The 57,086-nt window shown below is 67.7% G+C and carries 50 protein-coding genes and 1 pseudogene (1 of these 51 running past the window's edge); 24 read left to right on the top strand and 27 right to left on the bottom strand.

Annotation, left to right across the window (positions count from 1 at the left end; translation table 11 throughout):
• From SAOR_RS08950 to SAOR_RS08910, 9 genes are all read right to left on the bottom strand, one after another.
• Window positions 1–334, bottom strand: the 5' portion of a protein-coding gene (locus SAOR_RS08950) for a nitroreductase family protein (RefSeq protein ID WP_123631130.1). 254 nt of this gene lie to the left of the window's left edge; only the first 334 of its 588 coding nucleotides appear in the window; its start codon is at window positions 332–334; its stop codon lies beyond the left edge, outside the window.
• A gap of 4 nt (window positions 335–338) precedes the next feature.
• On the bottom strand, window positions 339–908 hold the full coding sequence (locus SAOR_RS08945) for an LPS-assembly lipoprotein LptE (RefSeq protein ID WP_123631129.1): 570 nt from the start codon (window positions 906–908) through the stop codon (window positions 339–341).
• A gap of 30 nt (window positions 909–938) precedes the next feature.
• Window positions 939–3,377 carry a leucine--tRNA ligase gene (leuS, locus tag SAOR_RS08940; RefSeq protein WP_123631128.1) on the bottom strand — a complete coding sequence of 813 codons (2,439 nt, stop codon included), beginning with the start codon at window positions 3,375–3,377 and terminating at the stop codon, window positions 939–941.
• 326 nt (window positions 3,378–3,703) lie between these two features.
• Window positions 3,704–5,215 carry an apolipoprotein N-acyltransferase gene (gene lnt, locus SAOR_RS08935; protein ID WP_123631127.1) on the bottom strand — a complete coding sequence of 504 codons (1,512 nt, stop codon included), beginning with the start codon at window positions 5,213–5,215 and terminating at the stop codon, window positions 3,704–3,706.
• Window positions 5,216–5,341: 126 nt separating this feature from the next.
• Entirely contained in the window at window positions 5,342–6,205 is an 864-nt protein-coding gene (locus tag SAOR_RS08930) for a CorC family transporter (protein WP_123589399.1), read from the bottom strand.
• A 57-nt stretch (window positions 6,206–6,262) separates the two neighbouring features.
• Complete coding sequence (ybeY, locus tag SAOR_RS08925; RefSeq protein WP_123631126.1) at window positions 6,263–6,730, bottom strand: rRNA maturation RNase YbeY; 468 nt, start codon at window positions 6,728–6,730, stop codon at window positions 6,263–6,265.
• Between the two features lie 4 nt (window positions 6,731–6,734).
• On the bottom strand, window positions 6,735–7,733 hold the full coding sequence (locus tag SAOR_RS08920) for a PhoH family protein (RefSeq protein ID WP_123631125.1): 999 nt from the start codon (window positions 7,731–7,733) through the stop codon (window positions 6,735–6,737).
• Window positions 7,734–7,743: 10 nt separating this feature from the next.
• Window positions 7,744–9,111, bottom strand: coding sequence for a tRNA (N6-isopentenyl adenosine(37)-C2)-methylthiotransferase MiaB (gene miaB, locus SAOR_RS08915; RefSeq protein WP_123631124.1), 1,368 nt, complete (start codon window positions 9,109–9,111; stop codon window positions 7,744–7,746).
• Between the two features lie 103 nt (window positions 9,112–9,214).
• Window positions 9,215–9,961, bottom strand: a complete 747-nt coding sequence (locus SAOR_RS08910; RefSeq protein WP_123631123.1) for a helix-turn-helix domain-containing protein — start codon at window positions 9,959–9,961, stop codon at window positions 9,215–9,217.
• 227 nt (window positions 9,962–10,188) lie between these two features.
• Here SAOR_RS08910 and SAOR_RS08905 point away from each other — a divergent pair, with 227 nt between their 5' ends.
• The 8 genes from SAOR_RS08905 to SAOR_RS08870 all read left to right on the top strand — a co-directional run bounded on the left by SAOR_RS08905 (window position 10,189) and on the right by SAOR_RS08870 (window position 18,771).
• Window positions 10,189–10,860, top strand: a complete 672-nt coding sequence (locus tag SAOR_RS08905) for an OmpW/AlkL family protein (protein ID WP_123631122.1) — start codon at window positions 10,189–10,191, stop codon at window positions 10,858–10,860.
• A gap of 119 nt (window positions 10,861–10,979) precedes the next feature.
• Complete coding sequence (gene cydD, locus SAOR_RS08900; RefSeq protein ID WP_123631121.1) at window positions 10,980–12,725, top strand: thiol reductant ABC exporter subunit CydD; 1,746 nt, start codon at window positions 10,980–10,982, stop codon at window positions 12,723–12,725.
• Entirely contained in the window at window positions 12,722–14,536 is a 1,815-nt protein-coding gene (gene cydC, locus SAOR_RS08895) for a thiol reductant ABC exporter subunit CydC (RefSeq protein ID WP_123631120.1), read from the top strand. The genes cydD and cydC overlap by 4 nt, the downstream gene beginning before the upstream one ends.
• A 122-nt stretch (window positions 14,537–14,658) precedes the next feature.
• Window positions 14,659–16,248: a cytochrome ubiquinol oxidase subunit I gene (locus SAOR_RS08890; protein ID WP_123631119.1), complete on the top strand. Its 1,590-nt coding sequence runs from the start codon at window positions 14,659–14,661 to the stop codon at window positions 16,246–16,248.
• A 3-nt stretch (window positions 16,249–16,251) separates the two neighbouring features.
• Window positions 16,252–17,385, top strand: a complete 1,134-nt coding sequence (gene cydB, locus SAOR_RS08885) for a cytochrome d ubiquinol oxidase subunit II (RefSeq protein WP_123631118.1) — start codon at window positions 16,252–16,254, stop codon at window positions 17,383–17,385.
• 12 nt (window positions 17,386–17,397) lie between these two features.
• Window positions 17,398–17,580, top strand: coding sequence for a hypothetical protein (locus SAOR_RS08880; protein WP_123631117.1), 183 nt, complete (start codon window positions 17,398–17,400; stop codon window positions 17,578–17,580).
• A gap of 210 nt (window positions 17,581–17,790) precedes the next feature.
• Window positions 17,791–18,273 (top strand): universal stress protein, encoded by a 483-nt coding sequence (locus tag SAOR_RS08875; RefSeq protein ID WP_123631116.1) that lies wholly within the window; start codon window positions 17,791–17,793, stop codon window positions 18,271–18,273.
• A 51-nt stretch (window positions 18,274–18,324) separates the two neighbouring features.
• The gene (locus SAOR_RS08870; RefSeq protein WP_123631115.1) at window positions 18,325–18,771 is read left to right on the top strand and encodes a universal stress protein; all 447 of its coding nucleotides are present in this window, start codon (window positions 18,325–18,327) and stop codon (window positions 18,769–18,771) included.
• Between the two features lie 47 nt (window positions 18,772–18,818).
• Here SAOR_RS08870 and SAOR_RS08865 read toward each other — a convergent pair whose 3' ends face one another.
• Window positions 18,819–19,412, bottom strand: a complete 594-nt coding sequence (locus SAOR_RS08865) for a pyridoxine/pyridoxamine 5'-phosphate oxidase (protein WP_123631114.1) — start codon at window positions 19,410–19,412, stop codon at window positions 18,819–18,821.
• A 205-nt stretch (window positions 19,413–19,617) separates the two neighbouring features.
• Between SAOR_RS08865 and SAOR_RS08860 the strand changes: the two genes are divergently transcribed.
• Window positions 19,618–19,938, top strand: a complete 321-nt coding sequence (locus SAOR_RS08860; RefSeq protein ID WP_123631137.1) for a Rieske (2Fe-2S) protein — start codon at window positions 19,618–19,620, stop codon at window positions 19,936–19,938.
• Between the two features lie 285 nt (window positions 19,939–20,223).
• Here SAOR_RS08860 and SAOR_RS08855 read toward each other — a convergent pair whose 3' ends face one another.
• From SAOR_RS08855 to SAOR_RS08845, 3 genes are read right to left on the bottom strand one after another with little or no spacing between them, the layout of a single operon-like run.
• Window positions 20,224–20,898 (bottom strand): Crp/Fnr family transcriptional regulator, encoded by a 675-nt coding sequence (locus SAOR_RS08855; RefSeq protein WP_123631113.1) that lies wholly within the window; start codon window positions 20,896–20,898, stop codon window positions 20,224–20,226.
• Window positions 20,899–20,937: 39 nt separating this feature from the next.
• Window positions 20,938–21,351: a SirB2 family protein gene (locus tag SAOR_RS08850; RefSeq protein ID WP_123631112.1), complete on the bottom strand. Its 414-nt coding sequence runs from the start codon at window positions 21,349–21,351 to the stop codon at window positions 20,938–20,940.
• Window positions 21,348–22,709: an NnrS family protein gene (locus tag SAOR_RS08845; protein WP_123631111.1), complete on the bottom strand. Its 1,362-nt coding sequence runs from the start codon at window positions 22,707–22,709 to the stop codon at window positions 21,348–21,350. Before SAOR_RS08845 ends, SAOR_RS08850 begins: the two co-directional genes overlap by 4 nt.
• Before the next feature lie 105 nt (window positions 22,710–22,814).
• Here SAOR_RS08845 and SAOR_RS16795 point away from each other — a divergent pair, with 105 nt between their 5' ends.
• Genes SAOR_RS16795 through SAOR_RS08830 form a run of 4 tightly spaced genes read left to right on the top strand, consistent with a single transcriptional unit; the run spans window position 22,815 to window position 25,842 of the window.
• Window positions 22,815–22,952 (top strand): hypothetical protein, encoded by a 138-nt coding sequence (locus SAOR_RS16795; protein ID WP_185015611.1) that lies wholly within the window; start codon window positions 22,815–22,817, stop codon window positions 22,950–22,952.
• A 10-nt stretch (window positions 22,953–22,962) separates the two neighbouring features.
• On the top strand, window positions 22,963–24,381 hold the full coding sequence (locus SAOR_RS08840) for a cbb3-type cytochrome c oxidase subunit I (RefSeq protein WP_123631110.1): 1,419 nt from the start codon (window positions 22,963–22,965) through the stop codon (window positions 24,379–24,381).
• Entirely contained in the window at window positions 24,378–25,493 is a 1,116-nt protein-coding gene (locus SAOR_RS08835; protein WP_185015610.1) for a cbb3-type cytochrome c oxidase subunit II, read from the top strand. Before SAOR_RS08840 ends, SAOR_RS08835 begins: the two co-directional genes overlap by 4 nt.
• A 1-nt stretch (window position 25,494) precedes the next feature.
• Window positions 25,495–25,842, top strand: a complete 348-nt coding sequence (locus SAOR_RS08830) for a YgaP family membrane protein (RefSeq protein ID WP_123631108.1) — start codon at window positions 25,495–25,497, stop codon at window positions 25,840–25,842.
• Window positions 25,843–25,944: 102 nt separating this feature from the next.
• Here the strand turns inward: SAOR_RS08830 and SAOR_RS08825 are convergent, their stop codons facing one another.
• The 3 genes from SAOR_RS08825 to SAOR_RS08815 all read right to left on the bottom strand — a co-directional run bounded on the left by SAOR_RS08825 (window position 25,945) and on the right by SAOR_RS08815 (window position 28,877).
• Window positions 25,945–26,412, bottom strand: coding sequence for a pyridoxamine 5'-phosphate oxidase family protein (locus SAOR_RS08825; RefSeq protein ID WP_123631107.1), 468 nt, complete (start codon window positions 26,410–26,412; stop codon window positions 25,945–25,947).
• Between the two features lie 550 nt (window positions 26,413–26,962).
• Window positions 26,963–27,475 carry a single-stranded DNA-binding protein gene (gene ssb, locus SAOR_RS08820; RefSeq protein WP_123631106.1) on the bottom strand — a complete coding sequence of 171 codons (513 nt, stop codon included), beginning with the start codon at window positions 27,473–27,475 and terminating at the stop codon, window positions 26,963–26,965.
• Window positions 27,476–27,512: 37 nt separating this feature from the next.
• Window positions 27,513–28,877 carry an MFS transporter gene (locus SAOR_RS08815; protein WP_123631105.1) on the bottom strand — a complete coding sequence of 455 codons (1,365 nt, stop codon included), beginning with the start codon at window positions 28,875–28,877 and terminating at the stop codon, window positions 27,513–27,515.
• Window positions 28,878–29,123: 246 nt separating this feature from the next.
• On the opposite strand from SAOR_RS08815, the gene uvrA reads away from it, so the two are divergent.
• On the top strand, window positions 29,124–32,105 hold the full coding sequence (gene uvrA, locus SAOR_RS08810; protein ID WP_123631104.1) for an excinuclease ABC subunit UvrA: 2,982 nt from the start codon (window positions 29,124–29,126) through the stop codon (window positions 32,103–32,105).
• Window positions 32,106–32,413: 308 nt separating this feature from the next.
• Here uvrA and SAOR_RS08805 read toward each other — a convergent pair whose 3' ends face one another.
• From SAOR_RS08805 to rluD, 3 genes are all read right to left on the bottom strand, one after another.
• The gene (locus SAOR_RS08805) at window positions 32,414–33,817 is read right to left on the bottom strand and encodes a PKD domain-containing protein (RefSeq protein WP_123631103.1); all 1,404 of its coding nucleotides are present in this window, start codon (window positions 33,815–33,817) and stop codon (window positions 32,414–32,416) included.
• A gap of 148 nt (window positions 33,818–33,965) precedes the next feature.
• Complete coding sequence (gene pgeF / locus SAOR_RS08800) at window positions 33,966–34,703, bottom strand: peptidoglycan editing factor PgeF (RefSeq protein WP_123631102.1); 738 nt, start codon at window positions 34,701–34,703, stop codon at window positions 33,966–33,968.
• Window positions 34,700–35,677: a 23S rRNA pseudouridine(1911/1915/1917) synthase RluD gene (gene rluD / locus SAOR_RS08795; RefSeq protein WP_123631101.1), complete on the bottom strand. Its 978-nt coding sequence runs from the start codon at window positions 35,675–35,677 to the stop codon at window positions 34,700–34,702. Before rluD ends, pgeF begins: the two co-directional genes overlap by 4 nt.
• 228 nt (window positions 35,678–35,905) lie before the next feature.
• Between rluD and SAOR_RS08790 the strand changes: the two genes are divergently transcribed.
• Window positions 35,906–36,802, top strand: a complete 897-nt coding sequence (locus tag SAOR_RS08790; RefSeq protein WP_123631100.1) for an outer membrane protein assembly factor BamD — start codon at window positions 35,906–35,908, stop codon at window positions 36,800–36,802.
• A gap of 44 nt (window positions 36,803–36,846) precedes the next feature.
• On the opposite strand, the gene SAOR_RS08785 is transcribed toward SAOR_RS08790, so the two are convergent.
• From SAOR_RS08785 to sucC, 4 genes are all read right to left on the bottom strand, one after another.
• Window positions 36,847–38,475 carry an NAD+ synthase gene (locus SAOR_RS08785; protein WP_123631099.1) on the bottom strand — a complete coding sequence of 543 codons (1,629 nt, stop codon included), beginning with the start codon at window positions 38,473–38,475 and terminating at the stop codon, window positions 36,847–36,849.
• 155 nt (window positions 38,476–38,630) lie between these two features.
• A complete protein-coding gene (locus SAOR_RS08780) occupies window positions 38,631–39,053 on the bottom strand; it encodes a GFA family protein (protein ID WP_123589422.1) in 423 nt (140 codons plus the stop codon).
• A gap of 1,133 nt (window positions 39,054–40,186) precedes the next feature.
• A complete protein-coding gene (sucD, locus tag SAOR_RS08775) occupies window positions 40,187–41,056 on the bottom strand; it encodes a succinate--CoA ligase subunit alpha (protein WP_123589423.1) in 870 nt (289 codons plus the stop codon).
• 52 nt (window positions 41,057–41,108) lie between these two features.
• Window positions 41,109–42,272, bottom strand: coding sequence for an ADP-forming succinate--CoA ligase subunit beta (gene sucC / locus SAOR_RS08770; protein WP_123631098.1), 1,164 nt, complete (start codon window positions 42,270–42,272; stop codon window positions 41,109–41,111).
• 159 nt (window positions 42,273–42,431) lie between these two features.
• On the opposite strand from sucC, the gene SAOR_RS08765 reads away from it, so the two are divergent.
• The 8 genes and pseudogenes from SAOR_RS08765 to SAOR_RS08730 all read left to right on the top strand — a co-directional run bounded on the left by SAOR_RS08765 (window position 42,432) and on the right by SAOR_RS08730 (window position 49,987).
• A complete protein-coding gene (locus tag SAOR_RS08765) occupies window positions 42,432–42,656 on the top strand; it encodes a PP0621 family protein (protein ID WP_123589425.1) in 225 nt (74 codons plus the stop codon).
• Window positions 42,653–44,167: pseudogene (locus SAOR_RS17430) on the top strand (sensor histidine kinase); the annotation flags it as partial. The gene SAOR_RS08765 and the pseudogene SAOR_RS17430, both read left to right, overlap by 4 nt.
• A gap of 127 nt (window positions 44,168–44,294) precedes the next feature.
• A complete protein-coding gene (locus tag SAOR_RS08755) occupies window positions 44,295–45,734 on the top strand; it encodes a sigma-54-dependent transcriptional regulator (protein WP_123631096.1) in 1,440 nt (479 codons plus the stop codon).
• An 85-nt stretch (window positions 45,735–45,819) separates the two neighbouring features.
• On the top strand, window positions 45,820–47,046 hold the full coding sequence (locus SAOR_RS08750) for a type II secretion system F family protein (protein ID WP_123631095.1): 1,227 nt from the start codon (window positions 45,820–45,822) through the stop codon (window positions 47,044–47,046).
• A 213-nt stretch (window positions 47,047–47,259) separates the two neighbouring features.
• Complete coding sequence (locus SAOR_RS08745; protein ID WP_123631094.1) at window positions 47,260–48,141, top strand: prepilin peptidase; 882 nt, start codon at window positions 47,260–47,262, stop codon at window positions 48,139–48,141.
• A 115-nt stretch (window positions 48,142–48,256) separates the two neighbouring features.
• Window positions 48,257–48,895 carry a dephospho-CoA kinase gene (gene coaE, locus SAOR_RS08740; RefSeq protein ID WP_123589429.1) on the top strand — a complete coding sequence of 213 codons (639 nt, stop codon included), beginning with the start codon at window positions 48,257–48,259 and terminating at the stop codon, window positions 48,893–48,895.
• Window positions 48,896–49,009: 114 nt separating this feature from the next.
• Complete coding sequence (gene zapD / locus SAOR_RS08735) at window positions 49,010–49,780, top strand: cell division protein ZapD (protein ID WP_185015608.1); 771 nt, start codon at window positions 49,010–49,012, stop codon at window positions 49,778–49,780.
• Between the two features lie 6 nt (window positions 49,781–49,786).
• Window positions 49,787–49,987, top strand: a complete 201-nt coding sequence (locus SAOR_RS08730; RefSeq protein ID WP_123631092.1) for a DNA gyrase inhibitor YacG — start codon at window positions 49,787–49,789, stop codon at window positions 49,985–49,987.
• A gap of 353 nt (window positions 49,988–50,340) precedes the next feature.
• On the opposite strand, the gene SAOR_RS08725 is transcribed toward SAOR_RS08730, so the two are convergent.
• The 3 genes from SAOR_RS08725 to secA are packed head-to-tail and all read right to left on the bottom strand — an operon-like array spanning window position 50,341 to window position 55,329.
• Complete coding sequence (locus SAOR_RS08725) at window positions 50,341–51,315, bottom strand: Nudix family hydrolase (RefSeq protein ID WP_185015607.1); 975 nt, start codon at window positions 51,313–51,315, stop codon at window positions 50,341–50,343.
• 10 nt (window positions 51,316–51,325) lie between these two features.
• The gene (gene argJ / locus SAOR_RS08720) at window positions 51,326–52,531 is read right to left on the bottom strand and encodes a bifunctional glutamate N-acetyltransferase/amino-acid acetyltransferase ArgJ (RefSeq protein ID WP_123631090.1); all 1,206 of its coding nucleotides are present in this window, start codon (window positions 52,529–52,531) and stop codon (window positions 51,326–51,328) included.
• Window positions 52,531–55,329 (bottom strand): preprotein translocase subunit SecA, encoded by a 2,799-nt coding sequence (gene secA / locus SAOR_RS08715; RefSeq protein ID WP_123631089.1) that lies wholly within the window; start codon window positions 55,327–55,329, stop codon window positions 52,531–52,533. Before secA ends, argJ begins: the two co-directional genes overlap by 1 nt.
• Before the next feature lie 147 nt (window positions 55,330–55,476).
• On the opposite strand from secA, the gene SAOR_RS08710 reads away from it, so the two are divergent.
• Entirely contained in the window at window positions 55,477–55,923 is a 447-nt protein-coding gene (locus tag SAOR_RS08710; protein ID WP_123631088.1) for a DciA family protein, read from the top strand.
• Between the two features lie 51 nt (window positions 55,924–55,974).
• On the opposite strand, the gene lpxC is transcribed toward SAOR_RS08710, so the two are convergent.
• Window positions 55,975–56,892 carry a UDP-3-O-acyl-N-acetylglucosamine deacetylase gene (lpxC, locus tag SAOR_RS08705; protein WP_123589436.1) on the bottom strand — a complete coding sequence of 306 codons (918 nt, stop codon included), beginning with the start codon at window positions 56,890–56,892 and terminating at the stop codon, window positions 55,975–55,977.
• Between the last annotated feature and the right edge of the window lie 194 nt (window positions 56,893–57,086).

Raw genomic sequence — 57,086 nt, 5'->3', positions numbered from 1 at the left:
CGTCGTCGCGCACGCAGGTCACCGCCAGCCAGCCCGGGACACGGCGCCAGCGCTCGCGCTTGGTGGCGGCCACGTCGTCGCCCTTGCGCTCGGCCACCAGCGCCGCGTTGAGTTCGACGATGTCGGCCTGGGTGCGGGGGCCGATGAGATAGAAGCGCCACGGCTGGGTTTCGTGATGGTTGGGCGCCCAGCGCGCGATCTCGATCGCCTCGCGCACGAGCGCCGGGTCCGGCACCGTGTCGCGGAACTGATCCACCGAGCGGCGCCCGCGCAAAAAGCGCGCGGCGTCGGCCGGCTCTATCGGGCTGGCCTCGAGGGCGGCGCGGTCGACCATCGCCTCAGGCGCCCTTGTCGCCGGCGGCCGCGCCGAGCCGATCGTTGGCATCGGCGATGCGCAGCAGAATCAGGTCCGCCAGCTCCCGGTGCATGCTGGTCAGCAGATCCCGCTGTTCGGCTTCGGCGGCCAGTCGCTCGGTGTCGTCGAAACTGTAGTTGCGGGTGACCGACAGGGTCTCGCCGGACAGCTGGGTGGCGCCGTTGACGCTGTAGTCGAAGCGCACGCGGGTGGTCAGCTCGTACTCGGCGACGCGGCCGTCGCGCGGGCTCACGGACACGATGCGCTGGTTGTTGTCGATCTCGGCGATGTCGAGCTGGGCGGCGGCACCCGACTCGCCCAGCACGCCGCGCTCGCGCAGCCGTTGCTCCAGCGTCTGCACCAACGGCGGGTCGCCCACCCGGTAATCGTCGCTGTAGCTGACGTGCATGCGCTCGACGCCGCTCGGCAGCGGCGAGGCGCCCTGCAGATGAAAACCGCAGCCGGCCAGCGACACCAGCACGGCGAGCGCCGCCAGAAGGGGCGGCCAGGCCCGGCGGCGCGGGCTGATGGCGGTCGGCGATCGGCGTTTCATAGCGGCACGTCCTTGGCTTTACGGAGCGATCTATACCACGAGATTGACGAGCTTGCCCGGCACCACGATGGTCTTCTTGATCGGCTGGCCGTCCACGAAACGGGCGACGTTGTCGTCCGCCCGCGCGGCCGCGGCCACCGTATCGCGATCGGCGTCGGCCGGCACCTCGATGCGGGCACGCACCTTGCCGTTGACCTGCACCACGAGGGTGAGACTGTCTCGGGTCAGCGCGCCTTCGTCGGCCTCGGGCCAGGCCACGTCCAGCAACAGATCGTCGTGGCCGAGCTCGCGCCAGAGCACGTCGCAGACATGCGGGGTGATCGGCGCCAGCATCCGCACGATCGCCTCCAGCGCCTCCTGGCGCACCGCATGCTGCGCCGGATCGGCGTCGTCGACGCGGCCCAGCGCATTGCACAGTTCCATGATCGCGGCGATGGCCGTGTTGAACGTGTAGCGCCGGCCGACGTCGTCGCCGACCTTGGCGATGGTCTCGTGCAGCTTGCGACGCAGCGCCCCGGCCTCGCCTTCGGCGGTGCCCGCCGGTGCCACCACGCCGCGGTCGACGTGGTCGGCGACCAGACGCCAGAGCCGCTTGAGAAAGCGATGCGCGCCCTCGACGCCGGCATCCGACCATTCCAGCGACTGATCCGGCGGCGCCGCGAACATGGTGAACAGGCGCACGGTGTCCGCGCCGTAGGTCTCGATCAGCGCCTGCGGATCGACCGTGTTGCCCTTGGACTTGGACATCTTGGCGCCGTCGGACAGCACCATCCCCTGGGTCAGCAGGCGCGAGAACGGTTCGTCGGCGTGGCTCAGGCCCTCGTCGCGCATGACCTTCTGGAAGAAACGCGCATACAGCAGATGCAGAATGGCGTGCTCCACCCCGCCGATGTACTGATCCACCGGCAGCCAGTAGCCGGCCCGGTCGTCGAGCATGACGTCGGCGTCCGGGCAGGCGAAACGGGCGAAGTACCAGGACGACTCCATGAAGGTGTCGAAGGTGTCCGTCTCGCGCCGGGCCGGCTTGCCGCAGGCCGGGCAGTCGCAGTTCACGAACTCGGGCATGTCCGGCAGCGGCGAGCCCGCGCCCTCGGGGGTGACGTCCTCTGGCAGCACCACCGGCAGATCGGCCTCCGGCACCGGCACCGCGCCGCAGTCGTCGCAGTGGATGATCGGGATCGGCGCGCCCCAGTAGCGCTGGCGCGACAGGCCCCAGTCGCGCAGGCGGTACTGGGTCTTGCGGCGGGCCACGCCGCGCGCCTCCAGCCGGTCGGCAATGGCGTTGAAGGCGGCGTCGAAGTCCTTGCCGTCGTCCTCGCCCGAGTTGATCAGCACGCCCTTGTCGGCACTCGCGCCGCGGCCGATATCCGGCGCGTTGCCCTCGGCATCGGCGACCACCGGTACGATCGGCAGGCCGTAGGCGGTGGCGAACTCCCAGTCGCGCTGATCGTGCGCGGGCACGCTCATCACCGCGCCCGTGCCGTAACCCATCAGCACGAAATTGGCCGCGAAGATCGGCAGCTTCTCGCCCGACAGCGGGTGAATCGCCTCGACCGGCAGGCGATAGCCTTTCTTGTCGCGCGTTTCCAGCCCGGCCTCGGCGGTGCCGCCGGCGCGGCATTCCTCGACAAACGCCGCCAGTTCGGCGTCGGTATCGGCGGCGGCCGCGACCAGGGGATGATCGGCCGCCAGCGCCATGTAGGTCGCGCCGTGCAGCGTGTCGGGGCGCGTGGTGTAGACCGTCAGCGGCTCGTCCTGGCCGGCCACCTCGAAATCGATCTCCAGACCGGTCGAACGGCCGATCCAGTTGGCCTGCATGGTCTTGACCGCCTCCGGCCAGCCGTCGAGCTTGTCGAGATCGTCCAGCAGTTCGTCGGCATAGTCGGTGATGCGCGCGAACCACTGCGGAATCGCGCGCTGTTCGACGATCGCGCCCGAACGCCAGCCGCGGCCGTCGACCACCTGCTCGTTGGCGAGCACGGTCTGGTCGACCGGATCCCAGTTGACCACCGATTCCTTGCGATAGACCAGCCCCTTCTCGAACAGCCGCGTGAACAGCCACTGCTCCCAGCGATAGTAGGACGGGTCGCAGGTCGCGAACTCGCGCGACCAGTCGTAGGCGAAGCCGAGCTGGGCGAGCTGCTCGCGCATCGCCGCGATGTTCTCGCGCGTCCATTTCGCCGGCGGCACGCCGTTCTTGATCGCCGCGTTCTCGGCCGGCAGGCCGAAGGCGTCCCAGCCCATCGGCTGGAGCACGTTCTTGCCGCACATGCGCTGATAGCGCGAGATGACGTCGCCGATGGTGTAGTTGCGCACGTGCCCCATGTGCAGCTTGCCGCTGGGATAGGGGAACATCGACAGACAGTAGAACTTGTCGCGATCGTCGCGGACGACCTCGAAGACGCGCGCCGCGGTCCAGCGCGACTGCACGTCGGCCTCGATCGCCTCGAAACGGTAGGTGGCATCCATGGGCGGTATTATCGTCTCGTCGCTCGCGGGCGCAGCGACATCGGGTCGAAAACAGCCCGCTAGTCTAGGCGGTGTGGCGTTTTCGTGCGAGCCCGCGACAGGCGCTGCCCGGCGACGACACGAGGCGCGCAGCAATTGCGCGCCAGCGCGCCGCAACGTTGGATCGCCGGGAACGGCGCCTGTGGGCAAGCCTCCGGCCGCTAATCACGCCGTGGGTCGGCGCGCGCCGCGATCAGGCCCCGCCACGGCCGGCGCACCACGCCTGTCGGCGGCGAGGTGCGGCCGCGAGGCGACGCCCGCACGTCACCAGAGGACACCCGCCCGAGTCATCGCCCCCGCCGCCGGATCGCGGTCAGCGCCAGGCCCGCGGCGACGAGCACGAAAGCCGCCAGCCACAACGGCCGGTCGCGCAGCCGCATGTAGGGCGTCAGCCCGTCACGCGGCTGCACCGTGGACTCGATGGTCGCCACGGTGAACTGATCGGTGCGTTCGCGCACGCGCCCTTCGGCGTCGATGATCGCGGAGATGCCGGTATTGGCCGCGCGCAGCATCGGCCGGCCCGCCTCCAGCGCCCGCATGCGGGCAATCTCCAGATGCTGCGGCGCGGCGGTGGTGCCGGAGAACCACGCATCGTTGGTCACGTTGACCAGCACCCCGGCCGCCGGCAGCGCCCGGGCGATCTCGTAGCCGAAGGCGTCCTCGAAGCAGATCGACAGCCCCAGGCGCAGACCGGCGGCCTCGATCGGCGCCTGTTCGTCGGGGCCGAAACCGAGATCTGAAAAGCGCATGTCGATGCCGTCGAGCCAGTCCTTGACGAACCCGGGCACCGGGAAATACTCGCCGAAGGGCACCAGATGGCGCTTGTAGTAGCGCCCCTCGCCCGCGCCGAGGGCGAGCACTGCATTGTAGTAGGCGCCGGTGGCGTCATCCGGCACCAGCGTGCCAGCAAGCACGGTCTGGTCGCGCCCGGCCGCGAGCGCTGCGATGTCGTCCAGATAGTCGCGCACGCGATCGGCCGGCGCGGGAACCGCGACCTCGGGCCAGACCACCAGGGGCGCGTCGCTGGCTTCGGTCATGTCGCGGTAGCGCGACAGCGTCTTCGCCAGCGTGTCGCGCCGCCATTTGATCTCCTGCGGGAAATTGCCCTGCAGGATGTCGACCCGCACCGGCTCGCCGCTCGGCTGTGTCCAGTGCCCGGCCGCCGGCAGCCACCACAGCGCCACCGGCGCGATCGCGATCAGCAGCACCGCGACCGTCCGGCCCGCGATGGTGCCCGCGAACAGCAGCGCGATGGTGCCCGCCGCCGCCATCATCAGGAAACCCAGCAGATACACGCCGCCCAGCGGTGCGATCGCGGTGACGGGCGCATCGATCAGCGAATAGCCGAGCGACAGCCAGGGGAAACCGGTCATCACCCAGCTGCGCACCAGTTCGGCCAGCAGCCAGGCGCCCGGCACGAAGACCAGCGCCCAGAGCGTGCGCGGCAGCCGCCGCGTGGCGCCCGCGAAGGCGCCCACGAGCATCGGGTAGAGCGCCAGATAGATCGTCAGCAGGCAGACCAGGCCGATGGCCATGATCAGCGGTGCGCCGCCGTAGTAATAGGTGGAGACGAATGTCCAGTAGATGCCGCTGCCGAAATGGGCGAGCCCGAACACAAACCCCCGCCAGGCGCCGCGCCGGGCGCTGGCCCGCCACCACAGCGCCACCAGGCCGACCAGCGCGACCAGCGTCAGCCCGTAGTAGCCGAACGGCGCGAAGCCGAGCGTCGCCGCGCCGCCGAGCAGCGCCGGCGCCAGCACATCGAGCAGCAGAGCCCGGCCGGAAATACGAGACGCCATCTAGCGCCCGCCGAGCCGGCACGCCCGGTCCGGCGACGAAACGCGCCCGGCGGCCGGCGGTGCGATGCTGGATGGTGTCGTCACAACGGTCTCCCTGGCCGACGGAGGCGGGCTGCAGCCTCGGCGCTACTCGGCGGCCTCCGGCAGAATCGTCATCTGGAACAGATGGATGCGGCGCGAATCGGCGCGCTGGACGTTGAACTGGAAACGGTCGATGGTCGTGGTCTCACCGCGCTTGGGCATGTGCCCGAACTCGTGCACCACGAGGCCGCCGATGGTGTCGAAGTCCTCGTCCGAGAAATCGGTGTCGAAGTACTTGTTGAACTCGTCGACCGGCGTGAGGCTGCGCACCTGGAAGCGGTTCTTCTCCTGCCGCAGGATATAGGCGCCCTCGGCCTGGTCGTATTCGTCGTCGATGTCGCCCACGATCTGCTCGAGCGCGTCCTCGATGGTGACCAGCCCGGCGACGCCGCCGTACTCGTCCACCACGATCGCCATGTGATTGCGCGAGGCCTTGAATTCCTTGAGCAGCACGTTGACGCGCTTGGACTCCGGCACATAGACCGCCGACCGCAGCACATCGCCGATCTCGAACTCGGCGCGCCCGCCGGGCGACTCGGCCAGCTGCAGCATGTCCTTGGCCAGCAGGATGCCGGCGACCTCGTCGCGCGATTCGCCGATCACCGGGAATCGCGAGTGGCCGGACTGGATCGCCGTGGCCAGCACCTCGGCGATGTCGGCGTCGGATTCGACCACCACCATCTGCGAGCGCGGGATCATGATGTCGCGCACCTGCAGCTCCGAGACCTTGAGCACGCCCTGCATCATCCAGAGCGCGTCCACGTCCAGCAGTTCGTTCTCCTGGGCTTCGGTGAGCACGGCCACCAGCTCGTCCCGATCGCGCGGCGGCCCGGCCAGGCTCATGCCGATCTGACGCAGCCAGTTGCCGCTGCTACTTCGGTTGGATTCCGATTCGTCGTCTTCGCTCATGCTCGCGCTGCGGCTACGGCCGCCCTCCTTGTGTCACCGGCCGTAGCGGCAGGTCGATCAGTCACGTTCGAGATAGGGGTCATCGTAGCCCAGCCGCGCCAGCACGCGGCGCTCGGCGGACTCCATGACATCCGCCTCATCGTCGCCGATATGATCGAAGCCGAGCAAGTGCAGGACACCGTGCGCGACCATGTGCGCGACGTGCGCCGACAGCGTCTTGCCCTGGGCCTCGGCCTCGGCCTCGACCACCGGCGCGCAGATCACCAGATCGCCCAGCGCGGCAAAGCCCGGCAATCGCACGTCCGCAGGGAACGAGAGCACGTTGGTGGCGTACGGCTTGTCGCGATAGGCGCCGTTGAGGCGGGCGGATTCGGCCCGATCCACGATGTGCACGCCGAGCTCCACCGCGGTCTCGGCGTCGAAGGCCGCGACGGCTTCGAGGGCGGCCGTGGCGGCCGTCTCGATGCGCGTGGGGTCGAAGGCGTCGCCGGCAGCACCCGCCCCGGCGACTTCGATGTCGAGCATCATCTCAGCCGCGACCGGACTCCGTGCCCTCGCCGTGCTCGGCGTCGTCGTCCCGATCGTAGGCCTGGACGATGCGCTGAACGAGCGGGTGGCGAACCACATCGCGGGCGGAAAAGCGCGTCACGCTGATGCCCTGGATGCCGGTGAGAATATCCACCGCGTGGCGCAGTCCGGAGCGCTTGGACGCGGGCAGATCGATCTGGGTCATGTCGCCGGTGACCACCGCGGTGGAACCGAAGCCGATACGGGTCAGAAACATCTTCATCTGCTCGACGGTGGTGTTCTGGGCCTCGTCGAGGATGATATAGGCCTCGTTGAGCGTGCGCCCGCGCATATAGGCCAGCGGCGCGATCTCGATCACGTTGCGCTCGATCAACCGCCCGACGCGGTCGAAGCCGAGCATCTCGTAGAGCGCGTCGTAGAGCGGGCGCAGGTACGGATCGACCTTCTGCGCCAGATCGCCCGGCAGAAAGCCCAGCCGTTCGCCGGCCTCCACCGCGGGGCGCACCAGAAGCAGCCGGCGCACCCGCTCGGCCTCCAGCGCGTCGACCGCGGCGGCCACCGCCAGAAACGTCTTGCCCGTGCCGGCCGGGCCGATGCCGAAATTCAGATCGTTGGCCTTGAGATTGGCCAGATAACGCCGCTGGCTCGGCCCGCGGCCGCGTACCAGTCCGGTACGGGTCTTGATGACGATGTCTTCGTCGGTCGCGCCCTCGCTCGCTTCATCGCGTTCGCGCTCGGCGGTGCGCGCGACCACGTGCACCCGATCGGGCGTGACCGGGCCGGCGGCGGTCGCGGCATAGAGTTCGTTCAGGGCATCGACCGCGGCGGTCGCCGCCTGTTCGGGCCCGGCCACCTGGAAATGATGGCCGCGGTTGTGCACGCGCACACCCAGGCTGTCTTCGAGCAGGCGCAGATGGCCATCCTGCGGCCCGCACAGCTGCGCGAGCCGATTTACATCGGCCGGGGCCAGCTCGATCGTCTTGCGTACGGTTTCGCTCAAAATGCTTCCGTTATCCGGCCGCCACCGCGAGATCGGGCTCGCGGATGGCCACACGTCCGCGCAGCGAGTTGTCCAGCGCCTCAGTGATCTCGACCTCGACGAAATGCCCGGCCATCCGCGGGTGGCCGTCGAAGTTCACCCAGCGGTTGGAATCGGTGCGGCCGGCCATCTGCCCACCCCCGCGCTTGGACTCGCGCTCGACCAGTACGCGCTGGGTGGTACCGACCATGCCCTGCATGAACTGCCGGTTGAAGTCGCCGATGCGGGCCTGCAGCCGTGCCAGACGTTCTTTCTTGAGTTCGCGCGGCGTGTCATCGGCCATGTCGGCGGCCGGCGTGCCGGGGCGCTTGCTGTAGACGAAGGAAAACGCCGCGTCGAAGCCGATGTCATCGACCAGTTGCATCGTTTCCTCGAATTCGGCCTCGCCCTCGCCCGGGTGGCCAACGATGATATCGGTCGACAGGCTGATGTCAGGGCGCACCTCGCGCAGCTTCGCGATGCGCTCGCGGAAATGATCGGCCGTATAGCCGCGCTTCATCTGTGCGAGCACCGCGTCCGAGCCGGACTGCACCGGCAGATGCAGATAGTTGGCGAGCTTGGGCACGCGGGCATAGGCCTCGATCAGCGCGTCCGAGAATTCCAGCGGATGGCTGGTGGTGTAGCGGATGCGCTCAATACCTTCGATCTCGGCCACGAACTCGACCAGCATCGCCAGATCGCAGACCGAGCCGTCTTCCATCGGCCCACGGTAGCCGTTGACGTTCTGCCCCAGCAGCGTGATTTCCTTCACGCCCTGATCGGCCAGCTCCGCGACCTCGAGAATCACATCGTCGAACGGGCGGCTGATCTCTTCGCCGCGGGTGTAGGGCACGACACAGAAGCTGCAGTACTTCGAGCAGCCTTCCATGATCGAAACGAACGCGGTCGCGCCCTCGGCTTTCGCCGGCGGCATGTGATCGAACTTGTCGATCTCCGGAAAGGCGATATCGACCACGCCGGCGCCGTTGTCCTGCACCGCGTCCAGCATCTCGGGCAGGCGATGCAGCGTCTGCGGGCCGAACACCATATCCACGTAGGGCGCGCGCTCGCGGATCGCGTGGCCTTCCTGCGAGGCGACACAGCCGCCCACGCCGATCACGATCTCGGGGCGCGCTTCCTTGAGCTCACGCCAGCGGCCGAGCTGCGAAAACACCTTTTCCTGCGCCTTCTCGCGCACGGAGCAGGTATTGAGCAGGATGATGTCGGCGGCTTCCGCGCTGCCCACGCGCATCGCACCGCGCTGTTTGACGAGCACGTCGACCATCTTGGCCGAGTCGTACTCGTTCATCTGGCAGCCCCAGGTCTGCACGAAGACTTTCGGTTGCGTCGCGCTGGTCATGACCCGTCCGGCCCGTTACCGGGCGATTGCAAGCAAGCCTTACAGTGTAACCGATGCGGCAAACGTGCAACCCGGCGGGCGCGCGGCCGGGCGCCGTCCCGATTCATGACTGATCGGCCGCCCATGCGCCCCGGCTCGAGCGCGAACGCAGCGCCTCGCGATCCAGGATGTCGACGCGGCTCTGGCGCACGCGGATCACGCCGTCGCGCTGCAGTCGAGTGAGCACGCGGCTGACCGTCTCCAGCCGCATCGACAGGAAGTTGGCCAGCTCCGATCGTTTCATGCTCAGCGACACCGGGCTCGGGTCGAGCCCGCGCATCTCGCGCCGGCGACTGAGCGTGAGCAACAGACTGCTGATGCGGCCCTCGCTGTTCTTGCGACCGAGGGTCAGCAGCAGCCGTTCCTCGTCGGACAGCGCCTGACTCATCAGCCGCATGATCTGGTGACGCAGGCTCGGCAGCTTGTCCACCAGCCGGTCCAGCCGGTCGACCGGGATGCGGCAGACACGGGTGGACTCGAGCGCGACCGCCGTGCAGTGATGATGCTGATCGGCGAAGCCGTCGAGGCCGAGCAGATCGCCCGGGTAATAGAATCCCAGAATCTGCTCCAGCCCGTCCTCGTCGACCACGACGGTCTTCATCGAGCCATCGCGGATGGCATAGAGGTCCGTCAGCGTATCGCCCTGGCCGAACAGTTCGGCATTCATCGCGACCGGCGTACCGGGACTGACCAGCCTTTCGAGCTCGGAGACATCATCCTGGCTCAAGCCGTAGGGCAGACAGAGATAGTTCAGCGAGCAATGACTGCACGTTTCGCTTAGCTGTTCGAGTTGCTGGGATGCTGCGCCCATTCCCCTGGCCTTGTTCTCGGTGAATCGGTAAGACCCCTTTCGGGGCCCAGCTTAGCCAAACCGAACGAAACTTTCAGGCTTTCTTGGGCGCGCCCTTTCCCATTGGGAGGCAGTTACTTGCGCTCGATCGATTAGCACCGGAAAGTCGCGCCGTTGACCTGGATCAAATCACCCCCGTCAACGGGCACGCAAGATGGATTCCATCAATACCAGTCCAGGAGACAACCATGAACCGCTTCGCCCTCGCCGCCGCTCTGGCCGTGGTCCCGACCCTCGTCCCGATCAGCGCCCAGGCCGCCCAGGCGGGCGACTGGATCGTGCGCGGCGGGGTGACCTACGTCGCCCCCAACGACGACACCTCGAGCCGCAACGGCGAGCTCGCCCCCGCACTGGCCGGCACCGATGTCGCCGTCAGCTCGGAACCGCAGTTCGGTGCCACCCTCGCCTACCTGTTCACCGACAACCTAGCCCTCGAACTGTTGGCGGCCTCGCCGTTCAAACATGATCTGACACTCGACGGCGGCGCGCTCGATGGCGCGCCTCTGGGCGATATCAAGCACCTGCCGCCGACGCTCAGCCTGCAGTACCGCTTCGACACGAAGACCGCTTTCACGCCTTACGTCGGACTGGGCCTGAACTACACCTTCTTCTTCTCGGAGCACGTCTCCTCGCAAGCGCGCGCGCTGGGAATCGAGGACATCGACCTGGACGATTCCTTCGGCCCGGCAGCACAGGTGGGCTTCGACTACGCCATCAGCGATCACTGGCTCGTCAATGCCGACGTGCGCTACCTGCAGATCGACACCACCGCGGAGGTGCGCACCGCGACCGGCACCACCCACGTGGACGTGGACATCGACCCCTGGGTCTACACGCTGGCACTGGGCTATCGCTTCTAACGGCCCCCGTCGCGGTCACATCCATCCGGGCTGCCCCGGACGCCGGGACAGGCGTAGGCTTGTCCCGGCGCTTTCGTGAACGCGCCGAAACCCCGCTCCCGATCGCCGCCGCGTAACGCATGCCGCAACCGAACACGTCCGCCGCCTGGCTCAAGCGCGAGAGCGACATCGTGCGCCGGCCGGTGAGCCGCGCGATCGCCATCGAAAGTGCCGGCGGCGTGCTCATGATCGCCCAGGCCGCGGTACTGGCTCACGTCGCCGATGCCGCGATCTTCGACGGCGCGGCACTGACCGCGATCCTGCCCTGGCTGGTCGGCCTGTTCCTGCTCATCGGCCTGCGGGCGATACTGAGCTATGCCGGCGAGCAGGCACGCTTTGCCGCCGGCGCCACCATCAAGGCCGTCGTGCGCGAGCGCCTGTTGCGCACCATCGAGCGTCTGGGGGTCGTCTGGCAGCGGCGCATGCCCAGCGGCGACCTCGTGGAGACGCTGACCGAGGGCGTTGAAAAACTCGAAGCCTACTACGGACGTTATCTGTCGCAGACCGCCGTCGCGGTGCTGTTGCCGCTGGCGATTCTGGCGGTCATCATGCCGATCGACTGGCTGTCGGGCCTGGTCCTGCTGGCCACCGCGCCGTTGATTCCGGTGTTCATGATCTTCATCGGCAAGGGCGCGGAAAAGCTCAACCAGCGCCAGTGGCGGCGCATGGGCGTGCTCTCCGGCCATTTCCTGGATGCGTTGCAGGGGCTGACCACGCTGCGCATCTTCAACCTCGGCGCCCGCGAGGCACGACTGATCGAGCGCCTGTCCGATGACTATCGCCGCAGTACGATGGCCGTGCTGCGCGTGGCGTTCCTGTCGTCGCTGGTGCTGGAATTCTTGGCAACCGTTAGCATCGCGCTGGTCGCGGTGCTGATCGGCTTCCGGCTCATGTGGGGCCAGATCGGCTTCGAGGCCGGCTTTCTCGTACTGCTGCTCGCCCCCGAATTCTATCTGCCGCTGCGCAACATGGGCAGCGTCTACCACGCACGCATGGAGGCGATCGCCGCCGCCGAGCGCATGGTCGAGATATTCGACGCCCCCGCGCTCGAATGGCCGGGCACGCGGCGCGACGTGTTCGCCGACGCGCCGCCACGGGTGACGCTCGCCGCGCTCGGCTACACCTACCCCGGCAGCGACAGGCCGGCGCTGGCCGGTATCGACCTGGACATTGCAGCCGGCGAAACGATCGCCGTCGTGGGCGCCTCCGGCGCCGGCAAGAGCACGCTGGCGCTGGCGCTGCTCGGCCTGATCCGGGCCGATCGCGGCGATCTGCGTATCAACGGCGCGCCACTGGAGACGATCGCGATCGAGCGCTGGCGCGAACAGCTGGCCTGGGTGCCCCAGCAGCCGCGCCTGTTTCACGGCAGCGTGCGCGACAATCTCCTGCTCGGCGACGCCGCGGCCAACGACGACGCCCTCTGGAGCGCCCTCGATCGGGCCCAGGCTCGCGATTTCGTGGCCGCTTTGCCCCGGGGTCTGGATACGCCGGTCGGCGAACGCGGCCAGCGTCTGTCCGGCGGCCAGGTCCAGCGGCTGGCCATCGCCCGCGCCTTCGTCCGCAACGCCCGCTTCGTCGTGGTCGACGAGATCAGCGCCCATCTCGATGCCGAGAACGAACGGCGTCTGGTGACTGCGCTCGAAGCGCTCGCCCAGGGTCGCGGCATGCTGCTGATCGCACACCGCCTGGCCAGCGTCGCGCACGCCGACCGCATCGTGGTGATGGACGGCGGGCGCATCGTCGAGCAGGGCAGGCACGAGCAGCTGCTCGCGCACGGCGGCGTCTACGCGCGGCTCGCATCTGACAGTCGGACCATCGCGGCATGAACAGCCTCGGTAGCGATCTGCGCTGGTGGCTGCGCCTGGCCCGGCCCTATGCCGGCGCCTTCGCGCTGGGCGTCGCGGTTTCCATCGTCACCGTCTCGGCCAACATGGCTCTACTGGCGGTGGCCGGCTGGTTCATCGCCAGCATGGCGGCGGCCGGGCTCGCGGGCGCGGGCATGAACTACTTCACGCCGGCGGCGGTGATCCGCGGGCTGGCCATCGTGCGCACCGGCGGGCGCTATCTCGAGCGCCTGATCACCCACGACGCGACCCTGCGCCTGCTCACCGGCCTGCGGGTATGGTTCTACCGCCAGATCGAACCGCTGTCGACGGTGGATATGCGCAACGGCGACCTGCTGGCGCGCGTGCGCGCAGACATCGACACGCTGGATCATGTCTATCTGCGGCTGATCGCGCCGGTCACGGTGGGACTTGCCTGTCTTCTCGGCGCGGTCGCGGTGATGTGGCTCTACAGCCCGGCGGTAGCACACGTGAATCTCGCCCTGCTGGGCGTGGCGGGCATAGCGCTTCCGGGGCTGACCTACCGGCTGGGCCGCGCTCCGGGGGCGGCGGCCGTCGACACCTCGGCGCGGATGAAGGCCGCCGCGGTCGACTGGGTCGAAGGCCTCGGCGAGCTGACGGTCTTCGGTGCCCTGGAGCCTCGCCGCGAGACGATCGATGCGCTATCGCGCGACTGGATCGCACACCAGAAACAGCTGTCGAAGCTCAGCGGCCTGTCGAGCGCCGGCGTGCTGCTGCTGACGAATCTGGCGCTCGTCGGCACGGCCTGCTTCCTGGTGCCACTGATTCGCTCCGGCGCGTTGCAGCCGGTGGATTTCGCGCCACTGATCCTGCTCGTCATGGGCTGCTTCGAGGCAGTGGCCCTCATGCCCGGCGCCTGGCAGGCGCTGGGCCAGGCGCGGGCCGCGACCGCGCGGCTGCGCGCCTTCGAAGACCGCCGGCCGGCGGTCGCCGAACCGGCACACCCCGCCCCGCCCCCCGCCTGCGAGGCGATCCGTTTCGACCATGTCGGCACGCGCTATCAGGCCGACGACACGTGGGCGCTGCGCGAGGTGACGCTCACGATCGCGCCGGGCGAACACATCGCCGTGGTCGGCCCGAGCGGGGCCGGCAAGACCACGTTCGTCAACCTGCTGCTGCGGCTCGCCGAGATCCGCGAAGGCGAGATCCGCTGGGACGGGCGGCCACTGAGCGCCTACCGCGCGGCGGATCTGCGCGCGCGCATCGCGTTCGTGCCGCAGCGCGTGTATCTCTTCCATACCAGCGTGCGCGAGAATCTACTCGTCGGCCGTCCCGAGGCCACGGCCGAGGACATGATCGCCGCGGCCGATGTCGCCGGCATCCATGACGACATCATGGCTCTGCCGGAAGGCTACGACACCCTCGTCGGCGAAGAGGGCCTGCGCCTGTCGGGCGGCCAGATCCGGCGGATCGGCATCGCCCGTGCGTTGCTGCGCGATACGCCCCTGGTGATCCTCGACGAGCCATTCGAGGGCCTGGACATGCGTACGGCCGCCCGACTCTGGTCGCGGCTGGAGCGGCATCTGGCGGATCGCACGCTGATCGTCGTGTCGCACGACCTGGCGCGCGTGCACGATTTCGCCCGGATCCTGGTACTCGAAAACGCCGGACTTGTCGCCGACGGCGACCACGCCACGCTCGTCCGACACTGCGAGACCTACCGGCGGCTGCAGGGCGCCTATTTCAACCGCAGGCTGGACCGGCACGCACCGGATGCCGGGCGCGGGGAAACCGCGCCGACACCGGAGTTATCGCTTCGCCGACACGCCTGAGCCCGCCATATCCCACCACACAGCGTTTGATGCAGATCAACTGCCCCGTCACAGCAGCGGGCTAGTCTGGCCCGAGCATTACCGCCCGGTCACGACGACCGTCCGACAGCGAGTCCCGACCCATGCAGGAACTGGAAACCGTCATCGCGCTCTCCCGCTCGCAGTTCGCGGCGACCGCGCTCTATCACTATCTGTTCGTGCCGCTCACGCTCGGCCTGTCCGTACTGCTGGCGACGATGGAGACGATCTACGTCATCAGCGGTCGCCCGGTGTACCGGCAGATGACCCAGTTCTGGTCGAAGCTGTTCGCGATCAACTTCGCGCTCGGCGTGGCCACCGGTCTGACCATGGAATTCGAGTTCGGTACCAACTGGTCGACCTACTCGCACTTCGTCGGCGATATCTTCGGCGCGCCGCTGGCCATCGAGGGTCTGATGGCCTTCTTCCTCGAGTCGACCATGGTCGGGCTGATGTTGTTCGGCTGGGACAAACTCTCGCGGGGCAAGCATCTGCTGGTGACCTACATGGTCGCGCTGGGCTCGAACCTGTCGGCGCTGTGGATTCTGGTCGCCAATGCCTACATGCAGAATCCGACCGGGGCCGAATTCAACCCCGAGACCATGCGCATGGAGCTGGACAGCTTCACCGCGCTGTTCTTCAGCCACGACGCCCAGGCCAAGTTCGTGCACACCAGCGTCGCCGGCTTCGTGACCGCCGCGATCTTCGTAATCGGCATCAGCGCCTTCTACATGCTGCGTCGGCGCCACATGGCGGTCGCGGTGCGCTCGTTCCGGGTCGCCACCCTGTTCGGCGTGTTCGCCAGCATCGGCGTGATCTGTCTGGGCGATGCACTGGGTTTCATCAACGGCGAAGGCCAGCCGAGCAAACTGGTCGCCATGGAAGGACTCTGGGAGACCGCCGAGGCACCGGCCGGCTTCAACGTCGTCGCCTGGCCGGACCAGGAGTCGATGGAGAATCGCTTCGAGCTGCAGATTCCCTACGTACTCACGCCACTGGTCACCCATACCTTCGACGGCACGATCGTGGGCGCCAACGACCTGGTCAGCCGCGCAGAAACCCGCATCCGCGATGGCATCCCGGCGCTGGTCGCGCTCGAACGACTCAGCGAAGACCCCGACGATCGCGACGCGCTGCGCCAGTTCCGCGCGCATGGCGACAATCTCGGCCATGCGCTGCTGGTCAAGCGCTATGCGCCGGACGTGACCCAGGCCACGCCGGCGCAAATCGAGCAGGCCGCACGCGATACCATCCCGCCGGTCGCGCCGGTTTTCTGGTCGTTTCGCATCATGGTCGCCGCCGCCTTTCTCATGCTCGGCTTTCTGATCCTGGCCACGATCTACTCGCTGCGCGGCCAGATCGTCGACAAGCGCTGGTTCCTGAAAGTCGCGCCCTGGATGATCCCGGTGCCCTTCATCGCCAACGAGGCCGGCTGGGTGGTCGCCGAGCTCGGCCGCCAGCCGTGGACGGTCTACGGCCAGCTGCCGACCTGGATCTCGGCCTCGACCCACTCTGTCGGCTACATGATCTTCTCGCTGGTCGGCTTCGTGGCGCTCTACACCGTCTTCATCATCGTGGAGATGTTCCTGATGGTGAAGTTCATCAGGAAAGGCCCGGACGACGGCCCGCTACCGCCGCCGACCGAGTCCGCCGTCGCCGCCCCCGGTCACACGTCCCAGTGGAGCCAAGCCTAAGCCATGGAAATCTATATCGTTCTCAAGCTCGTCTGGTGGGCGCTGCTCGGCGTGCTGCTCATCGGCCTGGCCGTCATGGTCGGCATGGACATGGGCGTGGGCGCCGGCCTGCGCTACCTGGGCCGCACCGACAGCGAACGCCGCACCGTGATCAACATGATCGCGCCGCACTGGGACGGCAACCAGGTCTGGTTCATCCTGGGCGGCGGCGCCGTGTTCGCGGCCTGGCCGACGATCTACGCCACCGCCTTCTCCGGCCTGTATGTCGTCATGCTGGTGCTGCTGTGGAGCATGATCGTGCGCCCGCTGGGTTTCGAATACCGCAGCAAGCTGCCCTCGCAGCGCTGGCGCAACCTCTGGGACGTCACGCTGTTCATTTCCGGCGCGGTGCCGATGATCGTGTTCGGCGCGGCCATGGGCAACATGCTGCGCGGCGTGCCGTTTCACTTCGAGTGGAACATGGTGTCCTACTACACCGGCAGCTTCATCGCCCTGTTCAACCCGTTCGCGGTGCTCTGCGGGCTGATGTCGATCGCACTCGCCCTCTATCAGGGCGGCGCGATGGTCATGAACCGCGGTACCGGCGTCATCCGCGAGCGCGCCTGCAACCTGCTGACGGCCGCCGGCCTGGCGGCCCTTGCGCTGTTCACGGTCTGCGGATTGTGGGTGTGGTTCATGCCCGGCTACGTGATTACCGGCGGCGCGGACCCGGCCGGCCCGGCCATGCCGCTGCGCAAGACCGTCGAGGCCTCGGCCGGTGCCTGGCTGCACAACTTCGGCGCCTATCCGCTGCTGTGGCTGGTGCCGGGGCTGGTCTACGCGGCCGTGCTCGCCGGCGTGCTCGCCGCGCGCCGCGGCTTCTCGCACCTGGCCTGGTGGCTGGGCGCGCTGGCCTGGGCCGGCACCATCGGCACCGTGGGTGCGGCGATGTTTCCGTTCCTCATGCCCTCGTCGACGAACCCGGGCCACAGCCTGACCGTGTGGGACGCCTCCTCGAGCGCAACCACCCTGGGCTGGATGCTCGTGTTCACCGCCATATTCATCCCTATCGTGGCCATCTACACCAGCTGGGCGTTCTGGGTGATGCGCGGCAAGGTCACGCCCGAGCAGATCGAACACGACGAGCACGCCTACTAGGGAGATCAAGTCATGAAGAACGTTCTACTGTTCGCGTTCTGGTTCCTCGTGGGGCTGATCGCGTTGTTCCTCGCCATCGTGCTCGGCGATTCCGGGGCCTGGTATCTGGCCTGGGTCCTGGGCACGGTGATGATGATCCTGATCGCCGTGACGGGCACAGTGATTCTGGAGGTCGACGACCAGCACAACGACTAATCCACAGTCGGGGGGCCGAGGGCTGGCAGCGCAAGGTACGCTGTCGGCCCTCTTTTTTTAACCCGACTGCGCAGAAGTTGCGCTGACTTTCTTTTTAACAATGGCTTGTGCGTTCAGCGCCATCAATTCCACCGGTTTGATCCAGATCAAGCGCTCGTTGTCGCAATCGAGTCAGACTCTTCCCGAACACCCAACCCGAGGCTATGGACCATGTCACAGACCATACTCGTACCGCTGGATCTGAATCAGGATGCCGTGCTCGACAGCGTATTCGAAGCCGTGAATCGCGTCGCCGGCAACGAGCCTGCGACCGTGATTCTGCTCACGGTCATTCCCGAGATCGACGTTGGCGATTTCCCCTATGTCGGCACGGATTACGTCCGGAAGCTGGGCGAGACCGCGCGCGCTCAACTCGAGCGCATCGGCTACGAACGCCTCGGCGAAGCCGTCAACTGGCAGCTCGACGTACGCGTGGGATCGGTCGCCCGCACGATCGTGCGCCGCGCCGATCATTTCGGCGCCGATCTGATCGTCATGGCCTCCCACAATCCAGTGTTCTGGGACGTGTTGCTCGGCAGTATCGCCAGCCAGGTAGTCAAGCACGCCCGGCATTCCGTACTCGTGGTACGCCAGAAACAGATCGCGAACGCGGCCGATATCGAAGACGACAGCCGCGACGCGCTCGCGGAATGAGCCGGGCGCGGGGCTCGTACGCCCTCGCGCCTTACCGAGGAGGCCACAGCGATGCAGAACCGTATCCTCGTGCCGATCGATCTGTCGCACGAAGCGACCTTCGATCTGATCTTCTCATCCACGGCAGCCATGGCTCGGCGGCACGCCGCCGAGCTGCACCTGCTGACCGTGGTACCCGAGGCGATGGCCGCCTGGCCCTACGTGCCCAGAGGCTTCGTTGACGATGCCCGGAAGCTGGCGGAATCCCAACTCGCCGAGATCGCCGGTCTCGAATATGGCGACGATATCCGGTGGCACAGCGAAGCCGTTATCGGACCGGTCGCGACCACGATCGTCGAACAGGCAGCCCGCGTGGACGCCGGGCTCATCGCGATCGCCTCCCACGACCCGAAAATGACCGACCTGCTGCTGGGCGGCACCGCCGATCGCGTGCTGCGCCGCGCGCATACCAGCGTGCTGGTGCTGCGTCACGGTACCGGCTGGGACTGGGCGCAATAGCGATGCACGATGCGCCGGCCCCCCCCGGCGCGAATTCAACATCCCCCTCAAGGCTCCTGATCGGCCTCCTGCCAACCGCCGTCGGGATCGCGCTCGAACAGTTCGCGCGGGCGCAGGCGGTGCCAGCCGGCGGCCCAGAACTCGATGCGCGTGGGCAACAGACGATAGCCGATCCAGTGCTCCGGCCGCGGCACCTGCTCGAAACTGTAGGCATCGTGCTCGCGCTCACGACGTTGGCGAAACGCCTCGATGTCGCCGAAGATCGCTTCCTGTGCCGAACTGCGCGCCGACAGCTGACTGTCGCGCTGGCGCTGCGCCCACAGGCGGTCCGCATCCGCGTTGTCCAGCACCTCGGCCACACCCTCGATATTGATCTGCTGCTGCAGCTCGCGCCAGAAGAAGCACAGCGCGGCGTGCGGGTGCCAGCGCAGATGCTGTCCCTTGCCCGTGTTCGCATTGACGAAGAAGACCAGCGTATCCGCATCGGTCTGGACATAGACGGTGCGCACGCTCGGCCGCGCGGACGCCGGGTCGACGGTCGCGAGCGTGGCCGCCTGGGCGTCGCGCTCGCCGCGTTCGCGCGCGGCGGCGATCCATTCGATGACGCGACCTACCGGATCCGACATATCGGCAGCGTTCATGTAGCGGAACCTCGCAGCGAGCGGCAGATTGTCATATCACCTCGTCCGGGAGGAGCGCGCCAGCCGCGGCGCGCGCCGAGCGTCGCTCGGACGGGCATTCATGATACCGTCATCGATCGCCTCCGGAACTGATCCACGTCAAGTCGCACCGGCCAGCCAGGGCGCTTGAATGCAGACGCGGCAACCACTATACGGACAAAAGCACATGAGCAGCGATTGGATCAGCGCCGTCCGCGCGGCCGATATTCCGGACAACGGCTGCGTGATATGCGATCTCGACGACGAGGACATCGCAATCTACAACCTCGGCGGCGAGTATTTCGCCATCGAGGACCGGTGCAGCCACGACGGCGGCGACCTCGCCAGCGGATGGGTCGAAGCCGGTTGCGCGGTCTGCCCGCGCCACGGCGCGCGCTTCGACATCCGCACCGGACGGGTGGTCGCGCCGCCAGCCTATGAGGACATCCATGCCTTCCCGGTGCGCCTGGTCGATGGCATGGTCCAGATCCGCGACGACCGCGACTGAATCTCCCGGCCACGCCGGCCGGGCCGCGGGCCGCCGCTCTGGACGACCGCGCTGAAAGATGCGGCGACGCCGGCGCCCCCGGCGAGAGCATCTTCGGGTCCGACAACCCGCGCTCGAGCGAGCCTTGCCCGGCAGGCAAGCGCAGCCGAGATCCCGATCGATGCATGTCGTTGTCGCGACCAGCGCTTGCCATGCATGCCTGCCGCGCAGTTGGCCGGCACCGCTGCTTCCGTCGGGCATCGGTCGCGACGCGCGACGGAACCCCCGCGCCGATTCCGGGCCGGCTCAGGCGTACAACGCACGGCGCAGACGCCGCGGGTCGGGCACCTCGATCGCGCGACCGCCGCGCAACACGATCAGCTCCTCTTCGGCGAGCAAGCGGAGCGTGCGCGAGAACGTCTCGGCCCGGATCGACAACCGGGCAGCGATAACGCTCTTGGGCGCGGGCAGACGCAACCGGAGCGCCGCGGTGTTCTGCGACGGCAGCAGCTCGATCAGGTAGTTGATCACGCGATAGCGGCTGTCGCGCAGTGTCAGCGACTCGACCTCGTCGAGCAGGCCCTGGATGCGAGCCGTCAACTTGCCCATCACCGACACGCAGGTATCGAACGATTCCTGCAGCATCTGTCGGTAATCGGCACAGGCGATCGCCACCACGCGGCTGGCTTCCAGCGCCTGGGCATTCACCGGATAGCGGGGCTCGGGCATGAACAGCACGCCTTCGGCGAAGCTGTCGTGCGCGCCGGCCAGGCCCATGATCTTTTCGTCGCCCTGCAGCGACAGCCGGTAGAGCTTCACCCGGCCGGCAGTGACCACGAAGAAGGCGCCGGCCGGCTCACCCTGATGGAACAGGGTCTGGCCCGGGGCCAGGGACAGCTCCACCGCGGCGGCGAACAGCCGCTCGCGCTGGGCCTCGCTCAGCCCGGCCAGAAAATACTGGCGCTCGAGGACGTCATGCATCTCGGGCCGCGCGGCACCGCCGTCCGGAGCCACCACCGCTCAGCTGCCTCCGGCCGCGACCGCCAGCAACGCCAGTGGTCCGCGCGGATCGTGCGCGACGGCGACGGCGACGATATAACCGAAAACCGGCACCGCGGCCAGACAGGCGACCAGCCGGATGGCGCGCGTGGCCCCGCGCTTTAGACCGATCGTACCGAGCAGAATATACGCGGCCAGTGCGGCGAACTTGGCCAACAGCCAGGGCTGGTGCGCGGGATTCAGGCGCAGCACCCACAGCAGGCCCAGGGCGCTGGCCAGCAAGACGGTATCCACCGCATGCGGCAGCACCCGGATCCAGCGCCGTTGCAGCCGCCCATCGGCGGCGGTCATCCATTTCGCCCGCGTCACGAACAGCGCGCAACTCAACGCCACCGCGCCTACGTGCAGCGTTTTCAGGATCGGATACAGGCTCATCGCTTGGCTGCCGGCCGGACCGGGGCATCGACACGAGGCTGGGCATAATAGCGAATACAGCGCAACGCCCACGGAACGAGCGCAACCAGCATGCAGACGATCGAGGCCCGCATCCAGGTCGCCCGCGCCCCCGGCGCGATGCCGACATCGGCTGCGACACGCATCGCCGCGGCAGCCTGCAGGAACAGAAAGCACCCCACGCCGAGCCGGTCCATGCGCAGCGCCCGCCCGGAGTGGCCGAGACTGACGCGGGTCACCATCGCGAACACCATGCTGGTGACGAAACCGATCGTCAGCGCGTGCAGCGGGGCGAACGCGAGCACCGGGTACCGCCCCGATGCCGCGCAAAGCCCTTGCACGACCGACAGCGTGAGTGCCACCGGCAGCCAGGCGTAGGCGACGAACAGACTCCACAGCAGCGGGTTCCGCCGCACCCGCCACGGCTGCCAGCGCACGAGCAGGTACGCGGCGATGAACGCGAGTGCCGCATCGGTTACCACGAAACCGGCCGGCGCGCCCAGCCACAGCAGCAGCCCGTGGCCGAAGAACAGGAGCAATGCCAGGGGCGGACCCCACGACGGCCGGTAGATTGCGTACTCGGGCAGCACGCCCGCGGCAAAAAACGGCAGCATGCGGTGCGTCACCACGAACACCAGCGGCGCCAGAAACACCCATACCCCGAGCCGGGGCACACGCGCGAACGCCGCCCGGTCGCCCGTCAGAAGCGCCGCGCCGCCATAGAGCGCCAGCGCCGCGCCAAGGCCCAGCAGGAGCAGCACACCAGCCACGTGTGCCGCGGCGCGCGGCCCCGCACGACGTGCCCGGACGGCGAGCGCGACCCAGCCGGCGAGCCAGGCCAGCCCGGTCGTCGTCATGCCGGCCGCGGTGACACCGATTCCGGAAAACGTGCCCGCAAAGGTCATCGCATAGCCAGCCGCCAGAGCGAGTGCGACACCGCCATGGGCCCGTGCGCCCACGGCCGGCGCGTCCGCCCAGCGCGGCAGCGCTGTCATCAGAAAGCCGAAGACGATGAACACCAGGGCGCCGAAGACAAGCAGCCAGGCGTGCATCCAGCCGGCCGGCAACGCCCCTGCGGGCGCGGCCAGACCGAGCGACCGCGCACCGAGCACGAGTGCCCACCAGAACAGCGCCAGCATCAGCGCAAACAGCCCCAGAAAGAAGTACAGACGGTGCGGCATCGACACCACATGGCGCCACGCCGCGACCGGCTTCGCTCTTCTTGCGCAGGCTCGATCCGCAACAGGCTCGCTCATGGCCCGATGATCGCGCCGACGCGTTACCGCCCCCTTGACCTGGATCAACCACCCTGCGATTTGCAAGGAATTGATCTGGATCAAATAAGACACGACGACAACCGGGCAGACTGTCGCCCGAACCGGCGGTTTCCCGCATGGCGCAATGCCATGCCCGGCCGCCGGCCCGTAAACCGCAAGGGGGCAGACATGCGCGACGACGAGACGGTCGAACACGTGACCATCAAGGAAAAACACGGTCCGCTGCCGCGCTGGGCGTGGCTGTTCATCGCGACCTGTGTGATCTACGGCTTCGTGATCGGGCCGTTCGACTGGTTTTCACCGTAGGAGCGCGACCATGATCGATCGCGCCATCAAGCTCTGGTTCTTCTCCGCGCTGGTCTGGCTGGTCATCGGCCCGGCGATCGGCGCCTTCCAGTCGCTGCAGTTCATCGCCCCCGACTGGATGAACTTCCTGTCGGCGATCGCGCTGCCCTACAGCAAGCTGCGGATCGTGCACACCAACACCGTGATCCTCGGCTGGATCGTGATGACCTTCATCTCGGCGGCGCTGTTCATGGTGCCGCGGCTGTGCAACACGCCGCTGCGCTTTCCGCAGCTGGCCTACGCCGCCGGCTGGATCTGGAACGCGGCGCTGGTGCTGGATCTGGTGCTGATCTGGGCCGCGATCCCGGACAGTTTCTGGCTGTCGATCCAGGCCGGCGAATACGCCGAGGCGCCGCTTCTGGTCGACGTCATGATCGTCGCCGCCGTGGTCTGCGTGATCGCCAGTCTGCATCTGACCGTGTTCGCCCGCGAGCGGCCGCATCTGTATGTCTCGGTCTGGTACCTGCTCGGCGGGCTCTACACCACGGCGATCACCTATCTGGTCGGCAATTTCCTGGTACTGGCTTTTTCCGGCGAGGGCTATCAGGTCATCGAGGCCTGGTGGCTGCACAACGCGGTGGGCATGATCATCACCCCGCTGGGCCTGGGCACGGCCTATTACATCGTGCCCCTGGCCGCGCAGCAGCCGCTGTATTCGCACCGGCTGTCGATCGTCGGCTTCTGGACGCTGATGGCGTTCTATCCGGGTACCGGCCTGCACCACTTCCTGCAGATGCCGGTGCCGATCTGGATCAACGAGTTCGCGGTGATCTCCTCGGTACTGCTGGGCATCCCGGTGCTGGCCGTGGTCACCAACTTCCTGGCCACGCCGCGCGGTAACTGGTCGCGTGCCTTCGACAGCTACCCGCTGCGCTTCGCGGCGCTCGGCACGCTCTATTATCTGGCCACCTGCCTGCAGGGCCCGTTCCAGGCCACCGCCGCGGTGAACTGGTACGTGCACTTCACCGAGTGGGTCCAGGCGCACGCCCATCTGGCGCTGGCGGGCGCGTTCACCTGCTACGGCATGGCCGCGGGCTATTACATGTTCCCGCGCATCACCGGCCGCCAGCTCTACAGTCGCGGGCTGGCCAGCGTCACATTCTGGTGCATGGTCATCTTCTTCCCGATCTTCTACATCGGCTTCACCTGGTCCGGGGTGGCCACCGGCGCCTCGATCAACCTGATGGGCAACACCATCTACCAGACGATCAACATCACCTGGATTCCGCGACTGTCGCGCACGATCACCGGCACGGTCGTCGTGGTCGGCTTCATTGCCTACGTATGGCTGCTGCTGCGCAGTCTGCGCGTCGGCGCGCCCTACGAATCCGGCATGAACGAAGTCCCGGAAATGGGCATCGAGACACCGTTCGAGGAGGCACGGGCATGATCCGGCGGCTCGCATTGGCCGCCACTCTGGCGCTGGGCGCATTCGATACCGCAGGCGCCGCCGAGTGGCACCCCTACCGACACATCAGCCAGGCCCCGCTCGGCTTCTGGTTCGTCGCCGTGATGGTGATCGGCGCGCTGCTGCTGTTCACCTACTGGGCGGTGGAACGACCGGTCAGCGGCCGCGAGGCCAGCCCGAGCCGCAAGGGCTACCACGCCCTGGGCGCGCTGGTGCTCGCCATGACCGTGTTCACGCTGCTGCTGTATGTCGTGGTCGCCGGCCGCATCGACGCGCTCGGCGCCTCCGACGACGCCTGGGCCTGGTCGCCGGGCGAGACACTGCAGGATCCGGGCGGCTCGGACATGAGCGGCGAGCCCTATCGCGGCTATCAGGTCTACCGCGCGGAAGGCTGCACCTACTGCCATACCATGTACGTGCGCCCGCAGGACATCGCCACCGGCTGGGCGCCGGGCGCGACCGAGGCCGACGTGAGCGTGCCGCAGGATTTCGCCAACTATCCGTACACCCTGCTCGGCACCCAGCGCAACGGCCCGGATCTGTCCATCATCGGCCGCCAGATCCCGGACATGAGCTACCAGATCGCGCATCTGCAGAATCCGCGTCAGTTCAAGCCGAATTCGATCATGCCGCGCTATGACTACATGTCGCAGGACGATCTGCAGGACCTGGCCGCCTATCTGGTCAGCCTCGGCAACGACCCGCGCAAGCTCAAGGCCGGCACGCTCGACGACGCGGACACCGCAACCGGCAGCGGCGGCCCCTCGGTGCCCACCGACACCGACACGCCGGCGGCGCAGGGCAAGAAGCTCTACAGCAGCCTCGGCTGCGTGGGCTGCCACAGCACCGACGGCGCACGCAACGTCGGCCCGACCTTCCAGGGGCTCTACGGGCACGATGTCGCGCTCGAAAGCGGCGAGACGGTCACCGCCGACGACGGCTATCTGACCCGCGCGATTCGCGATCCCAAGGCCGATATCGTCAAGGGTTATCCGGCGGTGATGCCGGCCGCCTACGGCGACATGTCGGACGCGGATCTCGACGCCCTGATCGCCTTCATCGAAAGTCTGAGCGACGACTCGGGGAGCCACTGACATGGGTTTCTGGGAAGCCATCGCCCTGGCCACCGGCGCGGGCATCGTCATCCTCTTCCTCGCCGCGCTGCGGCACGAGGAATTCGACGCCGAAGCGCCGAAATACGAAATGCTCGGCCTGCCCGTGCCCACCCGACCGCCGCGCCGGGGATCCGGCCGGCTCGGCCCCACCGACCGCATCGTGCGCCTGGGCGCGATCGGCGCGGCGTTCTATTACGCCGGCCATTTCGGCTGGGGCGAGCCGGTGGGTCTGGTGCTGGCGCTGGTCGGCCTCTATCTGAGCGTCACCGGCTTGTTCGGTCGCGACCCGATCTATTACCTGCGGGATTCGCGCAGTCGCGCCGGCTGAGCGTGACGTCCCGGGCGTGCTGGCGTCCGGGGCGCGACACACGACCGAAACGCCAGTCCCCGGCCACCGTATCTTGCGCCAAAGTCGGCACCGCGTCGGAGATCAGCCCATGAGGTCGCTGGCATCGCGGCCACGCCAGACGTGCAACGGCAGTGCCCAGCCTGCTTCGGGCGGAATGCGCCGCCCGCTGATACGCTCCACCGTCAACCGCACGAGATAGTCGCGCGAGCCGCCCGGCAGCGGCTGCGGCAGCATCTGCAACGCATCCGCGCTCACCTCGACGATATCGAGCGTGCCGTGGACCATGACGCTCCAGCCGGACCGTCGAGCGGCGTCGCTGCCGTCGACCTCGAACGTGGCCGCCCGACGCGATACTGCCGCATCGTGCTTCGCCCCCTCACCGGTACGAAACAGGATGGCGTCGTGCACTGTGTAGTTGACCGGCAGCACCTCGGGACTCGGGTCGGCATTGAAGGCGAGCCGGCCGATAGAATGCGATCCAAGCAGCTGACGACAGGTCCCCGTATCCAGCTCGCTCACCCGACCCTGATTCAGCTCATCTTGCATCATCTTCGCTCCTCCGGTGACAAGCGCTTCTCGCCACCCACGTTCGAAACGGGGTGAGCCCTCGTCTACTCTCGGAAATTCGACCTGGCCCGTACTTGATATGGATCATATCGAAAGCTTGGACCGATCGATTGCGATGACGGCCGTACATGCCAATACGGATGTTCCCCGCCGACCGGGCCGAGCGCCGCCATGCAGCTGCGCACGAAAACCATCCGAATACAACATGCCGACGAAGACACAGTTCGATTCCTGGCCGAGCGGACCCACGACGCACGCCCCGAGGCGAGTTCACAATCCACTTTGCGGCGGCCATCAGCCGACTCGACTGCGAGGTAGCGCCAGAAGTCGGCCCTTGGCGCCACGCAGCGCTCGGAGACCGATGCCCCGCTGAAAACCCAGCCAAACTCGAGCCGGATCGAAGCGAGCCGAACGACCACGCCGGTAATGGCCGCTAGAGCCAACGCTCCGGTCGCACAGTCATTGGGCAATCGGCTAAGACCCAGCACCCGTGTCTTGGCCCCCGCGCCGACCATGGCGCAGGCGCGCCGGTCTAGAACGGAATGTCGTCGTCCAGGTCGTCGTCGAAACCGGGATCCCCGGCGGGCTGACGCTGCGGCTGCTGATTCTGCGACCGCTCTTGGGACTGACCACCGCCGCCACCATAGCCACCGCCCTGGGCGCGCTGCTGACCACCACCACCGCCGAACGGCGCGCTGCCACCACCCTTGGAATCGAGCATCTGCATTTCGTTGGCCACGATCTCGGTGGTGTAGCGGTCCTGACCGTCCTGGCCCTGCCACTTGCGGGTCTGGATACGGCCTTCGACGTAGACCTTGCTGCCCTTGCGCAGGTATTCGCCGGCGACTTCGGCCAGGCGCGCGAAAAACACCACCCGGTGCCACTCGGTGCGCTCCTGCATCTCGCCGGAGGATTTGTCGCGCCAGGTATCAGAGGTCGCGATATTGACGTTGGTGACCGCGGTCCCGCCGGCGGTATAGCGCGTCTCCGGATCGGCACCGAGATTGCCGATCAGGATCGCCTTGTTCACACCCCTACTTGCCATTGCAACACTCCATCGCTGTTTGTGCCGGGCCGTGCCTTCAGGCCTCGGCGGGACGTCGTGAAAAACGCTCGAGATCGTCCTCGCCGACGATCGCGCTGTCCACCTTGAGATAGATTACGCCATCTTCGGGCACCACGACGGCCTCGACCACGCCCTCTTCGCCACGCAGCCGCGCCGCGAAGTGCTCCGCGGCCGTATCGTCGAGTTCCGCCACGTTGATCATGTGACTCTTGGTGAACCGCGGTTGCTTCATGGTGACCGCCACGCCGAACCAGATCAACGCAGCCAGCGCCGAGAAGATGAACACGCCCGACGGCCCGTCCACGCCATAGGCCCAGCCGCCGACCGTGCCGCCCACGAAGATACCGAAGAACTGCGAGCTGGAGTAGACGCCCATGGCCGTGCCCTTGGCCTCCGCGGGCGCGACCTTGGAGATCAGCGACGGCAGGCTGGCTTCCATGATGTTGAACGCGGCGAAGAACAGCGTGAGCACCACCACCAGCTCGACCAGGCTGGCGTGCCAGATCAGCAGCGCGACCTGGGTGAGGCCGAGCGTGACGATGGCGCCGACGAAGACCGCCTTCATCTGTCGCTTGGCCTCAGCGAGGATGATCATAGGCACCATGATCACGACCGAGGCCGCCAGCACCGGCAGCCACACCATCCACTGCCGCGACTGGGGGATGCCGATGATGTCGTGAAGGACATTGGGCAACGCGATGAAGCTGGCGGTGAGAATCGCGTGGAGGGCGAAGATGCCGAAATCCAGCCGCAGCAGCTGGGCGTCGCCCAGCACGCGCGAGAACAGCGCCGGCACGGTGCCCGTGTCTCGGTGGCTCTTGAGCTGCGCAGGCTGCGGCGTCACGCCGAACAGCACGCCGATGCCGGCCACCGCCAAGAGCGCGGTCAGCCAGAAGATCCCCGGCACGCCGATCACCGCGTCCAGCAGCGGCCCCAGCACCAGCGACAGCGCGAACGACAGGCCGATAGTCATGCCGATGATCGCCATGGCCTTGGTGCGCTCGGTTTCCCGGGTCAGGTCCGCGCCGAGTGCCAGGATGACCGACCCCACCGCGCCCGCGCCCTGCAGAATGCGCCCGAGGATCACGCCGTGGATGGTGCCCGACATCGCGGCGACCACGCTGCCGGCGGCGAAGATCAGCAGGCCGATCGTGATCATGCGCTTGCGGCCGATGCGATCGGAGAGCATGCCGAAGGGAATCTGCAGCAGCGCCTGGGTGAGCCCGTAGGCGCCCAGCGCGAGGCCCACGGTCAGCGGCGTCGAGCCGGCCAAGTGCTCGGCGTAGAAGGTGAACACCGGATAGATCATGAACAGCCCGAGCATCCGCAGGGAGAAGATGCCTGCGAGAGAGAACGCTGCCCGGGTCTCGGTGCTGGTCATAGGGCGCCCTGGTGGAGCGTGATGGGTTCAGGGCCGGACTACGCATCGGCGAACGATCGCGACGCGCACCGCCGGCTCCACCGCCCGCCTCGGCTCAAAGTGCGGGCGGGCATCGACACCGCCTGAAGCGACGCCGCCGAACGGTCGCGGAGTCTAGCACAGCGCCGTCTCGGCCGGCCTTGTGTAATGGATTTTCGGCGCCACGTATACTCGCTCTCTTGATCTTTGCCCGGTGGTCTTTTCCGCATGGAAAGCCATATCCGCATACGCGGCGCGCGCACGCACAATCTCGTCGGTGTCGACGTCGACCTGCCCCGCGATCAGTTGATCGTGATCACGGGGCTGTCCGGCTCCGGCAAGTCGTCGCTCGCCTTCGACACCATCTACGCCGAGGGCCAGCGGCGCTACGTCGAATCGCTGTCGGCGTACGCGCGCCAGTTCCTCTCGATGATGGAGAAGCCGGACCTGGACTCGATCGAGGGCCTGTCGCCGGCGATCTCCATCGAGCAGAAATCGACCTCGCACAACCCGCGCTCCACGGTCGGCACGGTCACCGAGATCCACGACTATCTGCGCCTGCTGTTCGCCCGCGCCGGCACGCCCTTCTGCCCGAAGCACGGCGAACCGCTGGTCGCGCAGAGCGTGTCGGAGATGGTCGATCAGACGCTGACCAAGGAGGCTGAATCGGCCTGGATGCTGCTCGCCCCGGTGATCCGCTCGCGCAAGGGCGAGCATCGCGAGATCTTCGAGCAGATGCGCGGCCAGGGCTTCGTGCGCATGCGTGTCGACGGTGAAATCATCGAGCTCGACGAAGGCGTGCCGGAGCTCGCCCCCAAGAAGAAGCACGACCTGGAAGTGGTGGTCGATCGCTTCAAGGTGCGCGACGGCATCCAGCAGCGTCTGGCCGAATCGTTCGAGACCGCGCTGCGGCTGTCCGAGGGCATCGCCTGGATCATGCCCTGGCGCGGCGAAGGCGAGCCGGAGGTGTTTTCCTCGCAATTCGCCTGCCCGGCCTGCGGCTACTCGATCAACGATATGGAGCCGCGGCTGTTTTCCTTCAACTCGCCGCACGGCGCCTGCTCCGGCTGCGACGGGCTGGGCTCGCAGAGCGTGTTCGACGTCGACCGCGTGATCACCGACGACAGCCTGAGTCTGGCCGGCGGCGCGGTGCGCGGCTGGGATCGCCGCAACCCCTATTTCTTCGGCCTGATCGAATCGCTGGCCGAGACCTACGGCTTCGACGTCGACCAGCCCTGGCACGATCTGCCGGAGCAGGCCCGGCAGGTGATCCTGCACGGCTCGGGCGGCAAGAAGATCGAGTTCCGCTACGTCAACGCCCGCGGCAACACGCGCCGGCGCCGGCATGCCTTCGAGGGCGTGCTCGACAACATGCAGCGCCGCTACGCCGAGACCGATTCCATGGCCGTGCGCGAGGAGCTGGCCAAGTATCTGTCCGACAAGCCCTGCCCCACCTGCAACGGGGCGCGGCTCAACGAGGCGGCCCGGCACGTCCGGGTCGCCGACCGCACGCTGCCCGATATCAACGCCGCGAGCATCGCCGAGGCCCACGAGATCACCGAGCATCTGGATATCCCGGGCCACCGCGCCGAGATCGCGCGGCCGATCCTCAAGGAGATCAACCAGCGCCTGCGTTTCCTGCTTGACGTCGGCCTCGACTATCTGACCCTGTCGCGCAGCGCGGAGACGCTGTCCGGCGGCGAGGCCCAGCGCATCCGGCTCGCCAGCCAGATCGGCGCCGGCCTGGTCGGCGTGATGTACGTGCTGGACGAGCCCTCGATCGGCCTGCACCAGCGCGATAACCGGCGCCTGCTGAACACGCTCGAGCGGCTGCGCGACCTCGGCAACACCGTGATCGTGGTCGAGCACGACGAGGACGCGATCCGCGAGGCCGACTACGTCGTCGACATGGGCCCGGGCGCCGGCGACCACGGCGGCCACGTCATCGCCCGCGGCACGGCCGCGGAGATCGAGGCCAGCGAGGACTCGTTGACCGGGCAGTACCTGTCGTCTCGGCTGACACTGCCCATACCGGCCGAGCGCGTGCGCTACGACAGCGACCGCGAGATCCGCATCCAGGGCGCGCGCGGCAACAACCTCAAGAACGTCTCCACCAGCCTGTCCATGGGTCAGCTGACCTGCATCACCGGCGTCTCCGGCTCGGGCAAGTCCACGCTGATCAACGAGACGCTGTTCCCGGCCGCCGCGCGTCAGGTCAACCGCGCCGTGGCCCGGGCCGCGCCGGTGACCGCGATCGAGGGTCTGGAGCATCTGGACAAGGTCATCGACATCAACCAGGCGCCGATCGGGCGTACGCCGCGCTCCAACCCGGCCACCTACACCGGCTTGTTCGGCACCATCCGCGAACTGTTCGCCAACACCCCCGAGGCGCGGGCCCGCGGCTACAAGCCGGGCCGGTTCTCGTTCAACGTCAAGGGCGGACGCTGCGAGACCTGCCAGGGCGACGGCGTGATCAAGGTGGAGATGCATTTCCTGCCGGACATCTACGTCACCTGCGAGACCTGCCACGGCGCCCGCTACAACCGCGAAACACTGGAAGTCCACTACAAGGGCAAGACCATCGCGGACGTGCTCGACATGCGGGTGGAGGCCGCGCTGGATTTCTTCTCGCCGGTGCCCAGCCTCAGGCGCAAGCTCGAAACGCTGATGGACGTGGGCCTGTCCTACGTCAAGCTGGGCCAGAACGCGACCACCCTGTCCGGCGGCGAAGCCCAGCGCATCAAGCTCGCGCGCGAGCTGTCCAAGCGCGACACCGGCCGCACGCTCTACCTGCTGGACGAGCCCACCACCGGCCTGCACTTCCACGACATCAAGCAGCTGCTGGCGGTGCTGCTGCGCCTGCGCGAGGCGGGCAACGCGGTGGTCGTGATCGAACACAACCTGGACGTGATCAAGACCGCCGACTGGCTGATCGATCTGGGGCCCGAGGGCGGCGACGGTGGCGGCGAGATCATCGCCACCGGCACGCCCGAGGACGTGGCCGCGGTCGAGGCCTCCCATACCGGACGCTTCCTCAAGCCGATGCTGGGCGCGACCCGGCCGGGCACCGGCCACAACACCAGCGGTGACGACAAGCCCACCGGCCTGCCGCCTCGAAAGAACAAGGCCCAGAGCAAAACGTCCCAAGCGCGCAAGCGTAGCGCGACCGGCGCGAGCAGCACCCGCGGCAAACGACACACGTCGACCTGAGTTGAAGCCGGGGTGCGGAGGCGTTCCCACGCACGCCGGACCGCCACGATCGCGCCGCTACCGCTACAGGCTTGGAGCGTGTCGGCAGTTCCGCCGCGGTGCCCGCCTTGCCGCATGTGGCGCGAGGCCGCGAACCGGACGGCGTCGCCGGAAAGCCAGTCTTATCGAAGCACCAAGGGATTCGGCCCCGAGTGGCTCAAACATGCACCGCGCGAGTCGCCGAGGCCGTAGCGTAGCCGCAGGACCGCGCCACAGCCGCTACGAGGGGCGAACCGTTCGCCTACGACGAACGGCTCGCCTCAGCCGGTTCAATCGGCGTCGGTCAGGTCGACCCGGAACGTCAGGCGATAATCCTCGCCGGTCTCGCGGACCGTGAACATGAAGTCGAAACGGTACTCGCCCGGCACCGGGATGTTCTCGGCGAAGGTCGCGAACGCGAGCGAGTCGCCGGCCACGACCGTATCGCCGCTGGCCAGGCCGTCGACGGACAACTCCGGCTCGTTGCCATCGCTCGTGCTGCGCACGACCTCGTAGCGAAGATCGTCGATCGTATAGGCCTGGCCGGTCGCCTCCAGGCGGAAGCGACCGACACGGAGGCTCCCGAGCATATCCGCGCCATCCGGAATCTCGGTGATGGTCAGCTGCGAGGCGAAGATGTTGGCGTCGGTGGCCGTATAGTCGGGCGATCCGTCGACCGGATTGCCGCGGTCGACGAACAACACCAGAACCGGTCCGGCGCTGACCGTCGCGCGATCGGTATCGCTCGCCTGGCCGTCCGAGACCGTCAGTTCGACGATGTAGTCGCCGACCGCGTCGGTGGTCAGCGACGGCTGGGCGTCGTTGGGGTCGGCCAGGCTCGCGGCGCTGTCATCGGGACGGGAGACGAGCCGCCAGTCGTAGCTCAGATCATCGTCATCGGCGTCGCTGCTGCCGCGGCCGTCCAGCGTCGCAGTCTCGTTGACCGACACGTTCCGGTCCGGGCCGGCGTCGGCGACCGGCGCACTGTTGGCCGTGGACGCCGTGACGGTCACCCGGTCCTCACGGCTGTCGCGCTCCCCGTCGTTGACGACCAGCGACAGCGTGTAGTCGCCGGCCGCGTCGGCCACGAAGGTCGGCGTGGCAGCCGTGGCGTCGTCGAGCGAAGCGGCACTGCCGGACGGCTGCGAGACGAAGGCCCAGCGATAGCTCAGATCGTCGCCGTCGGCGTCCCGGCTACCGGTGCCGTCGAGCATGACCTCGGCGCCGGTCTTCACGGCCTGGTCGGCCCCGGCGTCGGCCGAGGGGCGCGTGTTCCCGGAGGTCGCGGTGACGGTGACACGGTCGGTCGCTTCGTTACCGCGGCCGTCAGCGACCGTCAATTCGGCCACGTAGGTGCCGTCGGCCTCGGCCGAGAACCGCGGCGTCGCGGTGTCGCCGTCGGCGATATCGGCGTCGCTGTCATCCGGAATCGACACCAGCCGCCAGGCGAACGCGAGGCTGGCGTCGTCGCTAACGGTGCTGTCCGAGCCGTCCAGCGTGACCGTGGTGCCGGTCACGACATCGCGGTCGTCGCCCGCATCGGCGTTCAGCGTGGCATTCGGTTCGCCGGGATCGGCACCGTCGTTGCCGTCGTCGTCATCGTCACTGCCGCCGCCACCACCACCGCCGCATCCCGCGAGCGCGAGAACCAACAGCGCAAGGACGCACCAGCGCGATATCCGATCGAACACCATGGACAACCCCCGTTGATCGCAGCCGAATGCTGCACTACACGTATTTATTCACGTTAAACACAGGATTACAACAGGATCGCGTGCAAGCATTATCTGTCGTACGGCCGGTGGCGCGGCCAGGCGGCCGCGGGGCCGTTTTCGCGCAGTCTCAACCCACGGACCACACCAGACTTGCCATGCGGCCGGTCCGCGGACTGCGCCGATAGGAGTAGAAGCGCTCCGGGTCGTCGATGGTGCACAGCCCACCGCCGTGGACCGACACCACCCCGGCGCGGCGCAGGCGCGCACGCGCCAGCGCGTAGATGTCAGCAAGATATTTGCCGGGGGCGGCCGCGGGCGTGAAGGCGACAGCATCGTCGGCCCAGTGATCGCAGAAGACGGCGCGAACCTCGGCGCCCACCTCGAAATTGTGCGTACCGATCGCCGGGCCGAGCCAGGCCAGCAAACGTTCCGGCGCAGCCGGCAACGCGGCGACGGTCGCCTCCAGCACCCCGGCCGCCAGTCCGCGCCAGCCGGCGTGGGCCGCGCCCCAGCAGGTGCCCTCCCGATCGCAGAACAGCACCGGCAGGCAGTCCGCCGTGAGCACGGCACAGACCGTCGATGTCGCGGCGCCCACACTTGCGTCGGCCTCACCCACCACCGCCGCATCGGCGTCGACTACCCGGGTGCCGTGCACCTGGTACAGCCACGCCGGCGCGCCGGGCAGCGCCAGTTCCGCCCGCAGACGATCCCGGTTCGCGGCGACCGCCGCGGCGTCGTCGCCGGTCCGATCGCCGAGATTGAGGCTGTCGAATGGCGGCGCGCTGACGCCGCCGGCCCGCAGTGTCGTGCCCGCGCGTATCGAGACCGGCGCCGGCCAGTCCGCTGCCAGGAAACCGACGCTCATCGCGCCGACGCCTCCTCGGCATCGACGGCCAGTGCGTCCAGCAGACCCTGGAAATCGGCCGGGCGTTCGGCCTGCCACTGCATGGCCTCGCCGCTGATCGGATGCGTCAGGCCCAGGGTTCGCGCGTGCAGCGCCTGACGCTTGAAGCCGCGAAGCACCTCGCTGAAGGCCGCGCTCGCCCCCGGCGGCAGCGCCAGCCGTCGGCCGTAGACCGGATCGCCCAGCAGCGGATAGCGCACGTGGGCGAGGTGCACGCGAATCTGGTGCGTGCGCCCGGTCTCGAGCCGGCAGCGGATATGGGTGTGCGCGCGGTAGCGCCGGATGACGCGATACTCGGTGATCGCCTCGCGGCCCTCCTCGCGCACGGCCATGCGCTTGCGATCGACCGGATGGCGATCGATGGGCGCCTCCACCCGCGCGCCCGCGGTCATCACGCCGACGGCCACCGCCTCGTATTCGCGCTTGACCGTGCGCTCGGCGAGATCGGCCACCAGCTGCCGGTGCGCAGCGAAGCGTTTTGCCACCACCAGAACACCGGAGGTGTCCTTGTCCAGCCGGTGGACGATGCCCGCCCGCGGCAGCGCCGCCAGTTCCGGGTCATGATTGAGCAGCGCGTTCTGCAGCGTGCCGTCGGCGTTGCCCGCGCCCGGATGCATCACCAGCCCGGCCGGCTTGTCGATGACCAGCAGGTCATCGTCCTCGTAGAGAATCTCGAGCGCGATGGGCTCCGGACGGACGTCGCCATCGTCGGCCTCGGCGGGCACGAACAGCCGCACATGCTCGCCGCCGGCGACCGGGGTCTTGGCCGGCGGCGTGGCGCCGTCGACGGTCAGCGCGCCGTCGGCCAGCCAGCGCTGCAGGCGCGAGCGCGAATAGTCCGGCAGCAGCTCGGCGAGCGCGCGATCCAGCCGCCGGCCGGCGTATTCGGGCGGAATGGGCGCATCGAAATCCGGCATGCGCGTAGTCGTCGTCATGGTTGATTCACCGTGGGCCGCTGCGACAGCGGGCATGGAACGAGCGAGACGCGCCGGCACACCGCCGCGCGAAGGCCGCTGCCGACCGGGTACGGCACGTCATCGCCGCGTCCCGCCGGCCGCCGATCCGGCGCCGCGGCGGGCGCGTATGACTGCGGCGGAGCTTGACCGTTATACTCCGCGCTTGTTTTCAGACTATCCGCGCCCTTGGGCGCGCTCGGGGCTGGCATGCGGAATATCGCTCTCGCGTTTTGTATTCTACTCGTGCTGCTCGCCGCAGGCTGCGGCGGCGACAAGGGTATCAACGAGACCGGCTACAGCGACGAGCCGCTGATCGACCGGGAAGGCAACAAGCTCGATTCCGCCGACGCCGAGCGGCTGTACGAATCCGCCCGCGAATTCATGTTCGACGAGCAGCCGGATCGCGCCTTGCGTCTGTATGCCGAAGTCCAGGCCCGCTTCCCGTTCTCGCCCTACGCCGCGCAGGCGGAACTCGAGTCGATCACGGCCCACTACCGGGCCCAGCAGTACGAGGCCGCGGTCTCGGCGGCGGACCGGTTCATCAAGCAGCGGCCGCGCAATCCGAACATCGACTATGTGTACTACCTGCGCGGGCTGTCCAACTACAGCCGCAACGACAGCGGCATTCTCGGCGGCGATCCGGACAAGCGCGACACGCGCTTTCTGGAACAGTCGTTCACCGACTTCAAGCTGCTGATCGAGAACTATCCGGACAGCGTCTACGCCAAGGACGCCCAGCTGCACATGATCGACATCCGCAACCGGCTGGCGGAATACGAGATCAACGTGGCGGAGTACTATCTGCGCCGGCGCGCCTACGTGGCCGCGAGCCGCCGCGCCGAGGGCGTGATCGAGCGCTTCCAGGGCTCGGATTCGGTGCCGCGCGCACTGGAGATCATGGAGGAAAGCTACGCCCGGCTCGGGCTGCCGGACCTGGCCGAAGACACCCGCGCCATCCTGCAGACGTCCTATCCCAACTACATCCTGCACCGCGACGAGTTCTATCGGCAGCGCGCCGGCGAAGAACCGGCCTATGAACTGCCGGACATGGGCAGCGCCTCGGCCGCCGGCGGCAGCCCGGCACAGGACGACGACAGCGACTAGCGCGCCACCGCCCGGCGCCGCCGACGCGTCGGGTGTGATCGGTCCTACAGGTCGCCGTAGACGGCGGTGATGGGATAGCGTCGATCGCGGCCGAAGGCACGGTGGGTGACCTTCGGCCCCGGCGCGGCCTGGCGACGCTTGTATTCGTTGCGGCGGATCAGGCCGGCCGCCTGGCGCACGTCGGCCTCGGCGTAGCCGAGCGCGCAGATGCCCTCGATCGACTCGCCCCGTTCGACGTAGGCCTCGATGATCGGATCGAGCACGTCGTAGTCCGGCAGGGTGTCGGTGTCGGCCTGATCGGCGCGCAGCTCGGCGGAGGGCGGGCGCTCGATGACGCGCGCGGGAATCACTTCGCCACGGGTGTTGCGAAACCGTGCCAGCCGGTAGACCCAGGTCTTGTAGATGTCCTTGAGCGGCGCGAAACCGCCGCACATGTCGCCATACAGCGTGGCATAGCCGACCGCCATCTCCGACTTGTTGCCGGTCGCCAGCACCACGTGGCCGAACTTGTTGGACAACGACATCAGCAGCGCGCCGCGAATACGCGACTGCAGATTCTCCTCGGCGGTGTCGGGCGCGCGATCGCCGAACAGCGGGCCGAGCGTGTCCAGCAGCGCGGAGAAGCCCTGTTCGATCGACAGCTCGTCATAGCGCACGCCCATGCACCTGGCCTGCTCGGCGGCGTCGACGTTGCTGATGTCGGCGGTGTAGCGCGAGGGCATGGACACCGCCCAGACCCGATCGCCGCCCAGCGCATCGGCGGCCACCGCCATGGCCAGCGCCGAGTCGATGCCGCCGGAGGCGCCGATCAGCGCCCCGGGGAAGCCGTTGCGATCGACATAATCACGGGTCGCACGGACCAGGGCGTCGTAGACCAGCGCCTCGGGCGACTGGTCTTCGGCGATGGTACCGACAACGTGCGCCCCGTCCTGCGGCGCCGGCCAGTCGAGGCAATAGACGCCGGACTCGAACGCCGGCGCGCGCAGCGTCAGCTGGCCCCGCCGATCGACCGCACAGGAGCGGCCATCGAAGACGAGTTCGTCCTGGCCGCCAACACAGTTCACGTAGCAGATGGCAAAGTCGTTGGCCGTGGCGCGCTTCGCAAGCAGGCCTTCGCGCTCGGGCTGCTTGTCGGCATGAAACGGCGAGGCGTTGAGATTGACCAGCAGTTCCGCGCCTGCGGCCTTCGCCTGCGCGGCCGGGCCGGTTTCCCAGATGTCTTCGCAGATGGTGACGCCGACCTGCCGGCCGGCGAGTTCGAACACGCAGGGCGAATCGCCCGGCCGGTAATGGCGCCGTTCGTCGAAGACGCCGTAGTTGGGCAGACATTGCTTGCGATAGTGCGCAAGGCGCTCACCGTCGCGCACCACGACCGCCGCGTTGTAGATGATATCGCCGTCGTACTCCGGATAGCCGATCACGGCGGTGATGCCGGTCAGCTCATGCGTGAGCCGCTCCAGCGCGGTTTCGATCGCACGCGGCAGGCCGCGCCGCAGCAGCAGATCGTCGGGCGGATAGCCGATCAGCGCCATCTCGGGAAAGGCCACCAGGTCGGCGCCCTGATCGTCGCGCGCTGTCATGGCGGCATTGATCATCTGGCGAGCGTTGCCCTCGATATCGCCAACCCAGACGTTGAGCTGCGCCAGCGCGATACGAAGTGACGAATCACCCATACGGGGGACTCCCGAGGCTGAAGAAAAGCCGACCTCTCGTCGGCGGGCGTTGCGACGCCAAGGATACGCCAGGACGCAGGCGGCCGAAACGACAACGGGCCGACGACAAGCCGGCCCGTACCGATTCGATTTTGGATTAGAGTCGAGCGCGTCAGCTACAGACCGACCGCCGAACCGTCCTCGCATTTGTCGAGATCGTCGTCGATATCGAGCACGCGCTCGCCGTAGAACAGGTGCAGCGCGGGTGCCAATTCAGACGGCAGCTTGCCGCCATTGTTCTTGCGGAACACGTTATGACGGATGACCGGAATACCCGGCTTGTGGCGCCCGTACATGGTCATGCCGCACTTCGGGCAGCCATAGCGGTGCATTTCCTTGCCGTCGGTCTTATGGTGAAACAGCTTGGAGTCGTCCGGCAGATCGACGTTTTCCTCGTCCCAACCGGTCAGGCCCAGCACGTCGGCGGCGTACAGCTCGCGACAGCTGCCGCAGTGACAGTAGAGCGATAGCTTGGGCTCGCCTCGGACCGTCATCTTCACGTGGCCGCAGTCGCAGCTGATGTCGTAGGTCTGGCTCATATCGATTGCGCTCAATTGAACTATGACGTCATTCGAGCACGTATCATAGGCGTAATTCTATAACGTCGAACGCGTGATTAGCGGGCTGGAATTTACGCGCAAAGCTCATTCAAGAATTCAAACATTCACACCATGAGGCTTTCAGCGCTCACTAGTTGGTCGTTCCTTTGTTTTCGCACTGCCGTGGGTCTCACTTTCGTTTGCTTGTCCAAACGAAAGTAAGCAGAGGAAAGAACACCCGGCATAGCGCCGGCTACGCCGTGCCGTACGAAGCGAGGAGCGGGGCCTTCCCAGCGTAGTTGGGATGCGACCGCCGGCGTTCGGCCCGAGCCCCGAGGCGACGACTCGTACGGTTTCGTCCCGCCGAGGGTCGCATCCCACAGCGTCGCTGCCGGAGCGCCCTGCTCCGCCTCTCGGGGCGATACGCCGAGGCGCAGCGGCGACGGGATGCGGTCCTAATAATTGATTAAGGCTCGCATCGCTTTGGCGATGCTAAAACAGCTTGCCGCACCGGCGCTGTGCGCCGGACACCCGTCGCCACGACGCATCTCCGGCGCTGCACTAACGGGACCCGAATACAGGCGCAGAGTGCCGGGCATCAAGTGGTAATCGGCTACCGCGTTCTCTCTACGGTTCGCGTCTTCATTATTCCTGTCGGCTTACGCCTTCGGCTAATCCGACTTACAACAATTGTGACCTTGAGCGAGCGATAGCGAGCTTGCCTGTATTCCAGTCCCTTGGGCGTAGCGCCGAGCAGCGGAGCACGGCCGGGGATGAAGCAGCCGGGTGTCTGAGTCGCGCGTAGCGCGGCGAGTTCCGGCTGCGCCCCGGACGGGCGAGCAGCACAGGGCATCGATGCGAAGCATCGACGCAAGTCAGGGTGTCCTTTGCTTTGCTCACTTTCATTTGGACAAGCAAATGAAAGTGAGTCGCACAGCAGTGCGAAACACCAGGTCCAAATCAACCTAAGCAGTTGATTCGACACTGGTCACCAAAACCGAACCAAGCTTCGCTTTGAAAAAAAGCGAAACGCGACAAGGGTCTCGAACCTTCACCCACAAAAAAGCCGGCGCCCGCCAAAACGGACGCCGGCTTCAATCATCCAGCGGATGACGATGCGATCAACGCATCGATCAGCCCAGGATTTCCTCCATCTTGCTGCCGATCTCGGCGGTCGAACGCACGGTCGCCACGCCGGCGGCCTCGAGGGCTTCGAACTTGTCGTCCGCCGTGCCCTTGCCACCGGAGATGATGGCGCCCGCGTGGCCCATGCGCTTGCCGGGCGGCGCGGTCACGCCGGCGATGTAGGCCACGACCGGCTTCTTCATGTGGGCCTTGATGTATTCGGCGGCCTCTTCCTCGGCGGTGCCGCCGATCTCGCCGACCATGACGACGCCGGCGGTCTGCGGGTCGTTCTCGAACATCTCGAGCACGTCGGTGAAGTCGAGACCGTGGATCGGGTCGCCACCGATGCCCACGCAGGTGCTCTGCCCGAGGCCGTTGTGGGTGGTCTGGAACACCGCCTCGTAGGTCAGCGTGCCGGAACGCGAGACGATGCCGATCTTGCCTTCCTGATGGATGTGCGCCGGCATGATGCCGATCTTGCACTCGCCCGGCGTGATCACGCCGGGGCAGTTCGGCCCGATCAGCACGGAGTCGGAATCGTCGAGCGCGGCACGCACGCGCAGCATGTCCATCACCGGGATATGCTCGGTGATGCAGATGATGGTCTTGATACCGGCGTCGGCGGCTTCGAGGATGGCGTCGGCGGCGAACGGCGCCGGCACGTAGATCATGGTGGCGTTGGCGCCGGTCTCACGCACCGCGTCGCCGCAGGTGTTGAACACGGGGCGATCGAGATGGGTCTCGCCGCCGCGTCCAGGGGTCACGCCGCCGACGATGTTGGTGCCGTAGGCAATGCACTGCTCGGAGTGGAACGTGCCCTGCGAGCCGGTGAAGCCCTGGACGATCAGCTTGGTGTCTTTGTTGACGAGAATGCTCATGGATTGATCCTGGTCTGAAGCGTATTCGGTGGACGGCGTGGCGGTCGCGCGATCAGCCGCGGGCCTCGGCCACGACCTTCTTGGCCGCGTCGGTCAGATCCTGCGCGGCGATGAGATCGAAATCCGACTCGTCCAGCAGCTTGCGCCCGGCCTCGGCGTTGGTGCCTTCCAGGCGCACGACCACCGGCACCTCGATGCCGACGTCCTTGGCCGCGGTGATGATGCCTTCGGCGATCAGGTCGCAGCGCACGATACCGCCGAAGATGTTGACCAGAATCGCCTTGACGCCTTCACCGGCGGTGATCAGCTTGAACGCCTCGGTCACGCGCTCGGTGGTCGCGCCGCCGCCGACGTCCAGGAAGTTGGCCGGCTCGCCGCCGTGCAGCTTGACCAGGTCCATGGTGCCCATGGCCAGGCCCGCGCCGTTGACCATGCAGCCGATGTTGCCGTCGAGCTGGATATAGTTGAGATCGTGCTCGGCGGCCTTGGCCTCTCGCTCGTTCTCCTGCGTCATGTCGCGCATGTCCGCGAACTCTTTATGGCGGAAAAGCGCGTTGTCGTCGAAGTTGAGCTTGCCGTCCAGCGCGATCAGCCCGCCCTGCTTCGTGGTGACCAGCGGGTTGATCTCGACCAGCGACGCGTCGCACTCCACGAACATCTCGTAGAGGCCCTTCATGACCTTCACGAACTCGCCGACCTGCTTCTTGTCCAGGCCGAGGAAGAAACCGATCTCGCGCGCCTGGTAGGCCTGGAAACCCGCCGCGGGATGGATCGCGACCTGGGTGATGCGTTCCGGCGTCTTGTCGGCGACTTCCTCGATGTCCACGCCGCCCTCGGGCGAGGCGATGAACGTCACCCGGCGCGTGGCGCGATCCACGAGCACGGACAGATACAGCTCGGACTCGATGTCGGCCGGCTTCTCGACGTAGACGGCGTGGATCGGCAGGCCGGTGTCGCCCGTCTGCTGTGTCTTGAGCTCGCCGCCGATCAGATCCGAGGCGGCCTGCCTGACGTCGTCCACGCTGTCACAGATCTTCACGCCGCCGGCCTTGCCGCGGCCGCCCGCGTGCACCTGGGCCTTGACCACCCAGCGTTCGCCGCCGAGCGATTTCGCGACCTCGATCGCCTCGTCCGCGCTGCGGGCGACCTTGCCCTCGCCGGCGGGCACGCCATAGCGCGCAAAGATTTCCTTGGCCTGATATTCGTGAACGTTCATGGCATCGCCTTGATTGAGACATCAAACTCGTAATGCCGCGCATTGTGGCGCCTGTAGCCCGGCACGACAACTTGCGACGGCCCCCGCCCGGACCCCGCGGCGACGCGATTTGGATACACTCGGGGCTGTCCCGTCGCGCTCTTCAAACCCGGATATCCCATGGCCCGACTGCTCGGACTGCTACTGATCATCGGTATCGCCTGGCTTGCATTCCGCCAGCTTGCGGGCGGGGCGCGTACGCGCATGCACCGGCGCGAGGCGCCGCCGGAATTCGAACGCACGGTGCGCTGCGAACGCTGCGGCGTGCATCTGCCGCTGTCGCTGGCCGAGCGCGACGGTGACGATTACGTGTGCAGCGAGCACGCCTGCCGCTCGCGATCATGAGCCGGCGCGTCGGCGCGCCATTGATCCGGCACACCGAAGATTGGCGCGCGATCGCCACCCTCAACGCCTACCGCGGCCTGATCGGATTCGGTCTGGTCACGCTATTGCTGTTCGCCCAGGCCGGGCATCTGTTCGACGTGGTGATGCCGGATGTCTTCCGCAGCGCCTGTCTGGCCTATCTCGCGCTGTGGGTGCTGTCGCTGATCGCCGCGCTGACGCGCACGCCGCCGCTGCGGGCCCAGGTGCTGTTCGCAGTCGCGGTGGACGTAGCCTTTTTCACGACCCTCATCCTGGCCGGCACCGGCGTCGCAGGCGGCCTGGGCATGCTGCTGATCGCCCCGTTGTCGGCCGCGGGCATGCTGCTGCCGGCCCGCCTGGCGTTCCTGCTGGCGGCCTGCGCGGCGATCGGCGTGCTCGGCCAGGAGGCGCTGCGCCCCCTGCAGATCGAGGGCGCGCGCAGCGCGTTCGTCCAGGCCGGCATCCTCGGTGTGCTGTTCTTTCTCAGCGTCGGGCTGTCGCACTGGCTGGCACGCCGGGCGCGCGAGGGCGAGGCGCTGGCCGCCGAACGTGCCGGAGAGGTGCAGGATCTGGCCGCGCTCAACCGCCATATCATCCAGCAGATGGAGATCGGCGCGATCGTGGTCGACGCCGACCGCCGCATCCGCCTGATCAACGACGCGGCCGTGCGCCTGCTCGATCTGACCGAGACGGCGCCGCAGAACGCCTCCCTCACGCGCGTCGCCCCCGCCGTCGACGAGGCGCTGTCGCACTGGCTCCAGACGTCGGCCGACGGCATCGACACGCTTCAGGCCTCCGGCCGCGCGCTGCTACCGCTGTTCTCCCGCCTGGGCACGGCGCGGGACGCACTGGTGCTGATCAGCCTGGAGGATGCCCTGCGCCAGAGTGAGCAGGCCCAGCAGCTCAAGCTCGTCTCCCTGGGGCGGCTGACCAGCAGCATCGCGCACGAGATCCGCAATCCGCTCGGGGCGATCAGTCACGCCGGCCAGCTGCTGGCCGAGACCGCGACGCTGGACGCCGACGGCCGGCGTCTGCTGGATATCGTGCACCGCCACACGCGCCGGATCGACGACATCATCGACAGCATTCTGGGGCTGTCGCGACGCTCCGAGACCACGCGCCGGACGATCGCGCTCGCGGACTGGCTGGCCAGCTGCGTGAACGACTATCGCGAGTACAATACCCGCGCGCCCGACTTCGAGATCGTCGGCATCGACGCCGCCCTGTGCATCGAATTCGACCCCGGCCATCTGCGCCAGCTGCTGTTCAATCTCTGGGACAACGCACAGCGTCATGCCCGCCGCGACGAGACGCCGCTGCGTGTACGCCTGCGCGGGCATCACAGCCGTTCGGGGTTGTTCGGGCTGGATGTCGCCGACAACGGGCCGGGGCTGGGCGCCGACATCAGCGACCGGGTCATGGAGCCGTTCTTCACGACCGCCCGCGAGGGCACCGGGCTCGGCCTGCACATCGCGCGCGAGCTCTGCGAGGCCAACCGTGCCCGCCTCGCTCCGGTTGCAGAAAGCGACGGCGCCTGCTTTCGTATCGTTTTCGCCCAGGCTTGGGCCGGCGCCGGCGAACCGGCGAACCGGCGACTTCATCCATACACGACGCACGCGCATGACGCCCAGCAACAGCAAAGCCTACGCCCTCGTTGTCGACGACGAAGCGGATATCCGCGAACTGATCGAGATCACGCTCGCCCGCATGTCGATCGACACCAAGGCCGTGGCCACGCTGGCGCAGGCGAAGACGGCGTTCGAGAACGAGCCCTTCGATCTCTGCCTGACCGACATGCGTCTGCCCGACGGCGAGGGCATCGACCTGGTCGCCTTCATCGCCGAGCGCCGCCCCCACTGCCCGGTCGCGGTCATCACCGCTTACGGCAACGCCGAGAGCGCGGTGGCCAGCCTCAAGGCCGGCGCCTTCGACTTCGTCTCCAAACCGCTGGACGTGGCCGGGCTGCGGGCGCTGGTCGGCCAGGCGCTCAAGCTCGCGGGCCTGGATCACGACGCTCCGCCGCACCCGTCGCTGGACGCCTCGCCGCGGCTGATCGGCCGGACCACGGAGATGCTGCGCCTGCGCGAGACGATCTCCAAGCTCGCGCGCAGCCAGGCGCCGGTCTACATCAGCGGCGAATCGGGCACCGGCAAGGAACTCGTCGCGCGCATGATCCACGCGGAGGGCCCGCGCATGGGCGCGGCCTTCGTGCCGGTGAACTGCGGCGCGATCCCCTCGGAGTTGATGGAGTCCGAGTTCTTCGGCTACGTGCGCGGCGCCTTCACCGGCGCCATGCGCGACACCCCGGGGCTGTTCGCGCGCGCGGACGGCGGCACGCTGTTCCTGGACGAAGTGGCCGACCTGCCGTTGACCATGCAGGTCAAGCTGCTGCGCGCGATCCAGGAGCGGGCCATCCGGCCGGTGGGCGCAAACGTGGAGACGGCCGTGGACGTGCGCGTGATCTGCGCTACCCACTGTGATCTCACCGCCGAAGTCGCCCGCGGGCGTTTCCGCGAGGATCTCTACTATCGCCTGAACGTGATCGAGGTCCACGTGCCGCCGCTGCGCGAGCGCACGGCCGACATCCCGGCGCTGACCGACCGCATTCTCGAAGGTCTGACGCGCAAGCTGCGCCTGCGCCAGGTACCGCGGCTGGCTCCACGCGCCCTGGAGGCGCTCCAGCACTACAGCTTTCCGGGCAACATCCGGGAACTGGAAAACATCCTCGAACGCGCGGTCACGCTCAGCGACAATGCCGTCATCGAACGCCGGTATCTGCGACTGAGCTCGCCGCTGTCGGAGGCCACGGCCGAGTCGTCCCCGGCTCCAGCTCCTGCCGAGGCCCCGGACGAGAACGGCACCGGCCGGCCAGGCCCCGCATCGTCGACGCCGACGCCGGATACCAGCGCCGATCTGGAAAGCCAGCTGGAAGCGCTCGAGCGCGAGCGCATCCAGGCCGCGCTCGAGACCTGCCACTACAACAAGACGCAGGCCGCCAAGCATCTCGGCATCACCTTCCGGGCGCTGCGCTACCGTCTGGCCAAGCTGGGCATGAATTAAACGCGATCACGGCCGATAACCCCTGTGCACGGCGGGAACGGGCGGCAGTCGCCCGGGCCGCCGCGGCGTGGTTTCCGGAGGGGCAATGGCCGATACGCTGACCGACAAGCACACCTTCTTCTGGACCGGCACCGATCGCAGCGGCAGCCGAGTGACGGGGCGAACCGACGGTCCGAACGAGGCCACGATCAAGGCCAGTCTGCGCAAGCAGGGCATCACCCCCATCCGCGTGCGCAAGCAGACCACGATCTTCGGTCTCGGCGGCAAGCGCAAGAAGAAGATCAAGTCCGCCGACATCGCGGTGTTCGCCCGCCAGCTGGCCACAATGATGAGCGCCGGCGTGCCGCTGGTGCAGTCGCTGGGCATCATCGCGAAGGGCGCCGACAATCCGTCTCTGGCCGAGCTGGTCTCGGCGATCCGCAACGATATCGAATCCGGAGTGACTCTCGCCCAGGCGCTGGCCCAGCATCCGCAGCACTTCGACGACCTGTTCGTGAACCTGGTCGATGCCGGCGAGAAGTCCGGCGCACTCGAGGCCCTGCTCGACAAGATCGCGACGTACAAGGAAAAGACCGAGGCGATCAAGGCCAAGGTACGCAAGGCGCTGTTCTATCCGAGCGCGGTGATCGTGGTCGCGATCGTGGTCATGGGCATCCTGCTTTATTTCGTGGTGCCGCAGTTCCAGTCGCTGTTCGAGGGCTTCGGCGCCGATCTGCCGGCCTTCACGCTGCTCGTGATCGGCCTGTCGGAGTTCGTCCAGAGCTGGTGGTGGGCGATCATCGGCGCCATCGGCGCGGCGTTCTACGGCTTCTTCCAGGCCCGGCGACGATCCCGCGCGTTCCGCCGGATGAACGACCGCATCGCGCTCAAGATCCCGGTCATCGGCGACATTCTCTACAAGGCGGCGGTCGCGCGCTTCGCGCGGACCCTGTCGACCATGTTCGCGGCCGGGGTACCGCTGGTCGAGGCCATGGATTCGGTGGCCCGCGCGGCCGGCAACATCGTGTTCGAGGAAGCCATTCTGCAGATGCGCGACCAGGTGTCCTCGGGCGTGCAGCTGCAGCTGGCGATGAGCAACACGGGGCTGTTTCCGAGCATGGCCCAGCAGATGGTCGCCATCGGCGAGGAATCCGGCTCCCTGGACGCGATGTGCTCCCGGGTGGCGGATTTCTACGAGGACGAGGTCGACAATCAGGTCGATTCGCTGTCGAGCCTGCTCGAGCCCATGATCATGGCCATCATCGGCGTGCTGGTCGGCGGTCTCGTCATCGCCATGTATCTGCCCATTTTCAAGCTCGGCTCGGTCGTCTAGGCCGGGGCCACCGCCCAGATCGTGCGTCACCGAGCGCTGGCACTATCATCGCGACGCGGCCGGCACCGGGCCGGAAAGCGAGCCATGCGTTCGAGCGGGCGAAAATCGAAGCCGGCCGGCGCGGACGCGCACGACATCAGAAGTGGAGACATCGAAATGCCCCTGACTGACTACCGGACCGCGCCTGCCGTCCTCGCGGCGCATCCGCACTGAATGGCCGACCTCCTCGCCCAGCAGCCGCTGCTCGCCTACGTCGCCGTCGCTCTGCTCGGGCTGATCGTAGGCAGCTTCCTGAATGTCGTGATCCTGCGTCTGCCGCGGATGATGGAGGCGCAATGGCGCGCCGGCGCCGCCGAGATCCTGGGCCAGCCGGCCGACGCGGAGGCCCCGGTGGAGCTGTCGCTGGCCCGGCCGCGCTCGCGCTGTAACAGCTGTCAGACGCCGATCCGCGCATGGCACAACATTCCCGTGGTGAGCTATCTGCTGCTGCGCGGCCGCTGCGCGGCCTGCGGTGCGCGCATCTCCTGGCAGTATCCCGCGGTGGAGATCACCGCCGCCGTCATGGCCGTGATCGTGCTCGCCGGCTTCGGCGCGACCCCGTTCACGCCGCTGGCGATGGTCGTGTCCTGGACGCTGCTGGCGCTGGCCGTGATCGACGCCCGGACGCAGTTCCTTCCGGACGTGCTCACACTGGCGCTGATGTGGCTCGGCCTCCTCGCAAGCCTCGGCCACGGCGCGGGCGCGGCGCTGGTCGATCCGAACACGGCGATCGCGGGCGCGGCCGGAGGCTACCTCACGCTCTGGCTCGTGTTTCACGCCTTTCTGCTGGCCACGGGCAAGGAGGGCATGGGCTTCGGCGATTTCAAGCTGCTGGCCGCGATCGGCGCCTGGCTGGGCTGGCAGGCGCTGCCGATGGTGCTGCTGCTGGCTTCGCTGGGCGGGGCCGTCGTCGGCGGCCTGCTCATGGCCAGCGGCCATCTCGCGCGCGGCCGGCCCATGCCGTTCGGGCCCTGGCTGGCGCTGGCCGGCTGGCTGGCGCTGGTTGCAGGCGATACAATCAGCGGCGCTTATTCATCGCTGGCGGGACTGAACTAGTGCGAACGACGGTCGACGGTCTGATCTGGGGGCGGATCCACGCGATCCGAACGACATACGAGGCAGCGACGTTCACGGACGGCCCCGCGCCCGCAGCCCCGACCGACCCGCACTCATGAGCACGCTCACCATAGGCCTGACCGGCGGCATCGCCAGCGGCAAATCCGCGGTCGCGAGCGCGTTCGAGCGCATGGGCGTCAAGATCATCGACGCCGACACGGTCGCGCGCACCGTCGTCGAACCTGGCGAGCCGGCGCTGGCCGAGATCGTGGACCGCTTCGGCGACGATATCGTCGACGCTGACGGCCATCTCCGGCGTCGCGCGCTGCGTCAGATCGTGTTCGAGGACGACGCCGCACGAACCGATCTCGAAGGCATCACCCATCCGCGCATCCGGGCCGAACTGGAACGCCAGCGCGATGCCGCACAGTCGGACTACTGCATCCTCGTCGTGCCGCTGCTGGTCAAGTCGAGCATGCTCGATCTGGTCGATCGCGTGCTGGTGATCGACGCCCCCGAAAGCATCCAGCTGGAACGGCTGATGGCGCGCGACGACATCGACGAGGCCTTCGCCCGCAAGATGATCGCCGCCCAGGATGCGCGTGCCGAGCGCCTGGCGATGGCCGACGACGTGCTCATCAACACCGGTCCGCGCAAGGACATCGCCGATCTGGCGGCGGCCCTGCATGCGGGCTATCTGCGTCTGGCCCAGGGCGAGGTCGCGGATCTGCCGCCGCTGCATCTGCCGGGCTGAACCGCGACGACGGCGTTTCGGGCGCGCGACGTGGATCACGAAGGCGACGGGATTTTGCCGACCGGCGACCCGGGCATAGACTGTGGGCCTGATCCCTGCTGCGAGACTCTGCCTGTGGCGGACGACGGCGCTTTCTGCTTCGAGCAGCCACTCAACGAACGCATCCGCACCTTCCTGCGCCTCGAGCATCTGCTGGCGCGCCTGCGCTATCACGAGGCCGACGAGAGCGTCTGGGGGCGGCGGGCGGCCATGGGCGCGCTGCTGGACATCCTCAACGTGATGTCGCGTCACGACATCCGCACCGAAGTCAGCAAGGAGCTGGGCCAGCGCTACGCCGGTCTCGAACGTCTGGCCGAGCGCGACGACGTCGACGACGCGGCGCTGCGCCACGTGCTCGACGAACTGGACACGCTCGGACGCGAGCTGCAGCGGGTGCCGCCCCAGTTCGCCTCCTATCTGCTGCGCGACAACGAGCTGCTCAACAGCCTCAACAACCGGCTGCCGATACCCGGCGGCAGCTGCGGCTTCGACCTGCCCGCCTATCAGCACTGGCTCGCGCAGGACGCCGCCGGAATCCGGGCCGACATCGAACGCTGGTGCGAGCGTATCCTGCCGTTCGAGAACGCCGTGCGAACGCTGTTGCGGCTGCTCAGAGACAGCGCCCGGCCACGCCCGGTCACCGCCGAGAACGGCGTGTTCGTGCACAACACCGAGACCGGCACCCAGCTCATCCGGGTGCTGCTCGACGACGCCGACGTCTATCCCGAGATCAGCGCCGGTCGCCATCGCGCGACGCTTCGTTTCATGCAGTACGAGAACACCGATCTGCGCGTCTGCCAGGCCCAGACGTCAGTCGAATTCCGCATGGCCTGCTGCCGCTACTAGAACGCCATGACCAAGCCGCGGACCATCGACTGCCCCCAGTGCGGCAAGCCCGCCCGGGTGGATCCGGACAACCCCTATCGGCCGTTCTGTTCGCGCCGATGCAAGCTGATCGATCTCGGCGACTGGCTCGACGAGGAGAACCGCATCCCGGACGCCTCAGGCGCGCCCTGGTCCGGCGGCGAGGACGAATCCGACCCGACGCACTAGAGCGAGCCTCGGCACCGCACCGCTAACGGCATCACCGAATGCCGGCGCTGCGGCGGCGTCCAGCCGAGGCGCTGCGAAACAAGTCGGGCCAACTGGCCGAAGGCGCCGGTCGAAGCGGCTGCATACCGAACCGAGGCACAACCTTTTTAAAACGGGATCGTGGTCGATGCGCCCATCGGGTCGCCACGCGACCGCCAACGAGGCGCACTATTACACCGGGCTCGCTGAATCGCACAGCCGGCGTGACGTCCGCTCGTCGTCGCCGCGGCCCGCGCGAAGCGGATCAACAGCATCTAGTGTATCCGAGCACTGATCGTCGGCCGCGGCAAGCCGCGGCCGACGTGTGAAACGCTCTAACCGCCGCCGGTTCCCCAGAAGGCGCGAATCGCGGCCACGCCCTGGGCGTTGCAGGCGCGGGCCTCGGCCAGATCGAGCTCACCGACACCGCCCAGGGCGTAGACCGGCAGCGCCTGGTCACGGCGACGCTCTGCCCAGCCGGCCCAGCCCAGCCCGAGCGTCTCCGGATGACTCGGCGTGGCCCGAACCGGCGACAGGGTCGCGAAATCCGCCCCCAGCACCGCCGCGGCGGCCAACTCGTTGGCATCGTGGGCGGAGGCCGCGAACAGCCGCGGCCGCGCGACCGGCCGGGCCGCCGCTGCGGCAACGCGAGCGGCGGGCCAGTGCAGACCGGCCGCGCCCACGCGTTCGACCATGGCGGCGTCACGGTCGAGCAGCAGGCGCGCGTTCGCGGCCGCCGCCGGCGGGGCCACCCGTTCGGCCAGCCGCTCGTAGGCCCTGTCGTCCAGCCCGCCTGCACGCAGACGCAGCAGCCGCACGCCGCGCGCCAGAGCCGCGTCGAGACCGGCGAACCAGGCCCGTTCATGCGCCGGTTCGAAGTCCGGCGTGATCAGATAGCGCTGCGGCAGAAACAGGGCATTGAGGATGATGTCTGTGGCCGGCAGCAGATCGAGCCCGGCGAGCGCCTCGGGTGCGACCCAGCGCAGCTGCTGGCCCTCGCGTCCCGCGGGCTCGCCGCGCCAGCGGTGGATCCGCCAGACATGCAGACGCACGGGGCGCACGCCCTGCTCGTGAGCGAACCGGATGATCGGCTCGCCGCGGCAGTCGACCACGCCGATCTCCTCGCCGAGCTCGCGTTCCAGGCAGGCGGCCATCGTTTCGCCGGGTTCGCGCTTGCCGCCGGGAAACTCCCAGCTGCCGGCCCCCGGCGTACCCGGGCGTCGCCGGGCGACCAGCAGACAGCCGTCGCGATCGACGACCACGCCCACGGCGATATCCAGATAGCGACTGTCCGGCGCGGTATCGTCCACGATCGGTCGCTCAGCTGCGGTATTCGGCGTTGATCCGCACGTACTCGTAGGACAGGTCGGAGGTCCACACGGTACTCGCGGCATCGCCGCGCCCGAGATCGATGGCGATGGTGTACTCCGCCTGCGCCATCACCGCGGCGGCGTCGGCCTCGGCGTAGTCCGCCCGCGGCTCGCCCTCGGCGACGATGGCGACATCGTCGAGCGCGATCGCCACGCCGTCGATGCTGAAATCCGGCACCGGCGCACGTCCGACCGCGGCCAGAATCCGGCCCCAGTTCGGGTCGCCGGCGAAACAGGCCGTCTTGACCAGCGGCGAATGCGCCACGGTGAAGGCCACGGCACGGGCTTCGGCTTCATCGCGCGCGCCGCCCACCGCGAGGGTGATGAAGCGGGTCGCACCTTCGGCGTCGCGGACCACGGCCCGCGCGAGCTCGGCGGCGAGATCGGTCAGCGCGGCGACGAAATCGCGCCAGCCGGGAGCGGCCGGCGACAACGTGGCCGCGCGGCCGGTCGCGCAGGCCATGCAGGCGTCGTTGGTCGAGGTGTCGCCGTCCACCGAGATGCTGTTGAACGAGCGCGCCATCGCCTCGCGCAGGGCCGCGTCCAGATCCGCCTGCGCGATGGTCGCGTCGGTGGCGATGAAGGCCAGCATGGTGGCCATGTCCGGGCGGATCATGCCCGAGCCCTTGGCGATGCCCGTGAGCACGACGCGTTCGCCGTCGATGTCGATCATGCGCGACGCGCCCTTGGGCACGGTGTCGGTCGTCATGATCGCGCGCGCGGCCGCCAGCCAGCCGGCCTCGCTGAGTTCGTCCCCGAGCCGATCGATGGCCGGGATCATGCGATCAAGTGGCAGCCGCTGGCCGATCACGCCGGTGGAGAACGGCAGCACCTGATCGGCTTCGAGACCGAGTGCGACGGCCGCATGCTCACAACAGGCCAGCGCATCCGCATGCCCGGGCCGGCCGGTGCCGGCGTTGGCGTTGCCGCTGTTGACCAGCAGCGCACGCGCCCCGGCCAGCCGCGCCCGGGCGATGTGAACCGGCGCGGCGGCGAAGGCGTTACGGGTGAACACGCCGGCCACGGTCGCGCCCGCGTCGAGCAGCAGCAGCGCGAGGTCGTCGTGCCCCGGCTTCTTGATGGCGGCCGGGGCGGTCGCCCAGCGCGCGCCGGCCACCGGCGCGAGCTGCTCCGGTGCGCTCAGATTGACCGCCATCAGTCGCGTCCGTGGCAGTGCTTGTACTTCTTGCCCGAACCGCAGGGACAGGGCTCGTTGCGGCCGATCTTGCGCTCGTTGCGCACGAACGTCTCGGGCCGCGTGTCACCGTCGCCCGGCACACGCTCGGCCGGCGCATCGGTGCCCGGCAGATTGGCGCGGGCCACCTCGTCCGCGGCCGCGTCCTCCGAGGCGCCTTCGGGCTGCGCCTGGGCCGCCGCGGCCGCCTGTTCGGCCGCGCTGGCAGCCTCGGCGTGCTGGAAGTCGAGATTCTCCATCTGCCGGCGACGATCCTCGCGCGCCTCCTCGGTGATATCGGCGCGCACCCGACCGCGGGCGAGCACGGTGACGGCCTCGTGCTTCAGCCGCGAGAGCATGTCGTTGAACATCTCGAAGGCTTCGCGCTTGTACTCGTTCTTGGGGTCCTTCTGGGCGTAACCGCGCAGATGAATGCCCTTGCGCAGGTAGTCCATCGAGGCGAGGTGCTCGCGCCACAGCGAATCGACCACCTGGAGCAGCACGGCCTTCTCGATCTGGGCCATGACCTCGGGTCCGGCCTCCTCGCGCTTGGCCTCGTACGCTTCCTTGAGCCGCGCACTGATGCGCTCGCGCAGCCCCTCTTCGTCCAGCGTCTTCTCCTCGTCGAGCCACTGCTGGATCGGCATCTCTTGGCCGAAATCGCGCTGGATGGCCTCGGTCAGCCCTTCGACGTCCCACTGCTCCTCGAGACTCTGCGGCGGGATGTGCTCGCTGATGAGGTTGTCGACCACATCGCCCCAGATGTTCTCGACGATGTCGCTGACCTCGTCGGCGTCCATGATCTCGTTGCGCTGCTCGTAGATCACCTGCCGCTGGTCATTGGCGACGTTATCGTACTCGAGCAGCTGCTTGCGGATGTCGAAGTGGTGCGACTCGACCTTGCGCTGGGCGTTCTCGATCGCGCGCGTGACCCATTTGTGCTCGATCGCCTCACCCTTCTCGAGGCCGAGGTTCTGCAGCATCGAGCGCAGCCGCGGCGGCGTGAACACGCGCATCAGGCTGTCCTCGAGCGACAGATAGAACCGCGACGCGCCGGGGTCGCCCTGGCGGCCGGAACGGCCGCGCAGCTGGTTGTCCACGCGCCGGGATTCGTGTCGCTCGGAGCCGATCACGAGCAGGCCGCCGGCCTCGACCACGGCGTCATGGGTCTGCTGCCATGCCTCGCGCAGCCGCTGGCGGCCGACCTCGTCGCCCTCCTCGAGCGCCTCGATATCCTCCTCGATGTTGCCGCCGAGCACGATATCCGTGCCGCGGCCGGCCATGTTGGTGGCAATGGTCACCGCGCCGGGCCGGCCGGCCTGGGCGATGATCTCGGCCTCTCGCTCGTGCTGCTTGGCGTTGAGGACCTCGTGGCGGATGCCGCGCTGGCTCAGCAGACGCGCCAGCACCTCCGAGGCCTCGATGGAGGCGGTGCCGATGAGCACCGGCTGGCCGCGCTCGCTGGCCTGCCGCGCCTCCTCGGCGATGGCCTCGAACTTCTCGGCGCCGGTCATGTAGATCTGGTCGGGCAGGTCCTTGCGGACCAGCGGCCGGTTGGTCGGTATCACCACGACTTCCAGGCCGTAGATGGACTGGAACTCGAAGGCTTCCGTGTCGGCCGTGCCGGTCATGCCGGCGAGCTTGTCGTAGAGGCGGAAGAAGTTCTGGAAGGTGATCGACGCCAGGGTCTGGTTCTCCTTCTGGATCTTGACCCCTTCCTTGGCCTCGATCGCCTGATGCAGCCCGTCGGACCAGCGCCGGCCCGGCATCGTGCGGCCGGTGAATTCGTCGACGATCACGATCTGGCCGTCGTTGATGATGTAGTCGACGTCGCGCTGGTAGAGCACATGCGCGCGCAGGGCCGCGTTCATGTGGTGCATGAGCGCGACGTTGTTGGCGTCGTAGAGCGACTCCTCGGCCTCGAGCAGGCCGGCGTCGCGCATCAGCCCCTCGACCTTCTGGTGGCCGTCCTCGGTGAGAAAGACCTGCTTGTTCTTCTCCTCCGGCCAGTAGTCGCCGGGGCCCTCCTCCTCCTCCTGCGGCTGCAGATGCTTGACCAGCCGATCGACGTGCTGCGAAGTCGCCGGGTCGTCGTCCGTGGGTCCGGAGATGATCAGCGGCGTGCGCGCTTCGTCGATGAGGATAGAGTCGACCTCGTCGATGATCGCGTAGCTGAGCGGGCGCTGGACGCGATCACCCGGCGAGAACGCCATGTTGTCGCGCAGGTAATCGAAGCCGAATTCGTTGTTGGTGCCGTAGGTGATGTCGCAGGCGTAGGCCGCGCGCTTGCCCTGCGGATCCTGACCGGAGTAGATGACGCCCACACTGAGACCGAGGAACCGGTAGAGGCGGCCCATCCACTCGGCGTCACGGCTGGCGAGGTAGTCGTTGACCGTGATGATGTGCACGCCGTCGCCGGGCAGGGCGTTGAGATAGGTCGTGAGCGTGGCGACGAGCGTCTTGCCCTCGCCGGTCTTCATCTCGGCGATCTTGCCCTGGTGCAATACCAGGCCGCCGATCAGCTGCACATCGAAGTGGCGCATCCCCAGAATGCGCTTGCTGGCCTCGCGCACGGTGGCGAAGGCCTCCGCCGAGATGTCGTCGAGGCTGGCGCCCGCCTCGAGGCGCTCGCGAAATTCCTGGGTCTTGGCGACGAGTGCGTCGTCGTCGAGCGCCTCGAAATCGCTCTCGAGCGCGTTCACGGCGTCGACGATACGATGCAGACGCTTGACGACGCGCTGATTGCGGCTGCCGATCAGTTTGGTCAGGAAGTTGCTCATGGACCCTCGTCGTCTCGCACGGTCGAACCGAGGCCCGGCCGGATAAAACGTGCATGATACCGTAGCCAACCGCGTGCTTTCAGTGACGTCGGCTGCGGCCCGCTGCTAGGCTGGCGGTCGTCTCACCGCCCCCGCAGAGTTACGACCATGGGGACGTCCCCGCGTTCGATCCAGTCCCTGCTGCATACCGCCACCCCGGATATCGAGGATCTGCTCGGGCGCGCCCGCTTTCTCGCGCGCATCCGCGCGGCGATGCTCGAGATTCTGCCGCCGGCGGCAGCCGAGCACGTGCGCATCGCGGGCTACGAGCACTATCGGCTGAAACTGCATGTGGGCCACGGCAGCTGGGCCACGCGCCTGCGCTACATGGAACCAGCGATCACACAGGCGATCGCCCAGCGCCTGCGTCTGCACGTCGAGGGCGTGGATGTGCGCGTGCGACCGGACGCCCCGCGGCCGAGGCCCGCGCCCCGGCCGCGGCCGCTGTCGGACACCACCCGCGATCACATCCGGCAGGTGGCCACCCACGTCGACGATTCGCGCCTGGCCGCGGCGCTGACGCGACTGGCTCAGGCCGGCCGCCGGCCCGATTAGGGCGGCGGGCTCCGCGCGGCCGCATTCGAGCGGCGCACGGTGAGAACTGCCTCAGGCCGCGACCACCGGCCGCGCGTTGATGTAGGAGATCGGCGAGTCCTCGACATCCTCGTAGGTCACCTCTTCCCAGGCCCTGGCGTCCTCGAGCAGCGCGCGCAGCAGCTTGTTGTTCAGCGCATGCCCGGACTTGTGGCCGGAATAGCTGCCGATCAGCCCGTGGCCGAGCAGATAGAGATCGCCGATGGCGTCGAGAATCTTGTGACGCACGAACTCGTTGTCGTAACGCAGACCGTCGGCATTGAGCACGCGATAGTCGTCCAGCACGACCGCGTTGTCCATGCTGCCGCCGCGGGCGAGATTGTTCGAGCGCAGGAACTCGATGTCGCGCATGAACCCGAAGGTGCGCGCACGACTGACTTCCTTGACGAAGGAGGTCGTGGAGAAATCGACGGTCGCCGACTGGGTGTCGGCATCGAACGCCGGATGGTCAAAATCGATGCTGAAGCTGACCTTGAAGCCCTCGAACGGATCGAAACGGGCCCATTTGTCGTCTTCGGTGACTTCGACCGAGCGCTTGATGCGAATGAATTTCTTGGGCGCATCCAGCTCCTGGATGCCGGCCGACTGGATCAGGAACACGAACGGTCCCGCGCTGCCGTCCATGATCGGCAGTTCGTCGGAGGACAGCTCGACGATGGCATTGTCGATGCCCAGACCCGCCATCGCGGACAGCAGATGCTCCACCGTCTGCACCCGGGTGCCCCCGTTGACCAAGGTGGTGGCCAGCGTGGTGTCGCCGACCTTGAATGCGTCCCCACGGAACTCGACCATCGGGCAGCAGTCGGTGCGACGGAACACGATACCCTGATCCGCCGTGGCCGGTCGCAGCGTCATGTAGACTTTCTGACCGGTATGCAGACCAACGCCAGTGGCCCGAATGGGGTTCTTCAGCGTGCGTTGTTTGAGCATCGGGTTGTTGTCCTTATGCAGTCTTGAAACGGCTGGCGCGCCGTGTCATAAAGCCGTCATCATCGATGGTCACACTCTATGGACAGGGCCTTAACTTCGCCTTAATCCGCCGCGCTGTCGTTTCCGACTTCCCGGCCCGCGTCTGCGGCACGGAAAGCTCTCTAGAATAGCATAGTGGCCGGCCGGCGACGCAC

Origin of the sequence: Salinisphaera orenii subsp. orenii MK-B5, assembly GCF_003788635.1 — a bacterium.
In the GTDB taxonomy this organism is placed as follows: domain Bacteria; phylum Pseudomonadota; class Gammaproteobacteria; order Nevskiales; family Salinisphaeraceae; genus Salinisphaera; species Salinisphaera orenii.
This window is presented reverse-complemented; position numbering and strand designations above follow the sequence as displayed.

Bases quoted from the DNA above. Each gene is read 5' to 3' on its own strand.
- SAOR_RS08780 (WP_123589422.1), bottom strand. From the start codon at position 39,053: ATGAGCCAGACCTACGACATCAGCTGCGACTGCGGCCACGTGAAGATG.
- SAOR_RS08785 (WP_123631099.1), bottom strand. From the start codon at position 38,475: ATGGGTGATTCGTCACTTCGTATCGCGCTGGCGCAGCTCAACGTCTGG.
- SAOR_RS08755 (WP_123631096.1), top strand. From the start codon at position 44,295: ATGACGCCCAGCAACAGCAAAGCCTACGCCCTCGTTGTCGACGACGAA.
- coaE (WP_123589429.1), top strand. From the start codon at position 48,257: ATGAGCACGCTCACCATAGGCCTGACCGGCGGCATCGCCAGCGGCAAA.
- SAOR_RS08865 (WP_123631114.1), bottom strand. From the start codon at position 19,412: ATGAACGCTGCCGATATGTCGGATCCGGTAGGTCGCGTCATCGAATGG.
- lpxC (WP_123589436.1), bottom strand. From the start codon at position 56,892: ATGCTCAAACAACGCACGCTGAAGAACCCCATTCGGGCCACTGGCGTT.
- miaB (WP_123631124.1), bottom strand. From the start codon at position 9,111: ATGACCAGCGCGACGCAACCGAAAGTCTTCGTGCAGACCTGGGGCTGC.
- SAOR_RS08930 (WP_123589399.1), bottom strand. From the start codon at position 6,205: ATGAGCGAAGACGACGAATCGGAATCCAACCGAAGTAGCAGCGGCAAC.
- SAOR_RS16795 (WP_185015611.1), top strand. From the start codon at position 22,815: ATGCGCGACGACGAGACGGTCGAACACGTGACCATCAAGGAAAAACAC.
- SAOR_RS08790 (WP_123631100.1), top strand. From the start codon at position 35,906: ATGCGGAATATCGCTCTCGCGTTTTGTATTCTACTCGTGCTGCTCGCC.
- SAOR_RS08875 (WP_123631116.1), top strand. From the start codon at position 17,791: ATGTCACAGACCATACTCGTACCGCTGGATCTGAATCAGGATGCCGTG.
- SAOR_RS08835 (WP_185015610.1), top strand. From the start codon at position 24,378: ATGATCCGGCGGCTCGCATTGGCCGCCACTCTGGCGCTGGGCGCATTC.
- SAOR_RS08890 (WP_123631119.1), top strand. From the start codon at position 14,659: ATGCAGGAACTGGAAACCGTCATCGCGCTCTCCCGCTCGCAGTTCGCG.
- SAOR_RS08815 (WP_123631105.1), bottom strand. From the start codon at position 28,877: ATGACCAGCACCGAGACCCGGGCAGCGTTCTCTCTCGCAGGCATCTTC.
- SAOR_RS08850 (WP_123631112.1), bottom strand. From the start codon at position 21,351: ATGAGCCTGTATCCGATCCTGAAAACGCTGCACGTAGGCGCGGTGGCG.
- SAOR_RS08805 (WP_123631103.1), bottom strand. From the start codon at position 33,817: ATGGTGTTCGATCGGATATCGCGCTGGTGCGTCCTTGCGCTGTTGGTT.
- SAOR_RS08750 (WP_123631095.1), top strand. From the start codon at position 45,820: ATGGCCGATACGCTGACCGACAAGCACACCTTCTTCTGGACCGGCACC.
- SAOR_RS08710 (WP_123631088.1), top strand. From the start codon at position 55,477: ATGGGGACGTCCCCGCGTTCGATCCAGTCCCTGCTGCATACCGCCACC.
- cydC (WP_123631120.1), top strand. From the start codon at position 12,722: ATGAACAGCCTCGGTAGCGATCTGCGCTGGTGGCTGCGCCTGGCCCGG.
- SAOR_RS08745 (WP_123631094.1), top strand. From the start codon at position 47,260: ATGGCCGACCTCCTCGCCCAGCAGCCGCTGCTCGCCTACGTCGCCGTC.
- ssb (WP_123631106.1), bottom strand. From the start codon at position 27,475: ATGGCAAGTAGGGGTGTGAACAAGGCGATCCTGATCGGCAATCTCGGT.
- cydD (WP_123631121.1), top strand. From the start codon at position 10,980: ATGCCGCAACCGAACACGTCCGCCGCCTGGCTCAAGCGCGAGAGCGAC.
- SAOR_RS08855 (WP_123631113.1), bottom strand. From the start codon at position 20,898: ATGCATGACGTCCTCGAGCGCCAGTATTTTCTGGCCGGGCTGAGCGAG.
- SAOR_RS08880 (WP_123631117.1), top strand. From the start codon at position 17,398: ATGAAGAACGTTCTACTGTTCGCGTTCTGGTTCCTCGTGGGGCTGATC.
- secA (WP_123631089.1), bottom strand. From the start codon at position 55,329: ATGAGCAACTTCCTGACCAAACTGATCGGCAGCCGCAATCAGCGCGTC.
- SAOR_RS08840 (WP_123631110.1), top strand. From the start codon at position 22,963: ATGATCGATCGCGCCATCAAGCTCTGGTTCTTCTCCGCGCTGGTCTGG.
- leuS (WP_123631128.1), bottom strand. From the start codon at position 3,377: ATGGATGCCACCTACCGTTTCGAGGCGATCGAGGCCGACGTGCAGTCG.
- sucC (WP_123631098.1), bottom strand. From the start codon at position 42,272: ATGAACGTTCACGAATATCAGGCCAAGGAAATCTTTGCGCGCTATGGC.
- SAOR_RS08910 (WP_123631123.1), bottom strand. From the start codon at position 9,961: ATGGGCGCAGCATCCCAGCAACTCGAACAGCTAAGCGAAACGTGCAGT.
- ybeY (WP_123631126.1), bottom strand. From the start codon at position 6,730: ATGCTCGACATCGAAGTCGCCGGGGCGGGTGCTGCCGGCGACGCCTTC.
- pgeF (WP_123631102.1), bottom strand. From the start codon at position 34,703: ATGAGCGTCGGTTTCCTGGCAGCGGACTGGCCGGCGCCGGTCTCGATA.
- sucD (WP_123589423.1), bottom strand. From the start codon at position 41,056: ATGAGCATTCTCGTCAACAAAGACACCAAGCTGATCGTCCAGGGCTTC.
- SAOR_RS08830 (WP_123631108.1), top strand. From the start codon at position 25,495: ATGGGTTTCTGGGAAGCCATCGCCCTGGCCACCGGCGCGGGCATCGTC.
- SAOR_RS08765 (WP_123589425.1), top strand. From the start codon at position 42,432: ATGGCCCGACTGCTCGGACTGCTACTGATCATCGGTATCGCCTGGCTT.
- SAOR_RS08825 (WP_123631107.1), bottom strand. From the start codon at position 26,412: ATGATGCAAGATGAGCTGAATCAGGGTCGGGTGAGCGAGCTGGATACG.
- uvrA (WP_123631104.1), top strand. From the start codon at position 29,124: ATGGAAAGCCATATCCGCATACGCGGCGCGCGCACGCACAATCTCGTC.
- SAOR_RS08945 (WP_123631129.1), bottom strand. From the start codon at position 908: ATGAAACGCCGATCGCCGACCGCCATCAGCCCGCGCCGCCGGGCCTGG.
- SAOR_RS08730 (WP_123631092.1), top strand. From the start codon at position 49,787: ATGACCAAGCCGCGGACCATCGACTGCCCCCAGTGCGGCAAGCCCGCC.
- lnt (WP_123631127.1), bottom strand. From the start codon at position 5,215: ATGGCGTCTCGTATTTCCGGCCGGGCTCTGCTGCTCGATGTGCTGGCG.
- rluD (WP_123631101.1), bottom strand. From the start codon at position 35,677: ATGACGACGACTACGCGCATGCCGGATTTCGATGCGCCCATTCCGCCC.
- argJ (WP_123631090.1), bottom strand. From the start codon at position 52,531: ATGGCGGTCAATCTGAGCGCACCGGAGCAGCTCGCGCCGGTGGCCGGC.
- SAOR_RS08905 (WP_123631122.1), top strand. From the start codon at position 10,189: ATGAACCGCTTCGCCCTCGCCGCCGCTCTGGCCGTGGTCCCGACCCTC.
- SAOR_RS08870 (WP_123631115.1), top strand. From the start codon at position 18,325: ATGCAGAACCGTATCCTCGTGCCGATCGATCTGTCGCACGAAGCGACC.
- cydB (WP_123631118.1), top strand. From the start codon at position 16,252: ATGGAAATCTATATCGTTCTCAAGCTCGTCTGGTGGGCGCTGCTCGGC.
- SAOR_RS08860 (WP_123631137.1), top strand. From the start codon at position 19,618: ATGAGCAGCGATTGGATCAGCGCCGTCCGCGCGGCCGATATTCCGGAC.